The 57002-nt window shown below is 42.6% G+C and carries 62 protein-coding genes and 1 pseudogene (2 of these 63 cut by a window edge); 52 read left to right on the top strand and 11 right to left on the bottom strand.

Annotated features, from left to right (window positions below; genetic code table 11):
- The 16 genes from VSQ62_RS25210 to VSQ62_RS25135 all read left to right on the top strand — a co-directional run.
- Positions 1–340: the final stretch of an ATP-binding protein gene (locus VSQ62_RS25210; protein WP_334637524.1), read on the top strand. It extends 962 nt beyond the left edge of the window; 340 of the gene's 1302 nt are visible here — the last part of the coding sequence; its start codon lies beyond the left edge, outside the window; it ends in the stop codon at positions 338–340.
- Between the two features lie 59 nt (positions 341–399).
- Positions 400–1569, top strand: coding sequence for a hypothetical protein (locus tag VSQ62_RS25205; RefSeq protein ID WP_334637523.1), 1170 nt, complete (start codon positions 400–402; stop codon positions 1567–1569).
- Positions 1545–2657, top strand: coding sequence for an FkbM family methyltransferase (locus VSQ62_RS25200; RefSeq protein ID WP_334637522.1), 1113 nt, complete (start codon positions 1545–1547; stop codon positions 2655–2657). Before VSQ62_RS25205 ends, VSQ62_RS25200 begins: the two co-directional genes overlap by 25 nt.
- Positions 2658–2794: 137 nt before the next feature.
- Positions 2795–4102 carry a hypothetical protein gene (locus tag VSQ62_RS25195; RefSeq protein ID WP_022746157.1) on the top strand — a complete coding sequence of 436 codons (1308 nt, stop codon included), beginning with the start codon at positions 2795–2797 and terminating at the stop codon, positions 4100–4102.
- A 26-nt stretch (positions 4103–4128) separates the two neighbouring features.
- Positions 4129–5187 carry a TDP-N-acetylfucosamine:lipid II N-acetylfucosaminyltransferase family protein gene (locus VSQ62_RS25190; protein WP_334637521.1) on the top strand — a complete coding sequence of 353 codons (1059 nt, stop codon included), beginning with the start codon at positions 4129–4131 and terminating at the stop codon, positions 5185–5187.
- Positions 5188–5212: 25 nt separating this feature from the next.
- On the top strand, positions 5213–5686 hold the full coding sequence (locus VSQ62_RS25185; protein WP_016219822.1) for a hypothetical protein: 474 nt from the start codon (positions 5213–5215) through the stop codon (positions 5684–5686).
- A gap of 39 nt (positions 5687–5725) precedes the next feature.
- Positions 5726–6931 carry a GT-D fold domain-containing glycosyltransferase gene (locus VSQ62_RS25180; RefSeq protein ID WP_016219823.1) on the top strand — a complete coding sequence of 402 codons (1206 nt, stop codon included), beginning with the start codon at positions 5726–5728 and terminating at the stop codon, positions 6929–6931.
- A gap of 37 nt (positions 6932–6968) precedes the next feature.
- The gene (locus tag VSQ62_RS25175) at positions 6969–8939 is read left to right on the top strand and encodes a rhamnan synthesis F family protein (RefSeq protein WP_334637520.1); all 1971 of its coding nucleotides are present in this window, start codon (positions 6969–6971) and stop codon (positions 8937–8939) included.
- A gap of 31 nt (positions 8940–8970) precedes the next feature.
- On the top strand, positions 8971–10644 hold the full coding sequence (locus tag VSQ62_RS25170; RefSeq protein WP_334637519.1) for a radical SAM/SPASM domain-containing protein: 1674 nt from the start codon (positions 8971–8973) through the stop codon (positions 10642–10644).
- Positions 10645–10669: 25 nt separating this feature from the next.
- The gene (locus tag VSQ62_RS25165) at positions 10670–11155 is read left to right on the top strand and encodes a hypothetical protein (RefSeq protein ID WP_016219826.1); all 486 of its coding nucleotides are present in this window, start codon (positions 10670–10672) and stop codon (positions 11153–11155) included.
- A 2-nt stretch (positions 11156–11157) separates the two neighbouring features.
- The gene (locus VSQ62_RS25160; protein ID WP_334637517.1) at positions 11158–12252 is read left to right on the top strand and encodes a glycosyltransferase WbsX family protein; all 1095 of its coding nucleotides are present in this window, start codon (positions 11158–11160) and stop codon (positions 12250–12252) included.
- Between the two features lie 11 nt (positions 12253–12263).
- Positions 12264–13457 (top strand): glycosyltransferase family 2 protein, encoded by a 1194-nt coding sequence (locus tag VSQ62_RS25155; RefSeq protein WP_334637516.1) that lies wholly within the window; start codon positions 12264–12266, stop codon positions 13455–13457.
- Between the two features lie 36 nt (positions 13458–13493).
- Positions 13494–15068 (top strand): glycosyltransferase, encoded by a 1575-nt coding sequence (locus VSQ62_RS25150; RefSeq protein WP_334637514.1) that lies wholly within the window; start codon positions 13494–13496, stop codon positions 15066–15068.
- 40 nt (positions 15069–15108) lie between these two features.
- The gene (locus VSQ62_RS25145; protein WP_334637513.1) at positions 15109–16314 is read left to right on the top strand and encodes a DUF4422 domain-containing protein; all 1206 of its coding nucleotides are present in this window, start codon (positions 15109–15111) and stop codon (positions 16312–16314) included.
- 34 nt (positions 16315–16348) lie between these two features.
- On the top strand, positions 16349–17497 hold the full coding sequence (locus VSQ62_RS25140) for a DUF4422 domain-containing protein (protein WP_334637512.1): 1149 nt from the start codon (positions 16349–16351) through the stop codon (positions 17495–17497).
- Between the two features lie 96 nt (positions 17498–17593).
- Positions 17594–18793, top strand: a complete 1200-nt coding sequence (locus VSQ62_RS25135) for a DUF4422 domain-containing protein (protein ID WP_334637511.1) — start codon at positions 17594–17596, stop codon at positions 18791–18793.
- A gap of 88 nt (positions 18794–18881) precedes the next feature.
- On the opposite strand, the gene VSQ62_RS32725 is transcribed toward VSQ62_RS25135, so the two are convergent.
- On the bottom strand, positions 18882–18956 hold the full coding sequence (locus tag VSQ62_RS32725) for a hypothetical protein (RefSeq protein WP_502957833.1): 75 nt from the start codon (positions 18954–18956) through the stop codon (positions 18882–18884).
- Positions 18957–19671: 715 nt separating this feature from the next.
- Here VSQ62_RS32725 and ychF point away from each other — a divergent pair.
- From ychF to VSQ62_RS25085, 10 genes and pseudogenes are all read left to right on the top strand, one after another.
- Entirely contained in the window at positions 19672–20772 is a 1101-nt protein-coding gene (gene ychF, locus VSQ62_RS25130; protein WP_334637509.1) for a redox-regulated ATPase YchF, read from the top strand.
- A 17-nt stretch (positions 20773–20789) separates the two neighbouring features.
- A complete protein-coding gene (lgt, locus tag VSQ62_RS25125; protein WP_334637508.1) occupies positions 20790–21647 on the top strand; it encodes a prolipoprotein diacylglyceryl transferase in 858 nt (285 codons plus the stop codon).
- Positions 21648–21969: 322 nt separating this feature from the next.
- Positions 21970–22659: an N-acetylmannosamine-6-phosphate 2-epimerase gene (locus VSQ62_RS25120; protein WP_334637506.1), complete on the top strand. Its 690-nt coding sequence runs from the start codon at positions 21970–21972 to the stop codon at positions 22657–22659.
- A 36-nt stretch (positions 22660–22695) separates the two neighbouring features.
- Entirely contained in the window at positions 22696–23616 is a 921-nt protein-coding gene (locus VSQ62_RS25115; RefSeq protein WP_334637504.1) for a dihydrodipicolinate synthase family protein, read from the top strand.
- Between the two features lie 11 nt (positions 23617–23627).
- The gene (locus tag VSQ62_RS25110) at positions 23628–25133 is read left to right on the top strand and encodes a sodium:solute symporter family protein (protein WP_334637503.1); all 1506 of its coding nucleotides are present in this window, start codon (positions 23628–23630) and stop codon (positions 25131–25133) included.
- 13 nt (positions 25134–25146) lie between these two features.
- Positions 25147–25596 (top strand): NanQ anomerase/TabA/YiaL family protein, encoded by a 450-nt coding sequence (locus VSQ62_RS25105; protein ID WP_334637501.1) that lies wholly within the window; start codon positions 25147–25149, stop codon positions 25594–25596.
- A gap of 50 nt (positions 25597–25646) precedes the next feature.
- A complete protein-coding gene (locus VSQ62_RS25100; RefSeq protein WP_334637500.1) occupies positions 25647–26540 on the top strand; it encodes an ROK family protein in 894 nt (297 codons plus the stop codon).
- 6 nt (positions 26541–26546) lie between these two features.
- Entirely contained in the window at positions 26547–27422 is an 876-nt protein-coding gene (locus tag VSQ62_RS25095) for a MurR/RpiR family transcriptional regulator (RefSeq protein WP_334637498.1), read from the top strand.
- Positions 27423–27442: 20 nt separating this feature from the next.
- Positions 27443–28588, top strand: a complete 1146-nt coding sequence (gene nagA, locus VSQ62_RS25090) for an N-acetylglucosamine-6-phosphate deacetylase (protein WP_334637497.1) — start codon at positions 27443–27445, stop codon at positions 28586–28588.
- Between the two features lie 143 nt (positions 28589–28731).
- Positions 28732–29379, top strand: a pseudogene (locus tag VSQ62_RS25085) (DUF5714 domain-containing protein); the annotation flags it as partial.
- A gap of 64 nt (positions 29380–29443) precedes the next feature.
- Here the strand turns inward: VSQ62_RS25085 and VSQ62_RS25080 are convergent.
- The 3 genes from VSQ62_RS25080 to VSQ62_RS25070 form a co-directional block, all read right to left on the bottom strand.
- A complete protein-coding gene (locus VSQ62_RS25080) occupies positions 29444–29653 on the bottom strand; it encodes a zinc ribbon domain-containing protein (protein WP_334637494.1) in 210 nt (69 codons plus the stop codon).
- Between the two features lie 63 nt (positions 29654–29716).
- The gene (locus VSQ62_RS25075; RefSeq protein ID WP_334637493.1) at positions 29717–30079 is read right to left on the bottom strand and encodes a YccF domain-containing protein; all 363 of its coding nucleotides are present in this window, start codon (positions 30077–30079) and stop codon (positions 29717–29719) included.
- Between the two features lie 45 nt (positions 30080–30124).
- The gene (locus VSQ62_RS25070) at positions 30125–30274 is read right to left on the bottom strand and encodes a hypothetical protein (RefSeq protein ID WP_334637490.1); all 150 of its coding nucleotides are present in this window, start codon (positions 30272–30274) and stop codon (positions 30125–30127) included.
- Positions 30275–30558: 284 nt separating this feature from the next.
- On the opposite strand from VSQ62_RS25070, the gene VSQ62_RS25065 reads away from it, so the two are divergent.
- The 10 genes from VSQ62_RS25065 to guaA all read left to right on the top strand — a co-directional run bounded on the left by VSQ62_RS25065 (position 30559) and on the right by guaA (position 41167).
- Entirely contained in the window at positions 30559–31032 is a 474-nt protein-coding gene (locus VSQ62_RS25065) for a helix-turn-helix domain-containing protein (protein WP_334637489.1), read from the top strand.
- A 112-nt stretch (positions 31033–31144) separates the two neighbouring features.
- Positions 31145–31447, top strand: coding sequence for a FlxA-like family protein (locus tag VSQ62_RS25060; RefSeq protein ID WP_334637488.1), 303 nt, complete (start codon positions 31145–31147; stop codon positions 31445–31447).
- A 175-nt stretch (positions 31448–31622) separates the two neighbouring features.
- Positions 31623–33197 (top strand): ClC family H(+)/Cl(-) exchange transporter, encoded by a 1575-nt coding sequence (locus VSQ62_RS25055; RefSeq protein ID WP_334637775.1) that lies wholly within the window; start codon positions 31623–31625, stop codon positions 33195–33197.
- A gap of 100 nt (positions 33198–33297) precedes the next feature.
- Positions 33298–33477 carry a hypothetical protein gene (locus VSQ62_RS25050; protein WP_334637487.1) on the top strand — a complete coding sequence of 60 codons (180 nt, stop codon included), beginning with the start codon at positions 33298–33300 and terminating at the stop codon, positions 33475–33477.
- A 464-nt stretch (positions 33478–33941) separates the two neighbouring features.
- Positions 33942–35276: an aspartate--tRNA(Asn) ligase gene (gene aspS, locus VSQ62_RS25045; RefSeq protein WP_334637484.1), complete on the top strand. Its 1335-nt coding sequence runs from the start codon at positions 33942–33944 to the stop codon at positions 35274–35276.
- A gap of 35 nt (positions 35277–35311) precedes the next feature.
- Positions 35312–35605 (top strand): Asp-tRNA(Asn)/Glu-tRNA(Gln) amidotransferase subunit GatC, encoded by a 294-nt coding sequence (gatC, locus tag VSQ62_RS25040; protein WP_334637483.1) that lies wholly within the window; start codon positions 35312–35314, stop codon positions 35603–35605.
- Between the two features lie 12 nt (positions 35606–35617).
- Positions 35618–37105, top strand: a complete 1488-nt coding sequence (gene gatA, locus VSQ62_RS25035; RefSeq protein ID WP_334637482.1) for an Asp-tRNA(Asn)/Glu-tRNA(Gln) amidotransferase subunit GatA — start codon at positions 35618–35620, stop codon at positions 37103–37105.
- A 2-nt stretch (positions 37106–37107) separates the two neighbouring features.
- On the top strand, positions 37108–38538 hold the full coding sequence (gene gatB / locus VSQ62_RS25030) for an Asp-tRNA(Asn)/Glu-tRNA(Gln) amidotransferase subunit GatB (protein ID WP_334637481.1): 1431 nt from the start codon (positions 37108–37110) through the stop codon (positions 38536–38538).
- Between the two features lie 171 nt (positions 38539–38709).
- The gene (locus tag VSQ62_RS25025; protein WP_334637480.1) at positions 38710–40122 is read left to right on the top strand and encodes an amidophosphoribosyltransferase; all 1413 of its coding nucleotides are present in this window, start codon (positions 38710–38712) and stop codon (positions 40120–40122) included.
- A gap of 91 nt (positions 40123–40213) precedes the next feature.
- Positions 40214–41167 (top strand): glutamine-hydrolyzing GMP synthase, encoded by a 954-nt coding sequence (gene guaA, locus VSQ62_RS25020; protein WP_334637773.1) that lies wholly within the window; start codon positions 40214–40216, stop codon positions 41165–41167.
- Between the two features lie 19 nt (positions 41168–41186).
- On the opposite strand, the gene VSQ62_RS25015 is transcribed toward guaA, so the two are convergent.
- Positions 41187–41603 (bottom strand): hypothetical protein, encoded by a 417-nt coding sequence (locus tag VSQ62_RS25015; protein ID WP_334637479.1) that lies wholly within the window; start codon positions 41601–41603, stop codon positions 41187–41189.
- A gap of 80 nt (positions 41604–41683) precedes the next feature.
- Between VSQ62_RS25015 and VSQ62_RS25010 the strand changes: the two genes are divergently transcribed.
- The 4 genes from VSQ62_RS25010 (at position 41684) to VSQ62_RS24995 (ending at position 45015) form a co-directional block, all read left to right on the top strand.
- Positions 41684–42349 (top strand): response regulator transcription factor, encoded by a 666-nt coding sequence (locus tag VSQ62_RS25010; RefSeq protein ID WP_334637478.1) that lies wholly within the window; start codon positions 41684–41686, stop codon positions 42347–42349.
- 84 nt (positions 42350–42433) lie between these two features.
- Entirely contained in the window at positions 42434–43348 is a 915-nt protein-coding gene (locus VSQ62_RS25005) for an ATP-binding cassette domain-containing protein (protein ID WP_334637477.1), read from the top strand.
- Positions 43341–44108, top strand: coding sequence for an ABC transporter permease subunit (locus VSQ62_RS25000; RefSeq protein ID WP_334637475.1), 768 nt, complete (start codon positions 43341–43343; stop codon positions 44106–44108). The genes VSQ62_RS25005 and VSQ62_RS25000 overlap by 8 nt, the downstream gene beginning before the upstream one ends.
- Before the next feature lie 19 nt (positions 44109–44127).
- Entirely contained in the window at positions 44128–45015 is an 888-nt protein-coding gene (locus tag VSQ62_RS24995; RefSeq protein WP_334637474.1) for a sensor histidine kinase, read from the top strand.
- Positions 45016–45197: 182 nt separating this feature from the next.
- On the opposite strand, the gene tnpC is transcribed toward VSQ62_RS24995, so the two are convergent.
- The 3 genes from tnpC to tnpA form a co-directional block, all read right to left on the bottom strand.
- Positions 45198–46859, bottom strand: coding sequence for an IS66 family transposase (tnpC, locus tag VSQ62_RS24990; RefSeq protein ID WP_334637473.1), 1662 nt, complete (start codon positions 46857–46859; stop codon positions 45198–45200).
- Positions 46860–47009: 150 nt separating this feature from the next.
- Positions 47010–47336, bottom strand: coding sequence for an IS66 family insertion sequence element accessory protein TnpB (gene tnpB, locus VSQ62_RS24985; protein ID WP_334633104.1), 327 nt, complete (start codon positions 47334–47336; stop codon positions 47010–47012).
- Between the two features lie 19 nt (positions 47337–47355).
- Positions 47356–47685, bottom strand: coding sequence for an IS66 family insertion sequence element accessory protein TnpA (gene tnpA, locus VSQ62_RS24980; RefSeq protein WP_334637472.1), 330 nt, complete (start codon positions 47683–47685; stop codon positions 47356–47358).
- 93 nt (positions 47686–47778) lie between these two features.
- Here tnpA and VSQ62_RS24975 point away from each other — a divergent pair, with 93 nt between their 5' ends.
- The 7 genes from VSQ62_RS24975 to VSQ62_RS24945 all read left to right on the top strand — a co-directional run bounded on the left by VSQ62_RS24975 (position 47779) and on the right by VSQ62_RS24945 (position 51515).
- Positions 47779–48303, top strand: coding sequence for a toll/interleukin-1 receptor domain-containing protein (locus tag VSQ62_RS24975; protein ID WP_334637470.1), 525 nt, complete (start codon positions 47779–47781; stop codon positions 48301–48303).
- A gap of 503 nt (positions 48304–48806) precedes the next feature.
- Positions 48807–49058 (top strand): type II toxin-antitoxin system RelB/DinJ family antitoxin, encoded by a 252-nt coding sequence (locus tag VSQ62_RS24970; protein ID WP_120486464.1) that lies wholly within the window; start codon positions 48807–48809, stop codon positions 49056–49058.
- Complete coding sequence (locus VSQ62_RS24965) at positions 49051–49314, top strand: Txe/YoeB family addiction module toxin (protein ID WP_334637468.1); 264 nt, start codon at positions 49051–49053, stop codon at positions 49312–49314. Before VSQ62_RS24970 ends, VSQ62_RS24965 begins: the two co-directional genes overlap by 8 nt.
- A gap of 249 nt (positions 49315–49563) precedes the next feature.
- Entirely contained in the window at positions 49564–49800 is a 237-nt protein-coding gene (locus VSQ62_RS24960; protein ID WP_334637467.1) for a hypothetical protein, read from the top strand.
- A 53-nt stretch (positions 49801–49853) separates the two neighbouring features.
- Positions 49854–50144 (top strand): DUF262 domain-containing protein, encoded by a 291-nt coding sequence (locus tag VSQ62_RS24955; protein ID WP_334637466.1) that lies wholly within the window; start codon positions 49854–49856, stop codon positions 50142–50144.
- Entirely contained in the window at positions 50107–51060 is a 954-nt protein-coding gene (locus tag VSQ62_RS24950) for a hypothetical protein (RefSeq protein ID WP_334637465.1), read from the top strand. The genes VSQ62_RS24955 and VSQ62_RS24950 overlap by 38 nt, the downstream gene beginning before the upstream one ends.
- Positions 51051–51515, top strand: coding sequence for a hypothetical protein (locus tag VSQ62_RS24945; protein WP_334637464.1), 465 nt, complete (start codon positions 51051–51053; stop codon positions 51513–51515). Before VSQ62_RS24950 ends, VSQ62_RS24945 begins: the two co-directional genes overlap by 10 nt.
- Before the next feature lie 20 nt (positions 51516–51535).
- Here the strand turns inward: VSQ62_RS24945 and VSQ62_RS24940 are convergent, their stop codons facing one another.
- The gene (locus VSQ62_RS24940) at positions 51536–51907 is read right to left on the bottom strand and encodes a VOC family protein (RefSeq protein ID WP_334637463.1); all 372 of its coding nucleotides are present in this window, start codon (positions 51905–51907) and stop codon (positions 51536–51538) included.
- A gap of 187 nt (positions 51908–52094) precedes the next feature.
- Between VSQ62_RS24940 and VSQ62_RS24935 the strand changes: the two genes are divergently transcribed.
- From VSQ62_RS24935 to VSQ62_RS24915, 5 genes are read left to right on the top strand one after another with little or no spacing between them, the layout of a single operon-like run.
- Complete coding sequence (locus VSQ62_RS24935) at positions 52095–52868, top strand: M15 family metallopeptidase (protein WP_350339921.1); 774 nt, start codon at positions 52095–52097, stop codon at positions 52866–52868.
- A 48-nt stretch (positions 52869–52916) separates the two neighbouring features.
- Positions 52917–53423: an RNA polymerase sigma factor gene (locus tag VSQ62_RS24930; protein WP_334637460.1), complete on the top strand. Its 507-nt coding sequence runs from the start codon at positions 52917–52919 to the stop codon at positions 53421–53423.
- Complete coding sequence (locus VSQ62_RS24925; protein WP_334637458.1) at positions 53420–54184, top strand: hypothetical protein; 765 nt, start codon at positions 53420–53422, stop codon at positions 54182–54184. Before VSQ62_RS24930 ends, VSQ62_RS24925 begins: the two co-directional genes overlap by 4 nt.
- Positions 54168–55058 carry an ABC transporter ATP-binding protein gene (locus VSQ62_RS24920; protein WP_334637455.1) on the top strand — a complete coding sequence of 297 codons (891 nt, stop codon included), beginning with the start codon at positions 54168–54170 and terminating at the stop codon, positions 55056–55058. The genes VSQ62_RS24925 and VSQ62_RS24920 overlap by 17 nt, the downstream gene beginning before the upstream one ends.
- The gene (locus tag VSQ62_RS24915; RefSeq protein ID WP_334637454.1) at positions 55042–56241 is read left to right on the top strand and encodes an ABC transporter permease; all 1200 of its coding nucleotides are present in this window, start codon (positions 55042–55044) and stop codon (positions 56239–56241) included. Before VSQ62_RS24920 ends, VSQ62_RS24915 begins: the two co-directional genes overlap by 17 nt.
- A 37-nt stretch (positions 56242–56278) precedes the next feature.
- Here the strand turns inward: VSQ62_RS24915 and VSQ62_RS24910 are convergent, their stop codons facing one another.
- A complete protein-coding gene (locus VSQ62_RS24910; RefSeq protein WP_334637452.1) occupies positions 56279–56935 on the bottom strand; it encodes an SdpI family protein in 657 nt (218 codons plus the stop codon).
- On the bottom strand, positions 56932–57002 hold the end of the coding sequence (locus tag VSQ62_RS24905; protein WP_334637451.1) for an autorepressor SdpR family transcription factor. Its footprint extends 202 nt past the window's final position; the window shows 71 of its 273 coding nt (coding positions 203–273); the start codon falls outside the window, past its right edge; its stop codon occupies positions 56932–56934. The genes VSQ62_RS24910 and VSQ62_RS24905 overlap by 4 nt, the downstream gene beginning before the upstream one ends.

The following is a 57002-nucleotide window of genomic DNA, read 5'->3' as shown; positions in this document are numbered from 1 at the left end:
AAAGAAGATTAAAAATGCAAAAATAGATAAAGCTACGGCAATGATATATTCAGCAGTACGACCGGGAAAGATTGTAAGGATTGATGGATTAGAAGAAATCAAAAAGAATCCTAATGTTTTATTTATGACGCAGATATACAAAGAGGGAGATATTGTTGAAAGATACAATAATGTAAAACAGCGGTTTGGAGAATTCGATATATCATGTGATAATTTTAAACATTTGAAAGAAACAATAGAATGGGTATTTAATACGCTTCATGTATACGATGAAAATGGACAGGATATGGTATATGCAAGGTTTGATACACAAATTCTTGAAAAATATATTAGAGTATAATAGTAAGTAGTGTAAATAAAGGATAGCGTGTTGGGAAAATTCTTAATGGGAGAATATTAATGCTGCATAAAGAAAAAAGAATCGTACATTTTATTGACGGTGTATATCATAATAATTATTTGTGGTTTAGTGCTTTAGAGTGGAATGGATTCTATAGAATTAACATGAAATCAAATGATACGGAGTTTTTGGGAATATTTGATCATGCAGATGTTTTTGCGAGTAAGATATATTATCAAACCCTGTTATATCATAAGTACATATTTTTTATACCGTGGTTTTCGGATTATTTGGCTCGTTTAGATACAGAGACTATGAAAATGAAGTATTGGAAATTGCCTCAAAATATATTAGAATTAGAAGCAAAATTCAGAACAGCTTATTTACAAGGGACAGAAATTATTATGTTTCCAATGTTTGGAAACATTGTAAGTGTATTTGATATTGAAAAAGAGGAATATGTTAATAAAAAGATTGAAATATGCAGGGATCAGAAATTTGGGAAAACCAATGGAGATTTTATGCAAGGATGTCGGATTAAAAGCAAAGTATATTTACCAAGTATGTTTAGAAATTGTATCTTAGAGTATGACTTGAGGATTCATTCTTATAGATGGATTAAGCTTTTGGAAAATAGAGAAACGGTTGCTGGAATTACAAAGTATAGTGAAACAGAATTATTAATTTTATCATGGAAAGGTGATATTTGGAAATATGATTTGTACGGTGATGACAAGAAACTAATTTATACATATTCAGGCGAAAAGGATTGCCCGTATGCATATATAATCTTACATGAAGATAGTTTGTATCTGATTCCTGCTTTTGAAGAAAATGTTGTAATGTTAAAGAAAGATAAAATTAACTTGGTTGTATATCCGGATGATTGGAAGTTACAAACAGTAGATCCTTCAATGGGATGGTTTTTCAGTGGGTATCATAAGTCGGAAGAAGAATTTTTATTATATCCATGTAAAGGAAATATGCTTTTAAAAATGAAGACGAAGCAAAGTGATTTGGAAGGTGTAATTTGCAATGACGATATTCAAAGAGAAATAGTACTATTAGAGAAGGAGAATTTTGAACGCGTACATAGAGATAGATATGAAGAAAGTAAAATAAGTATAAAAATGTTGACTAAACTTTTGAAAAACTTAAACATAGAAAACAAAGATAGATTAAATGAGGGGATCGGGATGAAGATATGGAAAAAAGGTCAGGAGCAATAAAAGTATTTTTGTTTGGGACTGGAAGTATGGCAGACAATATATTAAGACAAGTAAATAATTTCTCGAAAAATATAGAAATTTTAGGATTTATAGATAATGATTCTAAGAAATGGGGAGAATTCTGGGGAAGGAGCGTGTATCCGCCTAGTATTCTGTTAGAAAATAGTTATGACATATTGATAATAATGTCAGATGTATATTTTGACACTATTAAAGACAATTTGGTATATTGGTACGATATAGATAAAAATAAGATAAAAAATCAAAGATATTTATTGAAAATGTTACTAATGGATAAATACAAAAATACAGAAGATTCAGATATAAAACAAATATTGAAATATTTGGAAACGAACGAAATAAGTGTTTATAACCAATATGTGGAGGAAGAGAAAGAAATACATACGGTATATTGGGATCGTGTTGATAATTTGCCATATATTTGGTTTGAAGATAAAAAGATGTATTTCCCTTATGATTATAAGTTTCAAGAATATGAAGGGAAAAAGGTGGTAAAAGATATAAATTGTGAACAGCAGCTTTCTTCACCGCATTTATATATAAAAGATGATATAAAAATAGAGAGGGGAGATGTAATTGTTGATGCTGGCGTTCAAGAAGGTAATTTTTCTTTACGATATATTGAAAAGGTATCGAAAGCGTATTTGTTTGAGTGTAGTGAACGCTGGATAAGACCATTGCAAAAAACGTTTGAAAAGTTTAAAGATAAGGTTATATTATGTGACAGGTTTTTGGGACGAATTAATGGTGGAAAAAATGTGAATTTGGATTCTATTGTAATGGGAAGATTAGATTTTTTGAAAATGGATGTTGAAGGTGCAGAGGTAGAAGCACTTTTAGGAGCAAAAAATGTACTTTTAAATAATGATGTAAAATGTTCTATATGTAGTTATCATAAAAGTGGAGATGAGGAGGCAATTAAAGATATTTTAAGTGTTTATGGATATAGGACGGAGACGTCTTCTGGATATATGTTTTTTTATCTTGATGAAAACATTTATTCAAATCTAGATTTCAGAAGAGGAATTGTATATGCAAAAAAATGGGTAACAGAATGGGTGAAATAAAATGATAATCGTAAAAAAAAACTAAAAATGAAAAAATTTGGGGGGGGGGGGTACTTAAGCATAATATTGACATATTTGATGAAGCCAGAAATATATTTTTTAAAGAAACAGATAAGCGGGGGAAAATTATTCCAGTAGTGAATGAAAAAGGAAATATAATTTATTTTCTGAAATGGGAAATGAATCAGGTTGAATCGCATTGTCATGTGAAAGAGTTTTGGAATTATGATATTAATAATCCGTTAATAGATTACGAATTGTTAAGTCGATGCGAAGTTTATGTGTTTTTTACACTTGAAGAGTATACTTATCAGATTGCACGTATTATACAGAAAAAATATCCCTCAAAGCAATTGTTTTTTCTAGACGAAAATGCAAAAATGTTTTTTCAAGAGACATCACATTTGCATATAATTGATTCTTTGGCAGATTTATACAATAATTATAAAAATTGTATTTCAAATACGATTATGACAATTGATTCAAAAAAAGAATTTTTGCATAATAAAATGCGTTTTATTATTAAAAGATATCGTTCTCTGAGTGTTATGACAAGTCTATTCTGGAGATGTGATGTAGTATCTTTTGGAGATAAAAATCCAGAAAAAACATTTTATGTAATTAAGGATAGTTTGGGTATTAGTGGACTTGGTGATATGATAATGCGTGCTTTGATGAAAGTAGCAATGGTAAAAGAAAAACCAGGAAACATCATTCCGGTTATCGACTTTAGTGTGAGAGGTGATATGAATCAATTCACAGGAGGAAATGGAGAAAATGCATGGACGATGTATTTTGAACAAGTTTGTGATGAATCTATTGAAGAGGTGTATAAAAGCAAAAATGTAATAATTTCATCACATAAAGGGTGGGACTGGTATAATCCATATACATATGAAAAGCAATGCTTTATGGATTGGAAGATGATGTTTTATAAGTACTTAATAATAAAAAATGATGTGAAAACTTATATAGAAAAGCTTTATGAGAAAACAATATGGAATAAAGAAAAAAGAATCTTAGGGGTTGTGGGAAGAGGGACAGATTGGAATTCATCACGGGGTGGTGTACCAAAACCAATGGAACCAAAGACATTTTTAAAAGAGGTTAAAAGAGTTTTTGGAGAATGGGGATGCGATAATATTTTTCTTGCTACAGAAGATCAGCAAATTTACGACATATTTATGACAAGTGATTTGGCAGATAAGATATTATGTGTTGATCAGTATAGAATAGATTATTCGGATGAAAAAAATTATGATTTGTTATTATCTGAGATAAAAATCAGGGAAAATAGAAATGGATATCTTGAAAATTTGAATTATTTAGGCGTGATATATATTTTATCAAAATGTGATTCATTAATTTCTACATGTGATTGCGGAGCGGCTAGATGTGCTGTTGCTTTAAATCGTAAAGGATATCGTAATGTAACAATATTTTAATTATATTGAATGTAATGGGTGACTAAATGAAAAAAATATTACATATATTTAGAGTTGAGAAATTTACTGAGGAATTCATAAATTTTATCAATAATAATTTTTATAAGGAATCACATTTTTTTTGGATTCATGGAGATAAATTTTTAGAAGGAGAATATGGATATTTAAAATATTCTAATGTGGAGTATTTCCCCCAAATAGATATAAAGTTAAGAAAGGAATTTACAAAAGTACAGTTAGATAAATTTGATTTAATTATATATCACTGGGTAATAGACAACTCTGTGATGGAATTTTTTTTTGATAATAAAAAGTATTTAAAAAAATTAGTATTGTATTTTTGGGGAGGAGATAAGAAATTAACTGGAAAATGGATGGATAATATAAAAAAGAGATTTGTAGTAAATAATGCAGTTGGACTTGTTACGATTATTCCGGAAGAAATTAAAGATATTTTGGCGGCATACAGACCAAAAGGGAAATTGCTTTATGCTATGTATGATAATGAAAAGATGCGCAATGCTTTGGTGAATATGGAAGTTTTAAAAAGAGGTGAAAACGATACAATAAATATACAAATTGGGAATTCTGCATATCCAGAGTTTAATCATATTAATATATTGAAATTATTGAGTAAGTATAAAAAAGAAAATATAAAAATATATGTGCCTTTATCTTACGGAATTACAGAATATGCAAAACAAGTGATTGATGTTGGAATAAAGATTTTTGGGGAGAAGTTTGTAGCTTTGCAAGAATTTATCCCTAGCCAAGAGTATTATAGTGTACTCCAAAAGATGGATGTAGTTATAATGGATGTTGAAAAGCAACATGCATTAGGAAATATTTTTGTTTTAATGGAGTTAGGATGCAAGGTATATTTTTGTAAAAATAGTATGTTACATCATTTTTTCTCAAAAGAAATGCAATGTATCGTTTATTCTACTGAGCAAATCAGAGGAATGGTATTTAAAGAGCTTTTTGAGTTTAGTGATGCAAAAAAGCAATATAATAGAAAAAAAATACGCGAAAATTGGAATAAAAATGCATATGTAATTAAATGGCAAGAAATATTTGACATATAATGAAAAAATAAGAGAGAAAAAATAAATGAAAAATTGGGTAGGAAAAAATATTAGTGCATATATATTAGGATTAATATGTGGAGGATGTATAATTAATACGTTTCAAAGCAAAAAAATAATAGCATATTGTCGTGAAAAAGACAAGTATTTAGAAATGTTTCTGCTAATGAATTCTTGGGTGTATAAGTTACGGAGAAGAAAAGTTAGTGATTACTTGAAAGAAAATAGTTTCCATTCAGTAGCTATCTATGGAATGGGTTATATTGGGGAAAATCTATATGAGGATCTATTGTGTGATAATATTGAAATTAAATATCTTATAGATCAAAATGTACGTCAAATTAAAGGTAGATTTACGCAAACGATGGATGAAAATATAGAACCTGTAGATGTAATCATTGTTACTGCGCTTTATGATTATGACAAAATAAAATTGAAGTTACAAAGAAGAAGTAATGCTTGCATTTTATCTTTAGCTGAAATTATTTACACAATGTAAATCATTGTACTATACAGATGTTTTAAGGAGCGTTTCAATATGTTGTGTGTATATGTGTGGGGAGCAGGCTATTATGCTCAACAAGTAATAGATGAGATAGATAAGGAAAATGTTAATATTTTAGGGATTTTCGATCAAGATGAACAAAAATGCGGAACAGATTTATTTTATCCCATTCCAATAATTTTACCTATTGAGATCTCCAGAAAAAAATTTGATTATCTAATAATATCAGTAAAAAAATATCAATCAATTTTAAATGAATGTAAGAGGCTAAATATCCCTTCTGAAAAAATAATAATATATTGGGAAAGAAATGAAAAAAATAATATTTTTGTAGAACGTTCCAAGAGAGTAGAAGAATTGATGTGTGAGAATCGAAAATATCAATATCGATTAGATAGCGCACCATATGAATGGGGAATAAAATTTACACCTAAAATTTTAAACGGACAAAAGTTGCTGAAAAAAATAATTTTAGATAATAGTAGTTTGTGCAGGTTTGGGGATGGAGAGTTTGAAATAATTCGACAGCGAGAAAGACCATGGTTTCAGAAGCCCAATAGTATCTTGGGAAATAGGTTGAAAGAGATATTGGTCTCTAAAACGGATAGAATCAATATAGCTATAGCACAGAATTTTGGGAATTTCGAACAGTATAAAGAAGAAGCGGCAGACATAATTAGAGAGTATATGTTTGGGGATACAAGACGCTATATACTTGAATTAATAGATAAAAATAGAATTTATTATGATACATATGTTACAAGACCATATATTATATATAAAAATAAAAAGAATGCGGATGAAATATTTTTGTTGTTTAAAAAAATATGGGAAAAAAAATCTGTGGTAATTGTAGAAGGAGAATATTCAAGAATAGGTATTGGGAATGATCTAATGGAAGGTACTTCTAATATTTTTCGTATTTTGTGTCCATATAAAAATGCCTGGGATAAATATGAGGATATTTTGGGTATAGTTTTAAAAAAGGTGTCAAAAAACTCATTAGTATGTATTTCGCTTGGACCGACTGCGACTGTCCTTGCGTATGATTTGGCGCAAAGAGGGTATCAAGCTCTTGATATTGGACAATTAGATAACGAATATGAATGGTATTTGCGTGATGTAAGAGAACGAATTTCGATTCCGGGGAAGCTAGTTGCCGAAGTTTCAGAAAAGCAGTCATTTGTAATGGTGGATGAAAGAAAATACTTAAATCAGGTTATTGCAAAGGTTGTTTAAGTACTTTCTATTGGTATACGCATGAAGGAATTATTCAATGAAACGGATATGTATTTATTTAATTTATGATAAACAGAATATAGTAGACGATTATATTGGTTATATACTCCGGGAATTGAATTCTTGTGTTGATTGTTTGATCACGGTATGCAACATGCCGGAGCTTATATGTGGTAAAGATATTTTAAAAGAAAATTCGGATATTATTTTTTTTCGGGAAAATATTGGTTTTGATGCAGGTGGATTTAAAGAAATTCTTTGTAGTTTAGTTGGATGGAATACAATTTTGAGATATGACGAGCTAATATTGATGAATGATTCTTTGTTTGGTCCTTTTATACCAATGAAAGATATATTTTTGAAAATGGAGGATTATTCGGTAGATTTCTGGGGACTGGCTAGTCAGGGCACATATAAATGTGAGGAATCAAGAAGTTTTCCGGAATATATTCAGTCTTATTTCATGGTTATCCGTTCGCCTATGCTTCATAGTAATGAATTTAGAAAATATTGGGAAGAACTGCCATTTTATAATGAATTTTGGGATGTGGTGACTCAGCACGAAGAAAAATTTACGGCATATTTTAGTGGGTTGGGCTATTCATATGATGTTTTGGCAGATATAGGAGTCAATAATTCCGAGATTAATTTGGCAAATAACTATTCGCAATATGCAATGCTATCATACGAACTGATTAAAAAAAGAAATTTCCCATTTTTAAAGAAACAGCAAATTGCTTATAACACATTAGACTATCAGACGCAGGAGAACCTGTTCCAGGCAATTCAGTACATAGATAAGGAAACGGAGTATGATATTGAGTTGATATGGGATAACATCATCCGGACTTTGAATATGTCAGATTTGCAAAGGAGCCTTCATTTTCAATATATAATTACTTCTGAAAAAAGCAGGCAGGCTGAAAGATATAAAAAAATTGGAGAGAAGCGTATAGCGATCGTTATTTTTGCTGCATACATAGAAGCTGTAGAGTATATCGTAGAATATTTGAACAAATTGGGGCATGAGATAAAATATTTCATTTCGGTGGTATCAGAATATGATGATATATTGAGTGAATATCAAAAGTGTGGAATCAATGGCATAAAGTGCCTGGATGAAGCAATTTATAACCTATTTGAATTATCCGATTACGATTATGTATGCGTATTGCATGATACAGATGTGACATCAGACATTAAGCCAAGTTGTACAGGTAAGTCTTATTTTTATTGTATTTGGGAGAATCTCCTTAAAGATGAGGAACATATTGGGGGGATTCTAGAAAAATTTGAAGAAGAGGGACGGCTAGGTTTTCTTGCACCTCCGCAACCGAATTTCGCTGAGTTTTTTGGAGATTTAGGATACGGATGGGAAGGAAACTACGAGATTGTTGAAAGGATTACAAACGAATTACATTTAAAATGCCCGATTTCCAGAGATCTGCCGCCATTTCGAGTAACGAATGATTTCTGGATTCGAGGTAGTATACTGAAGCAGCTTGATAAATTGAAAAAAGAAGACTATCGTTATACACCATATCTTTGGAGTTACTTTGCGCAGGATATGGGTTATTATTCTGGAATTGCAGAAAGCATGGATTATGCATCTATGAATCAGGTAAATTTGTCTTACTATTTGAAAGAAATCATATCTCTGGTCAGGAACGGATATGGAGAGGTTCGAGATTTTCGTGGACTGAAAGAAAAGATTTTGTCAGGAACATTGAAAGACTTCTGCAGTAAATATTCCCGGATTTTGATATATGGTGCAGGCTATTATGCAAAAAAATATATGGATATGCTGTTAAATGTAGAGGCATGTGTAGTATCTGATGGTCAGAGGAAAACAGAGTATTTTGAAGGTCTTCCGGTGATGTACCTGTCAGAGGTCAAAGGGTTGGATCAATGTGGGATTGTGGTGTGTCTAAATCGAAAAAATCAGGAGCAGGTATTACCGATTATAAGAAAATACGGAGTACAAACTTATTTTTGTATACCAGAATAGATATGTGGAATGGACAGAAGGAGGTCAATAAATGAAATATATAATCTACGGGGTAAACCGGGTTGCTAAAGATTTCCTGTATATGTTTGAACAATTAGATATTTTGTATTTTATGGATGATACAATTGAAGCAAAAAGGTTTTGTGGATATGAGATAAAGAGTATCGATGATGCATTACAGGATTGTTTGTATGATCAGATAATTATTTGTGACTTTGAAAAAGAGCAGAAGGAAGGTATTTTGCAGGAAAATGGGTTACAGTATAGACGGGATTATATATATGAACAGGACTTCTTTGGGGAATTAGATTCAATGTCGCTTCCTGTGGACAGGAAAATCTTGGTTTGGGGAACGGGGAAGATGTGTCATTATTTTCTTGGACAGGGGTTAGAGATACCTGTAGCGGGATTTATTGATTCTTATAAAAGAAGTGATATGTTCTGGGGGAAGCCTGTTTTTTCTCCGGACGAAATTACGGATTGGAAAAAGTATTATGTCATTATAGCGGTATATGATGATCAGGAAATTCAAAAACAGCTTTCGGAGTATGGCTGCATAGAGGAGAAAGACTTTGTTGGATATCAGAAAGTCGTTAATTTGCCATCTAACATGTTGAAGAAAACTATATTTGATAAATCCTATTATCATTTGGAATGCAACACAATGTTTAATCACCTAGAGATTCTTGATCAGGGGAATACCAGATGCTGTTGTACGACATTTGTAAGACCTAACCTAGGGAATGTTCTTGATAAAAGGTCTTCAGAAATATGGCATTCAACATTACATAGAGTATTGTGCTTGTCAACTGAGAATCGGACGTTTTCGTTCTGCGATAAAAGTATGTGCCCATTATTTGTTGCAAGAGGGCGTGAGGAAAGCAAGAAGGAAGACAGAGCGTATAAAAAATTAGGAACGGCTCCCGAAGTTATAGCATTAGGATATGATCCTTCCTGTAATCTTGCTTGTAGTACGTGCAGAAAGGAACTTTACTTTGCAAAAGGTAAAGAATTGGAAACAATCAATAAAATTACTGAAATAGTAAAAAGAGAATATCTTCCCCAATGCCGTTTTCTTATTTTAGCCGGAAATGGGGAAGTGTTTGCAAGTCCTGCTTATCGTGAGGCATATGAATGCGAGGGATGCAAACCACAATATATCCGTTTACTGTCGAATGGTATGCTTTTTAATCAGATGAATTGGGAACGTTTTATGAAGGGGCGTACCAGCAGGATTATGTTGACAGTTTCTGTTGATGCCGCAAGTAAAGAGACCTATGAAAGTATTCGGAGAAATGGAAATTTTGATATTTTAAAAAAAAATATGGAATATGCGTCAATACTTCGCAAAACCGGGGAATTAAGTTATTTTCGTATGAATTTTGTCGTACAGAAAGAAAATTATAAGGAAATGATCCCGTTTGTAGAATGGGGACAGGAACTAGGAGTGGATGAGATTTTCTTTACAAAAATTCTGAATTGGGGAACGTATTCGCAGGAGGAATTTGAGCAGATTAGTATGATGGAGCGGGATGGCATTACACCGAAAGCAGAGTTAAAAGAAGTGTTGAAGCATCCGGTTATGAACAGTACGATCGTGGATCTTGGAACTATCCAGTATGCACACAAGGTAGATGAAGCGGATGTGGTAGAGAATTACTATATGTGGGAGTTGGAGAAAAGAGGCGGTCTCCTTTTTGACTGAAGTTCTATAAGTTGGAGAAGAAATTATGGTGAAGTGTAAGAATCTGATAATCGTATTGGGTACTGTATTAGGAAGTGTGGTAACGGCATGTCTGGTAAATTGCAGCCGAAACAAGCAGCTGCAAACGGCTCAATGGAACATCGACCGTTTCCAGGCTCATTACTGGCTTTTAAATCATTGGCTAGAGATCAAAAATGAAGGCAAAAGTGTTGCTTCTTATTTTGAAGATATGGACTGCCATCACATTGCTATCTATGGAATGGCAGAACTCGGGAACAGGCTGATGGAGGACTTACAGGGAAGTTCCATCCAGATTGATTATGGTATAGACAAAGACATATCCTGCTCTATAGCACGAATAGATGAAGTGTATTACCCAGATGATGAATTGCCGGAGACAGAAGCGATCGTGGTGACGCCATACCCTGTATTTGAAGAGATTAAAAACATGTTGGAAAAGAAAGTAAAATGTCCGGTGATTTCTCTGGAAGAGATAGTGTGGAGTGTGTGAAGATGAGGCTGATTGCAATGTATTTGCCGCAATTTCATGAGATCCCTGAGAATAATGATGCGTGGGGAAAAGGATTTACAGAATGGGTTAATGTAAAAAAGGCTAAGCCTTTATTTCTGGGGCATCATCAGCCTAGGGTACCTCAGAATGAAGACTATTATGATCTTCTGGAACATGGTGTAATGGAAAAACAGGTGGACACAGCTAAGAAGGCAGGTATCTATGGCTTCTGTTTCTATCATTACTGGTTCGGGGGTCGCATGGTATTGGAAAAGCCGGCAGAGATGCTTTTGAATAATAAGAGTATGGCTTTTCATTATTGCTTTTCATGGGCGAATGAGCCATGGACAAAGACCTGGCATGGGGCGGGCGGAAACAAAGAGATACTGATTCCGCAGATTTATGGCGGGGAGGAAGAATGGGAAGCACATTATCGATATTTTCGTCCTTATTTTTTGGACAAAAGATATATCAAGGAAGATAATAGACCGGTTTTAATGATTTATCGTTTGCGGAATATTCCGCGCTTTAACGATATGATCCGATATTGGAATGAATGTGCCAGAAAAGACGGCTTCTCAGGTATCTTCATCATATCTATGAACCGGTGTCGCGAAAATGTAGAGAAAAGCCGTTGGGTGAATGCATCGGTTGACTTCGAACCGAATCGGACGAAAGCAGAATTATTAGTCGAGAAGCCGGTTTTACAACCCAGGGAGGTTGGAGGACTTTTATGGAACCGTCTGGCGATGCGCTGCATCGACTATAGAAAATTAAATGAAAAGATGATCGATAAAGAACATGTGAAAAATCATTTCCGAATGGCGTTTGTAGATTTTGATGATTCGCCAAGGAGGAATACCCGGGCAGTCATTATGAAAGGGAGCAGTCCAAGAAGATTCGGAAAATATCTGAAAAAAACGATACAGTTAAGCCTACAGGAGGGAAATGAATATGTATTCCTGAATGCGTGGAACGAGTGGGGAGAAGGCAATTACCTGGAGCCGGATATAAGATATGGATATGGGTATCTAAATCAGATTAAGAAAGTACTAAAGGAATTGCAGGGTATTGAATTGCAGAGTAGGGATTTGTAGAGAGGGAATTGATGGAGCAAGGTCAATGTGCGAAGGAATTAGTCAGCATTATAGTGCCGGTATATAATGTAGCTCCGTATATTAGGAAGTGTATAGAGAGCATACAAAGACAGACGTACCAGAAGATTGAGATTATTGTGGTCGATGACGGTTCTGTAGATTGTTCGGGAGAAATTTGTGAAGATATGGCGATGCATGACAGTAGAATTAAGATGATCAGGCAGGAAAATGCAGGAGTGGTCACTGCAAGATGCAGAGGAGTAGAGGGAGCTGACGGCAAATATATCATGTTTATAGACGGTGACGATTGGATAGAGCCGGCTATGGTAGAAGTGCTTTTGAATGAGATAGTAAGTTCGGATTTGGTTACGTCGGGCGTATACTATCAAGAAGCAATGAACAGAACGGTAGAGAGATACGATGGATTTCGAGAGGGAAGATACCGAGGTGAAGGGCAGATGGATGAACTTCTGAAATCTATGCTCTATGATGCAGATTTAGAATGTGTGCAAAGACTTACACCATGGGGAGTGAATAAGATTTTTAGGAGTGAACTGGTAAGAGAAATCTATAAAGGATTGGACTCAGATATTACCTTTGCAGAAGATTCTGTTTTCTTATACAAATATTTACTTCACTGCCAATCTGTCTCTATCATACATCAATGCTATTACCATTATCGTTACCGTCCAGAATCGGCAATGCATGCGGTGAACCGCCGTATGCTGATGGATATCAATAAGGTTTATCTTGCGTTGGAATCGGATTTTAGAAAACATCGGATGGGAGAAAGCCTGCTTTATCAATTGCAGAGATGGGTAATGATTATGAGCTGCAGGGCAATTAACAGCCATATGGGATTTTGCTCTCAGGCGCATGTGCCGGAATATATAGCGGATGCTGGCGGACTTCAGGATAAGAAGATTATTCTTTATGGCGCGGGGAAGGTCGGACAAGATACGTATAGTCAATTAAGACGATTCCATTATCAGGTCATATTGTGGGTGGATAAGAATTACTGCTTCTATCAGGAAAAAGGCTTGCCGGTAGTTTCACCGGATGAAATATTTGATAAGGACTATGATGCAGTAATGATAGCAGTTAAGGAACAGGAAATGGCGAATACCATAAGAACGGAATTATGTGATAGAGGTATTTCGGACAGTGTTGTGCTATGGAATCAACCCATACGGGTATTTGACTGAGTATACGATAAATTATAATTACGAGGATTTAACTGGATGATGCGGGAGATTTTTTCAGAAAGGCAGATGATGTGTCAGATAAGAGGAAATACACATCTTGTAATCTATGGTGCCGGTATGGTAGGGGAGTTGACTGTAAGCAGGCTTGTTTCTCTTGGTTTTGGTGAGAAAATCATGGGTTTTGCTGTCAGTAACAGGCAGAAAAACCCGAGGATGGGAAATGCGTTATGTGGATTACCTGTCTATGACATTCATGAATTGGTGATGCACAAGAAAGATGCAGTTGTTATTGTGGCAACATTGCCGAATCTTCATGAAGAGATTGGAAAGGTTTTGCTAGAATTGCGGTTTGAAAATATCGTGTTTGTGACGCAGAAACTATATCAGGTTTTTACAAAGAATCATATTGCCGATTATAAAATGCAGCATTCTTTGAAATTCGCAGAAAATGCCAAATATAGGATTCTGTTCATGGCATCGGATAACAATAATATATCTGGAGCTTTCCGGTGTATGGTTGAGCTATGTGATATGTTGCAAAAGAGTAAGGTGGCAGTGGCAGTGGTTCTTCCTCATTACGGGGCGGGAGCGCAGCTGTTGTCTCAGAGAAATATTCCCTATACTTATGTATTGTCACAGGATTGGGGGTATGAGACGGCAAAGGAACGTAATCTGTTGGAGAAGATGAAATTTATGGCGGGTATGTTGCGGAACCAGAGTGCGAAAAAGGAACTGAGGTCAATTATAGAAAATTATTCGGTGGATCTCATACACTGCAATACAACTTATACATATATCGGTGCGTTGGCGGCTAGAGACTGCGGGATCCCGATTGTGTGGCACCTAAGAGAACATATGGAAGATCAGGGATTTCGGATATTTAGTCCACGGTGGGGATGGAGATTAATCAGGCAGTCGGATCACGTAATAACGGTATCAGAATATATCAGAAGTCTTATGCCATTGAAAGGAAAAGAAGATGTCAGTGTGGTATATGATACAGTGGAAATGGAAGGACAGACTTATATAAAACGGGATATTTTACAGCATAAAATCGTTCGGATGATCATAGTAGGCGTAATCATACGGCACAAGAGACAGAAAGAATTGATAGATGCTTGTGTAATCTTGAAGCAGAAAGGGTTCCTTGATTTTCATCTTACAATGGTAGGGAGAGGAACAGAGAAGTATATAAATGAGTTGAAACAGACAGTAACAGAATATGAATTGGGAGAGTTTATTTCATTTTATGGGGTAAGTGATCAGGTATCGGAGCTTTATGCACAGTCGGATATCGCTTTTATGTGTAGTGTTGCGGAACCTTATGGGCGAGTAACGGTGGAAGCGCAGATGTCAGGATGCCTTGTGATAGGTTCGGACTCAGGCGCGACACCTGAGTTGATCCGGGAGGGGGAGACCGGTTACCTTTATGAAGCCGGGAATCCGGAAGCGCTGGCAGATAAAATCATAGAGGCGGTTCGGTTTCCGCAAATTTCCCGTAGAATCGCCAGAGCAGGGCAGGAATATGCGCATAAGACATACACAAAGGAGAGAAATGTCCGTGAAATCATGGATATCTATGAAAATGTATTGGAGCGTAGAGTGCGGTAGCTGTGACAGGGATCATAATTTATAAGAGTAAGGAATTGCAATGTATTATTATGCTAAGAATGTCATAGAAGAATTGAAAAAAAGTGCACAGTTAGTAGTCTTTGGAGCAGGGATTATGGCGTTGGATGTAATCGGATGTCTGTCTGAAAAACCTTACCAGTTACAAATAGAATGTTGTCTGGTATCAGATATAAGTAAGAATCCGTCAGATGTGAAAGGAGTTCCGGTGATGGATTTCACAATGGCTGAGAATGTGATTAGTAAGGACGCAACAGTTTTGGTTGCGGCAATTGAAAAAAATCTGGAATATATGATGGAGTGTCTGTGTGAAAAAGGATATCTGCATCTGATACCGCTTACCTATGAAAGTGATCTGTGGAGTCTTATCAGGGGGAATCACTACAGAGAGTATTGCAGGACACAGCGTCGATCTTATCTGACACTGGAAGAAGAACTGCGATTTGTGAAAGATCAGTCAGAATGTCAGACGAGAAGATTATGTGCAGGTTCCATAAGAAGCGATGGGACAGATTATTTGATGAGTACAGATGTGATTCAAAATCGGGTGAGTGTATATACAACAAGATGTCATATGGACAGGAAACTTCAGGAGGATGTAACAAGGTATTCGTGGGAGATACCAATCCAGGCGGGAGCAGCACTGACGAAGGAGCGAATCTGTAAGGTCTGTGATGATACAGGAGATCATATTTCTTATAAGAACAAGCAATATTGTGAATTAACTGCATTATATTGGATCTGGAAAAATGATAAGTCAGATTATGTTGGGCTTGGTCATTATCGAAGACATTTTGAAGTAACCAGGGAACAGTTGGAGAGATTGGCAGGTTCAGATATTGATGTGGTATTGACGATACCAATATTTGATTACCCCAGTGTAGAAGCTGTGTACCGGAGGGATCATGTGTGGGATGACTGGGAAATAATGTGTGAAGCTGTCAGTAAGATTTCCCCGGAGTATGTGGATACTTTGTCAGAGACGCAGAAAGGGAGATATTATTATGCATATAATATGTTTATCATGCGAAGAAAAATTCTGGAGACATATTGTGAATGGTTGTTTCCGATTTTATTCTATTGTGAGGAACATTGCAAGGAAAAAAAGGATCGTTATCAGAACCGGTATATAGGATTTCTGGCAGAGCATTTGATGTCGGTTTATTTTATGCATCATGAGAAGGAATATAAGATCGTCCATGCAAGAAAACATTTTATTGAAGGATGATGAAGACAGGAAAGCTGAAGGAGCAGTTTAATTCATGTATTACGCAGATAAAATAGTGGAAAAGTTAAAAGAGAGCAGTCAGCTAGTGATATTTGGGGCGGGTCTTGTCGCGGTTCAGGTCGCTAACTGCCTGATGGGCAGGCCGTATCAATTGAAGATTGATTATTGCTTGGTTACGGATTTGAATGAGAATCAGGGTTACATAACAGGGATACCAGTAATCAGCCTGGATGAAGCAGAACAAAAAGTCAATAGAGATGCTCAGATCTTAATAGCGACTATGGAGAGACATCGCGTTTCTATATTAGGGGAATTGCTAGAACGTGGATTTCTCAACAGTATTCCAGTGACTTTTGAAAGTGATCTGTGGAGTGATCTTCAGGGAAATTATTACAGGGAATATGGACTGATGAACGGAAGAATCTATCGCACCATAGAAGAGGAATTAGCAGGAACGGAAGAAAAATATTCAAAGCGTGAAATTATGCCTGACCATAGTTCTGCGGTTCATATTTATACTGTAAGATCGCATATGGACAAGCTGCTATCAGAGGATCACTCCAACTATTCATGGGAAATACCGATACAGGCGGGAGCGGCGCTGACGGAATGGCGGATCTGTGAAGTGAAGGATAATATTGGGGAAAATATTTCGTATAAAAATAAGCAGTACTGCGAGTTAACAGCGCTGTATTGGATCTGGAAAAATGATGATTCAGATTATGCCGGACTTTGCCATTACCGAAGACATTTTCAAATGGATGAAAAAGAACGGAAAGCTTTGGCGTGTTCAGATATTGATGTAGTATTGACGATACCTATCCTGAATTTTCCGAGTGTCAGAGAGGTCTATAGGCATGATCATATAGAGTATGACTGGGAGATTATGCTAGAGGCTGTTAGAAAATTGGCTCCAGAGTATTTGTCGTCGGCTGTTGAGCTGCAGAATGGGAATTTTTATTATGGATACAACATGCTTATCGCAAGAAAAGAAATCTTCAATCGATATTGTGAATGGTTATTTCCGATCCTTGCCTATTGTGAAAGGCATTGTAAGGAGAAGAAGAATGCGTATCAGAAACGATATATCGGATTTCTGGCTGAACGTTTGATGTCAGTTTATTTTTTATATCACGCAGAGGACTATAAAATTGTTCATGCGAGGAAGCATTTTATTGGGTGAGGATTATAGCCATTAGTATAGCGCTATGTAAACAACATGTATGGAGATTGCCGGAATTTATGAAACACAGTATTGAGAAAAGGGAAGAGGAGAAATATGGACTTAGTCATATTTGGCGCTCAAGGCACAGCCCTCGGCGCCTACGAAGCAATACATAATCTCTATCCGATCAGAAACATCCGCTGTTTTCTGGTTACGGAAAGAGGGGATAATGCAGAATATCTGTCCGGTGTTCCGGTCTTGGAGTTAGAGACATTTGCAAATGCTCTGTCGACAGAGGAAAAAGAGGATCTGGAGATCCTGATCGCAACGCCGGAGAATATGATGCCTGAGATTGAGACAAGCCTGGAGAGCCACGGCTTCTTCTGCCATGTGCGTTTGACCTCTTCGAGATGGTCGGAGCTTATGCACTGTTATTGTGCGGGGGAAAAGGATTTTATGCCGCTTCGCGCGCTTCCCGTCGGGTATCACAGAGCCAATATGCATGTATTTATGGCGAAGTTTCATAAGGACAAGCAGTTGTCTGCCCGCTATGGACTGCCGGAATGGATCACACCGATTCAGGTAGGCGCGGTATTAAGCCCCAGGCGTGTCGCCAATATCCTGGACTGCGACGGAGAAAATATTTCTGCAAAGAACGGGAATTATTCGGAACTCACGGCGCTCTACTGGATCTGGAAAAACCGTCTGCGCTGTCCGGCTGACGGAATAGGGGTTCATCCGTCAGACAGAGCGGAGGAGCGTCCGTCAGGCGGTCTGGGAGGCGGCTCATCTGACAGCCAGGGAAGCGCTCCATCCGGCAGTACAGGAAATGAATATTACGGTTTGTCACATTATAGAAGGATTCTGGAATTTACAGAGGATGATGTGCTGCGGCTTGTGGACAATGGCGTGGACGTGGTCCTGCCCTACCCGATGCCATATGAACCGGATATAGAAGAGCATCACAGAAGATACCTGAAGGAAGAGGACTGGAAGGCGGTGCGAAGGGCGGTTTGGGAATTACAGCCCGAATATAGCAAAGCCTTTCCCTCTGTGTTAGAACAAAAGTATCTTTATAACTACAATATCATTCTGGCAAGGAAAGAGGTATTAGCAGAATATTGCGAGTGGCTGTTTCCGATCCTTAGCAGGGTGGAGGAGCTTAGTGTTCCGGGAGGGGCGGACCGGGCGGATCGGTATATCGGATATATAGCAGAGACGTTGGAGACGCTGTATTTCATGTATCATGCGGCGGACAAACCGGCAAAGAACCGGTTGAATATTATGCATGCGGGGTGTAGATTTTTGCTATGATTCTAAAGTAGAGATGCCTCATCCAGATAGAAATGAAACTCCTGAATTGACTGGATCCCGTTATGAAATCCACAGCCTGCATGATGTATTAGATTTTCATTATTCCCCCCAAAAAAATATCAGAAAAATCAGACATTTCACATCCTGCATCATAGTTCGTGATACAAAGGTAATTACCAAATTTATGCTGCCCGGCAGGATGTGGAAGTAATTTCCACGTCCATTGATCTCTGCTTCATACTATCTAGTACACCGAATAATAAGTAACCAGCCATATAACTTGCCTGATTTTCCATCTGCGTCGTTGGTCTACACTCCGTTACGGTCCGTGCTGAACATGTGCCGCTGGCACATAGCACCGTCAATCGGCGTAGCGCCTACTACGCCTCAATCCTCCGCCTTGCATATAAAAAATCATTCTGCGTTATATGGCTAGTACATCATTGTATTAATTCTTGAGTAATAAGCACTTGCTATCCATGCCATCTGCACGCCTTCGAACCTAGATGTAGCCCGCTGCACCGTCGGTTCGTAGACGCACAGCTGACACGAATATCAAGCACTATTACTTCAAGATTAATGCAATGATGTACTAGGAACTTATTTTTCGGTGTACTAGCTGCCATCGTAACAGGATGATCTTTCCTGTCCAGAGACCTGATATGACTATCTATTATCCGACAGACCCCCCTTTATGAACTCGAAATGGATTGAGGTGAATTTAAAAATAGATTATTGTACGATAAGAAAAAGGAAATGATTGAAAGTATGATGAAAATGAGTTAGAATAATACGGTGGCTTAGTAATTGGTACAGTAAAAAGATGTAATTTTGTAAAATCCAGTAAGATCAATGGTTTTAGGGAGGAATTTATAAATATGAAACTAGGCATAGTAGGATTACCCAATGTCGGTAAGAGTACATTATTTAATTCATTGACGAAGGCCGGCGCAGAATCGGCGAATTACCCTTTCTGTACGATCGATCCCAATGTGGGAGTCGTAACCGTACCAGATGAGAGGCTTGACGTGCTTGGCAGGATGTATCAAACGAAGAAGATCATACCGGCGGCGATCGAATTCGTAGATATCGCAGGACTGGTTAAGGGAGCTTCGAAGGGCGAAGGACTTGGCAATCAGTTTCTTGCGAATATCCGGGAAGTGGATGCCATCGTCCATGTAGTGCGGTGTTTTGAGGACGGCAATATCGTGCACGTGGACGGGAGTATCGATCCCCTTAGAGATATAGAAACTATCAATCTTGAATTGATCTTCTCGGATCTGGAGATACTGGAGAGAAGGATCGCCAAGACTTCTAAGTCGGCTAGAAATGACAAGGCGGCGGCGAAGGAGCTTGCGCTTCTTAATAAGATCAAGGCGCATCTGGAAGAGGGCAGGCTTGCGAAGACGTTCGAAGGGGCTGAGGATGAAGAAGAGCAGGCATGGCTCACAGGATATAACCTGCTGACCTATAAGCCGGTGATCTATGCCGCGAACGTGGCGGAGGACGATCTGGCGGACGACGGCGCAGCCAACAGCGGTGTGCAGGCGGTTCGTGAATATGCGCAGGGGGAGCGGAGCGAGGTGTTCGTAGTGTGCGCGCAGATCGAGCAGGAGATCGCGGAGCTTGAGGAAGATGAGAAGAAGATGTTCCTTGAGGATCTGGGATTGTCGGAATCCGGACTCGAGAAGATGATCAAGGCAAGCTACAGACTGCTGGGGCTGATCAGTTATCTGACGGCGGGAGAGCCGGAGGTACGTGCATGGACCATTACAGAAGGTACGAAGGCGCCTCAGGCGGCAGGTAAGATCCATTCGGATTTCGAGCGGGGCTTCATCCGCGCGGAGGTGGTATCCTACGATGACCTGATGGAATGCGGGAGCCATACTGCGGCGAAGGAGAAGGGGCTGATCAGGCTGGAAGGCAAAGACTACATAGTGAAGGACGGAGACATCATGCTGTTCCGTTTTAATGTATAGGGAGGGAGAATGGGATCATGCACAGAATGATAGATTTCCCTCATATCGGGATTCATCTGAAGTCGGTAGGCGATCACATCACAATATTTGGTTTTGACATTGCATATTACGGGATCGTTATAGGGATCGGAATTCTGGCCGGGATCTTTATCGCGGCCATGGAGGCGAAGCGTACCGGGCAGAATCCGGAAGACTACTATGATCTTGCCATATATGCGGTAATATTTTCGATCATCGGGGCAAGGATCTACTATGTGATCTTCTCCTGGGATATGTATAAAAGAGATATCTTAAGTGTCTTCAATATCCGCCAGGGCGGGCTTGCGATATACGGAGGAGTGATCGCGGCGGTCATTACGGTGACAGTGTTTGCCAGGCGGAGGAATCTCTCTGCGCCGCTTCTTATGGATACGGCAGGACTGGGACTTGTGGCGGGGCAGATGATCGGCCGGTGGGGGAATTTCTTTAACAGGGAAGCCTTCGGAGAATATACGGACTGGCTTCTTGCCATGCGGCTTCCGGTAGACGCGGTCAGGGGTTCGGACATTACAGATCTGATGCGCAAGCATATGGAGACGGTGGACGACGTGTCTTTTATCCAGGTGCATCCGACGTTTCTCTATGAATCGCTGTGGTGCCTTCTGATCTTGATCCTTCTGCTGATCTACAGGAAACATAAGCAATTTGACGGAGAGATCTTTCTTCTGTATTTGGCAGGATACGGGTTTGGACGGTTCTGGATCGAAAGGCTGAGGACCGATCAGCTTCTGCTGCCGAACGGATTCCCTGTCTCGCAGCTTCTGGCAGGAATCCTTGTCGTTGGATCGGTGCTGTTTCTGCTGTATAACTGGAGAAGGTTAAGATATTTTGATTAGATATGAACAGAACAGGGCGTGTTTGAATGAATTTCAGACACGCCCTGTTTTTGTGTGCATTTTTATTCCGCATAGATTTCCTGCAAAGTGCAAATACTTTCAGAGATAGAAAGAAGTAACTTGATATTGTGCAATATTACTAAAAAATCATGCCGGATTTTAATCTGAGAACGCTCTGTTTTGAAAATATTGAAAGCACTTTCGGAACGGTTTGAATCTATATGAAAATAAAAGTCTTGCTGATATACTGAGTGGCAGACAGGAACATGCAAGGCATAAGGAACCAAAGAAAAGCGGCAGAAGAGAAGAAAGGAGTAAGAGTATGCAGGAAAATGTGGAAGATCTGGAGGGCAGGCTTGTAGTATCATGCCAGGCGCTGCCCGACGAACCGCTGCATTCTTCATTCATTATGGGAAGAATGGCGCTGGCGGCAAAAGAAGGAGGGGCCGTAGGAATACGCGCCAACACCAAAGAGGATATCCGGGAGATCCAGTCGCAGGTAGACCTGCCTGTGATCGGCATCGTCAAGAGAGATTATGAGAATTGTGAGGTCTATATCACACCGACGATGAAGGAGATCGACGAATTGATGGAGGTAAGGCCGGAGATCATTGCATTGGATGCGACGGACAGGCTGCGGCCGAATGGCCTGACTCTGGATGCGTTTGTCAGCCAGATCAGGGAGAAATATCCGGACCAGCTTCTGATGGCAGATTGCTCGACCATAGAGGAGGCGGTTCATGCGGATGAATTGGGATTCGATTTTATCGGAACAACGCTGGTCGGATATACCAGACAGAGTCAGGGAGACAAGGCAGAGGAGGATGATTTCAGGATCATAAGGGAGATTATAGCCCGGGTGAAGCATAAGGTAATCGCGGAGGGGAATATCGATACTCCAAAGAAGGCGAAGCGTGTCATTGAGCTTGGGGCATATTGCGTGGTAGTAGGTTCGGCAATCACAAGGCCCCAGTTGATCACGAGGGCATTTGCCAGAAGCCTTGAGAAGTAAGGAAAGAACTATCCAGAGAGAAAAGGAGAGGAAACTATGAGAGATCTGAATAAATACAAAGGAGTAATTCCTGCATTTTATGCGTGTTATGACGAGAAGGGGGAGATCAGTCCGGGGGGAGTACAGGCGCTGACCAGATATTTCGCAGACAAAGGGGTCAGAGGCGTCTATGTCAATGGTTCTTCTGGAGAATGCATTTACCAGAGTGTGGAAGATCGGAAGCTCATTCTGGAAAATGTAATGAAGGCGGCCGAGGGCAGGCTTACGGTGATCGCCCATGTTGCATGCAACAATACCAGAGACAGTATGGAGCTGGCCAGACATGCAGAGAGCCTTGGTGTGGATGCGATCGCCGCGATTCCGCCGATCTACTTCCGTCTGCCGGAGCATGCAATTGCAAAATACTGGAACGATATCAGTTCCGCGGCGCCGAATACAGATTTTGTGATCTATAATATCCCCCAGCTTGCAGGCGTGGCGCTGACGATGAATTTATTTGCAGAGATGAGGAAGAATCCCAGGGTGATCGGTGTGAAGAATTCCTCCATGCCGGTGCAGGATATCCAGATGTTCAAGCAGGAAGGCGGGGAGGACTACATTATCTTCAACGGACCGGACGAACAGTTTATCAGCGGCCTGGCGATCGGAGCAGAAGGCGGTATCGGAGGCACCTACGGCGCAATGCCGGAATTATTTCTGACACTGGAAGAATATGTGAAGGCAGGTGAGCTTGAGAAGGCAAGGAAGCTTCAGTACAAGGTCAATGAGATCATCTATAAGCTGTGTTCTGCCCATGGAAATATGTACGGCGTCATCAAGGCTGTACTTAAGATCAACGAAGGGCTTGAACTTGGAGGAGTGAGGGAACCGCTGACGAACCTGATTGAAAGTGATAAGGCGGTCGTCAGGGAAGCGGCGCAGATGATACGGGATACAGTAGACGGACAGAAAGTATAGGGGGATAAGATATGCAGGGATTTACAGTAATTGATCTGGTTATTTTGGTAGTATATCTGGCGGCGGTATTGTTTGCCGGTCTGCATTTTGCGAAGAAAGAGATGAAGGGAAAAGAATATTTCAAAGGTGACGGAACCGTACCGTGGTGGGTAACCTCCGTATCCATATTTGCAACCTTGTTAAGCCCCATATCGTTCCTGTCTCTCGCAGGTAATTCCTATGCCGGAACCTGGATCATGTGGTTCGCCCAGCTTGGCATGCTGCTTGCGATCCCTCTGACGATCCGGTTCTTCCTTCCGATCTACAGCAGGCTGTGTATTGATACGGCATATCATTATCTGGAACTTCGATTCGGAAGCAAAGGGCTCCGTGTGCTGGGAGCGGTGATGTTCATCATTTACCAGGTAGGGCGTATGTCGATCATCATGTATCTTCCATGTATGGTGCTCGGAAGCCTTACCGGCATCAGCGTCAATCTGCTGATCATTATCATGGGTGTGATCGCAATCATCTACTCTTATACCGGCGGTCTGAAATCCGTACTCTGGACGGACTTCATCCAGGGATCGGTGCTGCTGATCGGAGTTACCTTCTCACTGGTGTACCTTCTGGCACATATCGACGGAGGGATCGGGACTATATTTAATGTACTGGGATCAGAGCACAAATTCCTTGCCGCGGACCAGCCTGTATTCAACATCAATATCTTGAAGGACAGTGTATTCATCATGATCGTGGGTGCAGGGTTCAATACGATGGGGTCTTATGTGTCAAGCCAGGATATCGTGCAGCGTTTTACGACGACGACAGATACGAAGAGGCTGAATAAGATGATGCTTACGAACGGAGCGCTGTCTATCTTTATTGCAACCGTATTCTATCTGATCGGAACGGGCTTGTATGTATTCTATAAGCAGAATACACTTCCGCCGGCAGCGGCGCAGGATCAGATCTTCGCGTCTTATATCGCATTCGAGCTTCCGATCGGCGTCACGGGGCTGTTGCTTGCGGCGATCTACGCGGCGTCACAGTCTACCCTGTCAACCGGACTTAATTCTGTGGCGGCGAGCTGGACGCTCGATATCCAGGCCCGTCTCACGAAGAAAGAGCTGAGTTTCGAGCTACAGACAAAGATCGGGCAGTATGTTTCCCTGATCGTCGGTATCTTCTCCATTGTTGTGTCTATGGTACTAGCCAACGGCGGAGTGAAGTCGGCATATGAATGGTTTAACGGATTCATGGGCCTGGTACTTGGGATTCTGATCGGAACCTTCATTCTTGGGGCATTTACGAAATCGGCCAATACCTTTGGGGCGGCGCTGGCATTTATTGCGGCATCCATTGTCATGGTCACTATCAAATATTTTGTTCCTGCGGAGGCGGTGTCGATCTGGTCTTACTCCCTGATATCTATTGCGGTATCTCTGGCTGTGGGGCTTCCGGCAAGCATGATCTACAGGAAAGTAAAGGGAGATACGTCCGTACCGGCTCCATATACGACGATCTACAAGAATTGAGAAGGAGGAGAAGATGATATTCGGAAATATTCAGAATCTGAGAGAATACTTATGTATGGAAGACGGAATATTCGAGTGCTTCAATTATGCGAAGGAGAATAATCTGTCCGCATATGACAGGGGCTGTCATGAGATCGATGCAAAAAGGATCTTCGTAAATATCATGGAATATGAGACGGTCAAGCCGGAGGATCGTTTCTGGGAGGCGCACAGAGAATATCTGGACGTACATCTGATGCTTGAGGGGACAGAGCGGATCGATCTGAATTTCATCCAGAATATGGATGTGAAGGAATATGCAGCGAAAGACGATTTCCTGTCGATGGACGGGGAAAAGAATGCTTCCGTGATCCTTAAGCCGGGGGATTTCCTGGTCTGCTATCCAACCGACGCCCATAGGACGGCGGTTGCAGCGGATAAACAAGAGAACATCAAGAAAGCGATATTCAAAGTAAAGATATAGACAGGTAGTGACTTTTTGTTGTTGGTATCATATAATAAAGGGGTACAGATATGGAAAGATATGTAGGTATAGATATAGGCGGGACAGCGATCAAGTACGGGATATTGAATGATGCCGGAGAGTTTATCTGCCGGAGCGAGATGCGGACCGAGGCGTACAAGGGAGGAACGTCTATCCTGTCCAAGGCAGTCGGCATTGTAGACCGTTATCGAGAGACAGCGAAGATCGACGGCATCTGCATCTCTACGGCGGGTATGGTAGATACCGGGAAGGGGGAGATCTTTCACGCGGCGTCGCTGATTCCGAATTATGCGGGAACCTGTTTCAAAGAGGTGATGGAGAGCAGGTTTGAGATTCCCTGTGAGGTGGAGAATGACGTGAACTGTGCGGGGCTTGCGGAATCGGTGTCGGGAGCGTCAAAAGGGGCCGATCCGTCGCTCATGCTGACGGTCGGAACGGGTATTGGCGGCTGTATCATAGCGGATGGGAAGGTATTTCACGGTTTCAGCAATAGTGCCTGTGAGATCGGATATATGCATATAGCGGGAAGTGATTTCCAGACCTTGGGGGCGGCGAGCATTCTCTCGAGAAAGGTGGCGGAGTGGAAGAACGAGACGGCGGAGGTGTGGAACGGATATCATATATTTGAGGAGGCGAAGAAGGGGGACGAGCTCTGTATCAGGGCGATCGATGAGATGACAGATGTACTTGGACAGGGGATAGCCAATATCTGTTATGTGATCAATCCTGAGGTTGTCGTATTGGGAGGAGGTATCATGGCGCAGGAGGATTATCTTAAGGAGCGGATACAGAAGGCGGTGAAGAGGTATCTGATCCCAAGCGTAGCCTCCGTCACGAGAATCGCATTTGCAAAGCACAGGAATGATGCCGGGATGTTGGGTGCGTTTTATCATTTTAAGGCTGTTGGAAGACATAACAGGTGATCTAAGATGGAATATTATGTAAAATCTGTAGTGCCGATGATAGAATCGAATTATGATAATCTTACGATGGTGGAGAAGACGATCGCCGAGTTCTTCATACGAAATCGAAAGAAAATGGATTTTTCCGCAAAATGTATCTCGGAGCTTCTGTATGTGTCGGAGGCGTCTCTGTCCCGGTTTGCCAAGAAATGCGGCTATCGGGGGTACAGGGAATTCGTATACCAATATGAGGAGACCTTTGTCGAGAAAAAGGAATCTATGACGGGTAATACGCGAATGGTTCTGAACGCATATCAGGAGCTTCTGAACAAGACCTACAATCTGGTGGATGAAGCGCAGGTTGCCAGGATTGGAAGATATCTGAACCAGTCTAAAAGAGTCTTCGTGTGCGGCAGGGGAAGTTCCGGACTTACGGCGGAGGAGATGGAATTCCGTTTTATGAGGATCGGCGTGGATATCGACTCGATCAAAGACGTGGATCTGATGCGGATGCAGGCGGTGTTCCAGGATAAGGAGAGCCTGGTGTTCGGGATCAGTATCAGCGGAGAGAAGGAAGAGGTATTGTACCTGCTCAGGAAAGCTCACAGGAGAGGGGCGAAGACGGTGCTTCTGACAGCGAAGAACAAAGGGATCTTCGAAGAATTCTGCGACGAGATCGTGCTCCTTCCGTCGCTCCGTCATCTGAACCATGGGAATGTGATCTCCCCGCAGTTCCCGGTTCTGGTGATGATCGATATTATCTATTCCTACTTTGTGGAACAGGATAAGTTCGCCAGGGAGATCCTGCACGACAATACCCTGCGTGCACTTGAAGGAGGAGGAAGGCAAATGCGGAGCATTTCTGAAGAAGCCTTCCGACGAGATGCCGCCGAACGAAGGTGAGGCGAAAAGGAGGATGAGAGATGGTAATTAAGAATGTAAAGGTTTATACAGAGAACCAGGAATTTGTCAGCGGGGAGGTCGTCATCCGTGACGGGAGATTCGCGGAGGGCGAAGCGCCGGATGATCCAGAAGAAGTTCTTGATGGGGAAGGGTGCTATGCTATCCCGGGGCTGATCGATCTGCATTTTCATGGATGTAAGGGATATGATTTCTGTGACGGTACCAGGGAATCCATCGCAGGGATTGCAGAGTATGAGGCGTCTGTCGGAGTGACGGCTATCGCGCCGGCAACCATGACGCTTCCGGTAAATGAATTAGAGGAGATCCTGTCAGTTGCGGCAGATTATAAGAAAGAAGCTCAGAAAGCCGGAGCTTTGGGGGCGGATCTGATCGGTGTGAACATGGAGGGGCCGTTCATCAGCGAGGAGAAAAAGGGCGCGCAGGACGCACGGAACATCATTTCCTGCAATGAGGAGATCTGCAGACGCTTCCTTAAGGCGTCCGATGGGCTGGTCCGATTCGTCGGCGTGGCGCCGGAGCGCAGTGAGGATGCGGAAGAATTCATCTGCAGGATGAAGGATCAGGTTCATATCTCTCTTGCCCATACCAACGCAGATTATGATACGGCTATGAAGGCTTTCGCTGCGGGGGCGGACCATGCGGTGCATCTGTATAACGCTATGCCGGCATTCACCCACAGGAATCCAGGGGTGGTTGGCGCAGTGTCAGACAGCGCTCATGTGAACGCAGAGCTAATCTGTGACGGAGTGCATATTCACCCGTCTGTGGTGCGTGCGACCTTCAAGATGCTTGGTGCGGACCGGATCGTCCTGATCAGCGACAGCATGCGTGCTACCGGGATGCCGGATGGAAGGTATACCCTTGGCGGCCTGGATGTGGATGTCAGCGGCAACAGAGCGGTCCTTGCTTCCAATGGCGCTCTGGCAGGATCGGCGACGAACCTGATGGACTGTATGAAGACGGCAGTTCAGAAGATGGGGATTCCACTTGAGACGGCGGTTGCCTGCGCCACGATGAATCCGGCAAAGTGTCTTGGAGTATATGAGGAATATGGTTCTATTGCACCGGGTAAGAAGGGGAATATCGTGCTGCTTGATGAGGAATTGAAGGTGAAGGCAGTGGTGAAGGATGGAGTCCGTCTCTAGTACAGTATTGCATTAATTCTCTAGTATAACCCAATTTAATTACCTTACTGTTTCGGTGTACTGGCCGCATGATGACAGGAAAAGATGTTGAAGTGAAGCGGCGGGGAACTCACAAGAAAATGATACCAGGAGGTTAGAAGATTATGAGAAATGAGGGCGCATGCTTGGTGTGCGGCAAACCGATCGTATATTATGAGAAGGCTGAGAAGATGGAGTGCGTGATGTGCCATGGAGAGTTTGAGAGTCATGCAAGCTGTGAGGACGGCCATTATGTGTGCGACGACTGCCATGCGAAGCGGGGAATACAGGCGATCATGGAAGGATGCAGGACGAGCGGGGAGAAGAATCCGCTTGTCCTTATGCAGTTGTTGATGGAAGATCCCTACATATACATGCATGGACCGGAGCATCATGTAATGGTGGGAGCGGTACTGCTCACGGCGTATAAGAACTGCGGCGGGTTTGAGAACTGCGGCGGGCAGAGTGCATTTGAAGAGGCGCTTGAAGAGATGAAGGCAAGAGGAAGCGAGTATCCGGGCGGCGCCTGCGGTCTGTGGGGATGCTGCGGGGCAGCGGTCAGCACAGGTATATTCATGAGTATTGTCACGAAGGCGACGCCGCTCACAGGGAATTCCTGGAAGCTCTCCAATCAGATGACGTCGCGGGCGCTGGGCGCGCTTGCAGAGCTTGGGGGGCCAAGATGCTGTAAGAGGGATTCATTTACGGCGGTAAAAGAGGCGGTGCATTTTGTGAAAGAGAAGCTGGGTGTGGAGATGGAGCTGCCGGAGAAGATCGCGTGTGATTTCTCCAATGAGAACAGGCAATGCCTGAAGAAGCATTGCCCGTATTATACGATTACTCAATCAGAAAATCAATGATATCCCAGCCGTCGGAGTTCATACGCTTGTATAATTCCGTGTAACCGCAGCGCGTGCAGGTGACGGTGGCGAATTTCTTGTTCTGTATATCAAATACCTTGGCGAAATTCCCGCCGGTTGCCTGAAACTGATCGGTTTCGTAGTGCATATTGCCGCATTTGGGGCATACATATTGTTGTTTTTCCATAATTGTTCTCCTTTTCCTGTTATAGAGTGATGTGCGTAATAGTACATCGAAATGTACTAAGTATCAGTAACGCACGGTTGTGCCAAAGGGCATCAGAGCCAGCTTGGCGAGTTTGAATTGCTGCAGACCGAAGGGAATACCGATAATTGTAATACACAGCAGAACTCCGATCAATGCCGATTCCACGGCGAGCCAGAACCCGGAGACGATCAGCCATATAATGTTCAGCAGTAAAGAACCGGCTCCGCCGCCGTAGACGACTTCTTTGCCAAAGGGAAAGAAGCTAAGCCCGGCCATCTTAAAGCACTGCATTCCTACAGGAATACCGATGACGGTAATGCACCAGAGACATCCGGCAAGCGTCCAGCTAAGTCCGCTTATGAAGCCTCCGAAGATAAACCAAAGTAAATTTCCCAGACAACCCATATCTTTCATCCTCCTTCTTTTAGAATTTGCCAAATGGTCAATACATTAGACTTTCTCTGCCGGCAGATCAGCCAATGTATGTCTGAATATAAAAAAGACCCTTACCATGACCTCCGCCACGATAAAAGTCTTGCACATCTCATTTGATACGGATACCTCTCGGTATCGGGTGACGCTTTCAAATACACTGTTCATGTAGTGTTCGGCTACTCCCCTTTATCTGCTTGCAATAAATATACTACTATGAGAGGGGAATGTCAAGAGAGAATTCAATTCAATCCAGATTTCTGACCGGGAGAACATAAATCAGAAGTACAAAAATCCCATTGCGAAGCGATTTTAAATGGATTTTAGCATATAAAAGGGCAGATTATCTGAATTGTTACAAATTCCACCCAAATTCTCCTTAGAGGGGATAGAAGTTTGCCGAAAGACGGTATACGATAAGGGCGTGCTACAAAACAAAAGGAGGATTTTAAATGGATCAAATTATGATGGGAACTTTTTTAGCAAAGAAACGTAAGGAAAAGAATATGACACAGGCGGCGCTCGCAGAGCGTCTGGGTGTTACAAACAAGACGATCTCAAAATGGGAGACGGGGAAATGCATGCCGGATTACAGTGTGATTGAACTGCTTTGCAAAGAGTTGGAGATAACGGTGGCTGAATTGCTTGACGGAGAAGAAAAAACAGATAAGAGCGTCCGTGTTTATGACGATACCCAGATTCTTGAACTGCTTAAAAGAACCCAGAATCTTGAAAATCAAAGAACATCTTTGTACGGTATGATTCTGATCATTATCGGGCTGGCATTTCTGGCTATTCATTTTAATATCGGCGGGAGCAATATCAGAGACTTTGTATCAGGAGTCCTGTTAGGTCTGTCGATCTTCGAAATGCTGGTAGGGCTGTACATCCTCTCCAGAGGCTTAGGCCGGCAGAAGAAATACTAATAATTACATACCGCATTTCATTACAATAAAACGGCAATTCAATACATAGTTATTGAAATCCCTCAACGGCAAGTTATAATGATATCAAATTAAGAATCAGGAGGGATGGTTTATGTCAGTTTCAGGGATTGGTTTTGCAGATCATGTTCAAAGAAATGATTCTAATACGAACGTGCAGTCTATAGATCAAAAAATCCAGGATTTGAAAAAGCAGATCAAAAAAATTAAAGATAATGATAAGATACCGCCGGAAGAAAAGGAGAAAAGAATTAAGAAGCTGGAAGAGCAGATCAAGAAGCTGGAAGAGCAGAAACGTAAGATGAAGAAGAAAGAGTCCGAAGATCCGGCAAAAGAGAATGAAGCAGATAAGGACATGGATCCGGAAAAGGGTAATAATATCAATATACGGGTATAGTACAGGAAAAGCGCCTTGGAAAGAATAAAAACTTTCCAGGGTGTTTTTTGCTTATTAGGGTATTATTAGTTTATACAGAGTGTAACAATTATATAGGACTGGTATAACCTCTGGCATATTTATTGCTCTTACTATATAATGGAAATGAGAGAATATGATATGGGGAGGGAGAATGATGGAGAAAGATACGTCTAATATGCTCAAAAGGGCAGAACGGTTTCAAATGCTGCTGATCGGGGAAGGAATCGTTGTCGGAGGAATCGCGGGGCTTGTGATCGTTCTGTATCGGATGATTCTTGAATGCGCCGGGCACTGGCTGAACCTGATCCTTGAATTCTGCGGGCATAATCCGCTTAGGATCGCCGGATGGTTTCTGGTGCTGATCTTATTGGCATGGCTTACAGGGAGGCTGGTGAAATATGAGCCAATGATCTCAGGAAGCGGAATTCCGCAGCTTGAAGGAGAGATGACCGGGAAGCTTGACCAGAGATGGTGGCGGGTGCTTCCGGCCAAATTCTTTGGCGGATTCCTGTGCCTTCTCGGAGGAATGGCGCTTGGGCGGGAAGGCCCGTCGATCCAACTGGGAGCTATGGTGGGGAAAGGCGTCTCCAAAGGGCTTGACAGAGGAACGACGGAGGAGAGATTCCTGCTGACCTGCGGTGCAAGCGCCGGGCTTGCGGCAGCGTTCCATGCGCCGCTTGCAGGCGTGATGTTTTCGCTGGAAGAGGTGCATAAGAATTTCTCGGTATCCGTATTGGTATCGGTTATGACAGCTTCTCTGACGGCAGATTTTATGGCGTCTACGGTGATGGGAGTGGAATCTGTGTTCCAGTTTGAGATCATTCGGGCGCTGCCGCAGGAATACTACGGAATGATTCTGGTATTGGGGATCGTGTTGGGAGTACTTGGGGCATTCTATAACTGGTTTACATTAAAGGTGCAGTCCTTGTACCGCCGTGCCAAGGGCCTGGGTGTGACGCAGAAGCTTATGATTCCGTTCTTGTGTGCGGGCATCCTGGGATTTACCATGCCGGAATTACTTGGAAGCGGGCACGCGCTGCTTGACTATCTGACAACGGAGGATGTATTGCTCCAGACGATTTTATTTATCTTTGTGGGAAGGTTTATCTTCTCGGCAGTTTGTTTCGGATCAGGAGCGCCGGGAGGTATCTTCTTCCCGCTGCTGGTGCTGGGAGGCTATATCGGCGGAGCGTTTGCGACGGTGTATGTACAGTATATGGGATTGGACATGATGTATATCAATAACTTTGTCGTGCTGGCAATGGCGGGGTATTTCGCAGCGATCGTGCGGGCGCCGCTGACAGGGATCATACTGATCTTCGAGATGACAGGCTCCATGAGCCAAATGCTGACGCTGTCTATCGTGTCCGTTGTGGCATACATGGTAGCGACTCTGCTCAGGTCGAAGCCGATCTATGAAAGCCTTCTGGAAAGGATACTGGAACAGCAGGGGCGGCAGACAGCCGTGAACCAGGGACAGAAGGTTCTGGCGAATTTCGTGGTGCTTCAGGGCTCCAAGCTTGAAGAAGCGCTGGTCAGTGAGATCGAATGGCCGAGTAACTGTCTGCTGGTGGCGATCCAGCGCGGCTCGGACGAGATCATTCCAAGAGGGAGGACAAGGCTTCAGACTGGAGATGTGCTGGTGGCGATGACGAACGAGAGCGATGTGTCTGCCATGCATGACGAGATGGAACGGCTGTGCCGTGAGATGTATGGGAAGCAGGAGTGAGAGAAAATATTGGAAATTGCTGTGTAATCTGACCCGATATGCATATTTCTGCCAGTTTTTCTACAGACTAAGGGAAAAGGCAGAAAGAAGGCATGGAATTATGGAAGAACAGACAATCACTCTTTTGAAAGAATGTAATTCAGGCTGCAATATGGGAATCCAGTCCGTCAGCGAGTGTATGAACAAGTGCCGGGAGGCATCTCACGCGAGTATATCTATGGCAAAAAAACTGGTAAAATGTGAAGAAAAACTCATGGAAGATGTGAAGAAATTTCTGTAAAAATCACAGAAAATATCCGAAGAAAGAAAAATTTCCTTGAAATTCTAAAAAGAATGTGCTAATATATAAAGCAAATTTTAATCTAGTAAAGCGATGAAAGAGACTCTGTCCTTTGGAACTTGACAGGAATGAGGCGTCACCGACTGAGAGCGCCCCTTGAGGAATAAGGACAATAGGGAACACTCTGGAGCAGACCGGTTGAACAGAGCGGTGAGTCAGGCACACGGGCAGATGATCTGTGTACGGCGAAGTCGTTAAGTAGGTCGGTACGTGGGCGCGCGTTAAGCGTAAGAGGGGAATCCTTATAGTACCGGATGTATCGGTACGGCGGGGTTCAATGCGGGTGGTACCGCGGATTATTGTAAGATATCCGTCCCGGAATACAGTCATGTATTCCGGGACTTTTTATATTCCGAGATGTGCATGGCGACCAGAGAACTTTTGAAGTGAGAAGGAGGATTATCATGGATTATTTGACAGGTGTAAGACCAACAGAGACATTAGAGATCAGCGAGCTGCTCAGTGCAGCGAAGCCCAGGCAGAAGGTGAAGGTCAACGGAGCAGTCCACACGATCCGCAACATGGGAACAGTCGCATTCGTAATCTTGAGAAAGAGAGAAGGGCTGCTGCAATGCGTCTATGAGGAAGGGATCGCAGAGTTTAAGCTGAAAGAGATCAAAGAAGCGGCAGCTATAGAGATAGAAGGCATATTAGAGGCAAATGAGAAGGCGCCGAACGGGATCGAGATCCGTATGGAGAAGCTTAAGATCTTAAGCGAGCCGGCAGATGAAAGGCTGCCCCTTGCGATCTCCAAATGGAAGTTAAAGACATCGTTGGAGGCAAAGCTTAACTATCGTTCCATTTCTCTGAGAAATGTGAGGGAGCGGGCGAAATTCAGAATTCAGGAAGGGCTGACCCGGGCGTTCCGGGATTTCCTCTACAGCCAGGGCTTTACGGAGATCCACACGCCGAAGATTGGGGCTAAGGGAGCCGAGGGCGGAGCAAATATCTTCAAGCTTGATTATTTCCACCGTCCGGCAGTGCTGGCACAGAGCCCGCAGTTCTATAAACAGATGATGGTGGGAGTGTTTGACCGGGTATTTGAGACAGCGCCGGTGTTCCGTGCGGAGAAGCACAACACGAAACGTCACCTGAATGAATATACCAGCCTGGATTTTGAGATGGGATATATTGAAGGATTCGAAGACATTATGGCGATGGAGACCGGATATTTACAATATGCCATGGAGATGTTATCGAAGGATTACGCGAGTGAGCTTAAGATTCTTGGTATCACGCTGCCTAAGGCTGATAAGATCCCGGCAGTGAAGTTCAGTGAGATCAAAGAAGCCGTGTCTGAGAAGTACGGGCATAAGATGAGGAATCCATTTGACCTGGAACCGGAGGAAGAGCAGCTGATCAGTCAGTATGCGAAGGAAGAATGGGGCAGTGATTTCGTATTTGTGACCCATTATCCGTCTAAGAAACGGCCGTTCTATGCGATGGATGATCCGGCGGATGCAAGATACACATTGAGTTTCGATCTTCTGTTCCGGGGAATGGAGATCACGACGGGAGGGCAGAGAATCCATGACTATCAGATGCTCGCAGAGAAGATCGCGGCAAGAGGAATGACGGAAGAGGGCATGGAGGATTATCTCGGTACATTTAAGCATGGAATGCCGCCCCATGGAGGGCTTGGAATCGGTTTGGAACGATTGACGATGAAGCTGGTCGGTGAGGATAATGTAAGAGAGACGACGCTGTTTCCAAGGGATTTGAGCCGGTTGGAACCTTAGTGATATTGAGAATGCGTAAGACGAGGAGGATAGATATGGCTGATAAGATCTCAAATGAAATCATAGAGTATGTAGGAATTCTGGCAAAATTAGAGTTATCCGGCGAAGAGAAAGAGAATGCCAGGGCAGATATGGAGAAAATGCTGGATTATATAGATACGTTAAATGAATTGGACACGGACGGGGTGGAGCCGATGCCGCATGTGTTCCCTGTACACAATGTATTCCGGGAGGATGCGGCAAGCAGTACAGACGGAAGCGGGGATACGCTTGCTAACGCTCCGCTTCAGAAGGACAATTGCTTCAAAGTGCCGAAGACGATCGGATAGGAGGTGCAGGGGATGGATATTACAAGTTTGACAGCGGTAGAGCTGGGGAAAAAGATAAAAGCAAAAGAGTTATCTGTAGCTGATGCGGTGAAGGCTTCTCTGGATCAGATTGACAGGGTCGAGAAGGATGTGCACAGCTTCGTGACCATTGACAGAGAAGGCGCGTTCAGGCGCGCTGATGAAGTGCAGAAGCAGATCGACAGCGGGAGCCTTGACGGACCGCTTGCGGGAGTACCGGTGGCAGTCAAGGACAACATGTGTACGAAAGGGATGCTGACCACTTGCAGTTCGAAGATCCTTGAGAACTTCAAACCAACATATACGGCGGAAGCGGTCAGGAATCTTGAGAAAGCGGGAGCGGTCATCATTGGCAAGACGAACATGGACGAATTCGCAATGGGAAGCACGACAGAGACTTCGTATTACGGAGTGACGAGAAATCCGTGGAATCTTGACCATGTGCCGGGCGGATCCTCCGGCGGATCCTGCGCGGCAGTGGCAGCAGAGGAATGTCCTTATTCACTGGGCTCTGACACGGGCGGTTCCATCCGTCAGCCAAGTTCCTTCTGCGGCGTGGTAGGTATAAAACCGACTTACGGAACGGTGTCGCGGTATGGGCTGATCGCTTATGGTTCTTCTCTGGATCAGATCGGACCGATCGCGAAGGATGTGACAGACTGTGCGGCGGTTCTTACCGTGATCGCTTCCCATGATCCCAAGGACAGCACATCTATTGACCGGAAAAGATATGATTTTACCAGCGCTCTGGTAAATGATGTGACCGGGATGCGGATCGGTATCCCGAAGGATTATTTTACCGAAGGGCTGGATGCAGAGGTCAAAGAGAAGATTCTGGCAGCAGTCAGGGTATTGGAGGAGAGGGGCGCTGTCGTGGAGGAGTTCGACTTAAGCCTGGTCCAGTATGCGATTCCGGCTTATTATGTGATCGCGTCTGCGGAGGCAAGCTCGAACCTGTCCCGGTTTGACGGGGTGAAATACGGGTTCCGCACAGAAGACTACGAGGGACTTCATAATATGTATAAGAAGACACGTTCCGAAGGGTTTGGTGCAGAAGTGAAGCGCCGGATCATATTGGGCTCCTTCGTGTTAAGCTCTGGCTACTATGACGCGTATTATCTGAAAGCCCTTAGGACCAAGGCATTGATCAAGCAGGCGTTTGACAAGGCATTTGCCAGATATGATGTGATCGCCGCACCGGCGTCACCGACAACAGCATTGGAACTTGGGCACAGCTTAAGCGATCCTATGAAAATGTATCTGGGAGATATCTATACGGTCTCTGTGAATCTGGCGGGCTTGCCGGGAATCAGTATTCCGGTAGGAACAGATTCTAAAGGGCTTCCGATCGGAATGCAGCTCATTGGAGATTGTTTTGAGGAGAACAAGATCATCCGGGCGGCATATACGCTGGAACAGACGAGGACCTACGAGAGACCGGCGTTTGTTAAGCATCTGGAAGAGATGGAAGGAGGCAGATAATCATGGGAAAACAGTATGAGACAGTGATCGGGTTGGAAGTACACGTGGAACTTGCGACCAGGACGAAGATCTTCTGCTCCTGCAGTACGGAGTTCGGCAAAGCGCCCAATACCCACACCTGTCCGGTATGTACGGGTATGCCGGGGGCTCTTCCGGTCTTGAATAAACAGGTAGTAGAGTATGCCATGGCGATCGGCCTGGCAACGAATTGTGAGATTACGAAAGTCTGCAAATTCGACCGCAAGAATTATTTCTATCCGGACAATCCGCAGAACTATCAGATCTCACAGCTATATCTTCCAATTGCAAGAAATGGTTATGTAGAGATAGAAACGGGAGGCACGAAGAAGAAAGTCCGCATTCATGAGATGCATATGGAAGAGGATGCGGGGAAATTGATCCATGATGAGTGGGACGATACATCTCTGGTGGATTATAACAGAAGCGGAGTTCCGTTGGTGGAGATCGTCTCAGAGCCGGATATGCGCTCGGCGGATGAAGTGATCGCCTATCTGGAAAAGCTGCGCATGATCATACAATATCTGGGTGCATCAGACTGTAAGCTGCAGGAAGGCTCCATGAGGGCGGACGTCAACCTGTCTGTGCGGGAAGCGGGCGCGGAAGAATTCGGTACAAGGACAGAGATGAAGAACCTGAACTCCTTCAAGGCCATTGCAAGGGCCATCGAGGGAGAGAGGGAGCGTCAGATCGAATTATTAGAAGAAGGAAAGGCGGTCGTCCAGGAGACAAGGCGCTGGGATGACAACAAGGAATCGTCTTATGCCATGCGCTCCAAGGAAGACGCACAGGATTACAGATATTTCCCTGAGCCGGATCTTGTGCCGATCGTGATCAGCGGAGAATGGATTGAACAGATACGCGCCAGGCAGCCGGAACTTCAGACGGAGAAGATGGAAAGATACAAGAAAGAATTCGATATCCCGGAGTATGATGCAAAGATCATCACCAGTTCTAAGCATATGGCGGATATCTTCGAAGCGGCTTCGGCTGTCTGCGGGAAGCCTAAGAAGGTGTCCAACTGGCTGATGGTGGAGACGCTGCGCCTGTTGAAGGACCGGGGGATGGAGCCAGAGGAAATATCATTTTCACCGGAAAATCTGGCGAAGCTTGTGAATCTGACAGAAAGCCGAGCCATCAACAGTTCGGTTGCGAAGGAAGTATTTGAGAAAATATTTGCGCAGGACATCGACCCGGAGATCTATGTAGAAGAGCATGGACTTAAGACGGTCAATGACGAAGGGGCGCTTGAAGAGGTGATAAGGAAGGTGATCGCAGACAATCCAAAGGCTGCAAAAGATTATCACAGCGGTAAGGAAAAGGCGCTCGGCGCACTGGTGGGGCAGACCATGAAGGCGATGAAAGGTAAGGCAGATCCCGGGCTTGTGAACCGGAAGCTTCGGGAGATGATTTAGAGAAATGTTCTGCTTGACAGGAAGAAATCAGGGTAAAGATTTGTCAGTTTTAGGGGTGTCATTTGTCCGGGGATGTGATATGATATTAACGGACATACAAGGAATGTGAATAATCTGTATTGATAAATGATATGACAGATTATTTATTAAGCACAGAAAAGGAGATACTATATGGGAGGATTTTTTGGCGTTGCATCAAAAAGAGATTGTGTTTTAGAGCTTTTTTATGGTGTGGATTATCATTCGCACCTTGGAACGCGGCGAGGAGGAATGGCGACCTATGGGGAGGACGGTTTCAACCGCGCTATCCATAACATTGAGAATTCTCCGTTCCGGACGAAGTTCGACCGGGATGTCGGGGAGATGAAGGGGAATCTTGGAATCGGATGCATCTCTGATTTTGAGCCGCAGCCGCTTTTGATCTGCTCGAAGCTCGGAAGCTTTGCCATTACGACAGTGGGGAAGGTCAATAATTATGATGAGTTGCTGAGGCAGTTGTATGATAATACGCATTCTCATTTTCAGGAGATGACGAACGGACAGGTGAATGTGACGGAATTGATCGCGGCATTGATCTGTGAGAAGGATTCGATCGTAGAAGGGATCGAGTACGTCCAGGATATTGTAGAAGGTTCGATGACGCTGCTCCTCATGACGAAGGACGGCATCTATGCGGCAAGGGACCGTTACGGAAGGACGCCTCTTGTGGTAGGGCACAAGGAAGATGCATATTGTGTATCATTTGAGAGCCATGCTTATATTAATCTGGGCTATACGGATTATAAGGAGCTGGGACCGTCGGAGATTGCCTACATCACTCCGGAGGGTGTTGAGACACTCAAGGCGCCGCGCGAGGAGATGAAGATCTGCTCCTTCTTGTGGGTCTACTATGGATATCCGACTTCATCCTATGAAGGCGTCAACGTAGAAGAGATGCGTTATAAGTGCGGAAGCATGCTGGCTAAACGGGACGGGAACAGCGTTCAACCGGATGTAGTGGCAGGTGTGCCGGATTCGGGTATTGCTCATGCGATCGGTTACGCCAATGAGTCGGGAATCCCGTATGCGAGGCCGTTTATCAAGTATACGCCTACATGGCCTAGGTCATTTATGCCGACCAATCAGAATCAGAGGAGCCTGATTGCGCGTATGAAGCTGATTCCGGTGCAGGCTTTGATCGAGAATAAGAAGCTTCTGCTGATCGACGACTCCATCGTGAGGGGAACTCAGCTTCGTGAGACGACAGAATTCCTGTACAACAGCGGCGCTAAGGAAGTACACGTGCGTCCGGCATGTCCGCCGCTTTTATACGGATGTAAATATCTGAATTTCTCCAGGTCTAAGACGGAGATGGAGCTGATTACGAGGCAGATGATCAAGAAGCGCGAGGGTGAGGAATGTCCGCAGGAAGTGCTGGATGAGTATGCGAATCCATGTTCCTGCAAGTATGCGCAGATGTTGGAGGATATCAGGCAGCAGCAGAATTTTACGACGCTTCGGTATCACAGACTGGATGATCTGCTTGCTTCCATTGGAATAGAACCGTGCAAGGTGTGTACTTATTGCTTTAATGGTAAGGAATAATGTAGTGCATTATGGAACGATAAAAATAATAGATAGATAATAAGAACGAAGGAGGTATGTTTTAATGGGAAGTAACACAAGACTGGAAAGTATGGAGCGTATTGTGACAAATGAATTGGCAGATGCATTTGTTGCGGAGCAGGTAGCCAGGATCCAGGAACAGGTAGGCGATAAGAAGGTGCTGCTTGCCCTTTCGGGGGGAGTAGATTCTTCTGTTGTTGCCGCGCTTCTGATCAAGGCGATCGGGAAGCAGTTGGTCTGTGTGCATGTCAATCATGGACTGCTGCGCAAGGGCGAGCCGGAGCAGGTGGTAGAGGTGTTCCGCAATCAGATGGATGCGAATCTGATCTATGTGGATGCGGTTGACAGATTCTTAGACAAGCTGGCAGGAGTGGCAGAGCCAGAGAAGAAGCGCAAGATCATCGGTGCGGAGTTCATCCGTGTCTTTGAGGAAGAGGCCAGGAAGCAGGAGGGAATCGAATTCCTGGCTCAGGGAACCATTTACCCGGATATCATAGAAAGCGACGGAGTGAAAGCTCATCACAATGTTGGGGGATTGCCGGAAGATCTGCAGTTTGAACTGGTAGAGCCTTTGAAATTCCTCTATAAGGACGAGGTGCGTGTGGTTGGAAAGGCGCTTGGCCTGCCGGATGGCATGGTTTACCGTCAGCCGTTCCCGGGACCGGGACTTGGCGTGCGCTGTCTTGGTGCGATTACGCGGGAGAGGCTTACGATCGTTCGTGAGTCGGATGCGATCCTCCGTGAGGAGTTCGCGAAGAACGGGCTGGAAGGCAAGGTGTGGCAGTATTTTACTGCAGTGCCGGACTTCAGATCGGTCGGAGTATCGGATGGTGCGAGAACCTTCGCTTATCCGGTGATCCTGCGGGCGGTGAATACGGTGGACGCCATGACGGCGACGGTGGAGAATGTTCCGTTTGAGCTGCTTGAACATATTACGGACCGGATTACGCATGAGGTGGAGGGAGTGAATCGGGTGCTCTATGATCTGACTCCGAAGCCGTGTGGGACGATTGAGTGGGAATAAATAGAAATGCTTAACAAATTTATAACGCCCTTAGCTGTGGGTAGGAACTCATGGCTAAGGATGTTTTTGTCGTTTTTTGATTTTTGTTCCAACAGAGAAGGAGTGAACGAACTGCTGAAGAAAAAAGGGCTGAGCAAAAACATTTTGTGCTTGCCTTTGAGCCGATATAAAGGGTGTTTGCTAGATTGCGGTTTTTTCCGCTTAGTTTTTCCACCCTGCACATTTTCATAGTTTTTACAGTGACATTTCGCACCGCTATTTTTATATTTTTCAGATGCAGAGCGTTACGAGAAGATACAGCAAATAAAAAGCCCAGTAAAGAGTGCAAAGCACCACCAATGGTGGCAGGCTCTTGACAAGGCTTTTTTCTTTTCTGTGTTGGGTGATCAAGAGGAAGAAAATGGCTAAGTATTGCATGGAAACATACAATCAGCATTTAACAAGTTAGATTTCTGTTGTAGAGTATATTACATAACAGTATAATTATTTTATACTATCTTAAATGGAGTGATGAAAATGAAACATATTTTAATTGTCGATGATGATGTGTATATAAATCAAATGCTGGAAGAAGTTCTCGCAAGTGCGGGATATAAAGTAACTCATGCTTATTCTGGAACAGAAGCCCTGCTTCTCATACCTAGTATAAAACCAGATTTGATTTTGCTGGATTTAATGTTGCCGGGGTTAAGCGGTGAAGAAATTATAGAGGAAATTTCACATATACCCGTTATTGTAATTAGTGCAAAAATAGATACTAAAAACAAAATATCTTTGTTATTAAATGGTGCAGTAGATTATGTTACAAAACCATTTGATGTAGACGAGTTACTGGCACGGATTGTTGCTCAACTTAGACACAGTCAGACTAATTCTATAAATTCCGTTTTAGAACATGGGGATATTCGATTGGACTTAAACATCCGTACTGTATCTATTAAAAATATAGAAGTTAAATTAACAAAAACAGAATATGCGATATTGAAAATACTAATGGAAAATCCCAAACAAGTTATTACTAAAAATATTTTGCTTGAACGTATAAGCGAAGAGACACCTGATTGTATGGAAAGTTCACTAAGAGTGCATATAAGTAATCTAAGAAAAAAATTAAGGGACATTTCTGATAAAGAATATATTGAAGCAGTATGGGGGATTGGATTTAAAATGGCAGAAGAATAAATCTTTACACTTTCTTAACAATTTCCTTAACAGCTTTCTTAACACTTTTGATTTAGTATTTTGACTATAAAGGAGGCTGAAAAAATGGAATATGTATTGAAAACGAAAGATTTAAAGAAAACATACGGTAATTATAACGCATTAAATGGACTTTCAATGAATGTTCCTAAAGGTTCTATCTACGGTTTGATTGGTAGAAATGGGGTTGGAAAAACAACTTTAATTCGTTTGATCTGTGGATTACAAAAAGCAACGGAGGGGGATTTTTTGCTATACGGAATAAATAATCACTCTAAAGAGATTGTTCGTTCCAGAAAACGAATAGGAGCTGTTGTTGAAACACCGTCTATTTATTTAGATATGAGTGCGGAAGATAATTTAAAACAGCAGTATCGAATATTAGGTATTCCCTCTTACAGCACTATTCCAGATTTATTAAAATTAGTCGGACTTGAAAATACGGGTAAAAAGAAAGCTAGAAATTTTTCTTTAGGTATGCGTCAACGACTAGGAATTGCAATCGCTTTATCGGGTTCTCCAGATTTCCTTATCTTAGATGAGCTGATAAACGGACTTGACCCGCAAGGTATTATTGAAATTAGAGAACTGATTTTAAAACTTAATCACGAACATGATATTACGGTTTTGATTTCCAGCCATATTCTTGATGAGCTTTCTCGCATTGCCACACATTTTGGATTTATAGATAACGGGCAAATGATACAAGAAATAAGTGCTTTGGAATTAAATAAGAAATGTAGGAAATGTGTAAAACTGACCGTTTCAAATATGGAAGTGTTATGTAACGTTCTTACAGAAAAAGGATATGATTATTCTGTCATATCAGATAAAGAAATAGATGTATTTGCCAAATTAGATATAACATCACTTGTTGTAGAACTGGCAAAAAAAGAATGCAATGTGCTTAATATTCAAGAGCAGGATGAAAGCCTAGAGAATTATTATATCAATTTGATTGGAGGAAACCGTAATGAATAACTTACTTTCCGCATATTTTCAACGCTTACTTAAAAGTAGATTGTACTGGTGTTTGCTTGGACTTATGATACTTTCTGGAATAATTATTCCGATATTAGCACACCGCGAAATGATAACTTATGGAACAGATTATACTTTAGAAAGCAGACTGGTATGGCATTTTCTTATAATCGGTTTTATTGTTGCTGTCTTCTGTTCTTGGTTCTTAGGAACAGATTATTCAGACGGAACAATTAGAAATAAAATCATTGCAGGAAATAGTCGTTTAAAAATATATATTTCTGCTTTGCTGATATGTGTGATTGCCAGTGTTATTTTAGTGGTGGCACATCAAATAACAATCATTGGGCTGGGTACTTGGTTAATAGCTCCGTTTAAAACCGATATTCACACTATATCTTTAATTATAGGGATTACTATTCTTGCAACAATAACATTTGCTGGAATAAATACCATGATTGTTATGATAAATCAAAATAAGGCTTCTTCTTCAACCATCTGTTTGGTAGTTAGTTTATTGATGTTTGGAATATCATTTTATGTGTTAAGTGTGTTGTTTTCTTCTGATATGGCTCATTCAGATAGCATTGTGAAACAAATTTATGAATTTTTAAATATCTTTTTACCAACAGGACAGCTTTTAAATTTAATCAATTTGCAAGTTACACAAGCTACGGAAATGATTATTTACAATATACTGATACTTGTAATAAGCACGGGAACAGGTATAATGGTTTTTGAGCAAAAGAATTTAAAATGAATTTGTAGGGAATGATGTTATGTTTTGGAAAATACTGGTGTTTTTCTTGCTGGTAATAATATTTGCTTTACTTTTGAAAATCTTTTATATGAGAAAAGCAATTAGAGAGATAAAAAGAGGGTTTTCAGAAAAATTATATACAGATACGAATACTCCGATTATGCTTTCCTCACATGATAAATTGGTTTCTTCTTTAGCAAATGATATAAATGTAGAGTTGAAAGAATTACAAAAACAAAAGCACCGCTATATACAAGGCGATAAAGAATTAAAAAACGCTATTACGAATATATCACATGACTTACGAACTCCTCTTACAACGATTTGCGGTTACTTAAGCTTATTAGACAAAGAAGAAAAAAGCGAACATATTGCTAGACAATTATCAATCATTAAAAATCGTACTTTTGCATTAAAACAGCTAGTAGAAGAACTATTTAGATATACAACTATTATTTCTGATACCGAAAATAGCGTTTATACAGAAACCGTTATCAACAATGTTTTAGAAGATTGTATTTCGTCCTATTATGCGATGTTTAAGGAAAAAGGCATTACTCCGAATATAAATTTGTGCGAACAAAAAATTGTGCGTTCCGTTGATAAAACTGCCTTACTTCGTATTTTCAATAATGTTATAGATAATGCAATCAAATATAGTGATGGAGATTTAGTAATATCATTATTTGAAAATGGGAAAATTGTATTTTCAAACCACACTTCTGACCTTAACGAAATACAAATTGGGAAATTGTTTGATAGATTTTATACAGTAAATACCGCAAGAAAATCTACGGGGTTAGGTTTATCTATTGCCAAAGCGTTGATTGAAAAAATGGACGGTAATATTTCTGCTGATTATAGCAATAATGTTTTAAGTATTATTATTGAATTGAATGAGGTTTAAAAGAAAGCAGTTTGTCTTAGGATTGACGTAAGTAGGAAATAATCCGTACCTGTTCATAAATCTACGGTAAGTAGGAAATAATCCGTACCTGTTCATAAATCTACGCATTTGGTAAAATATTCCTTAAAGATGAATAGAGATTCATCCGTACTTTGACAAAAAAATCCACCTAACAGTTTCTGCTAAGTGGATGTCCCCTCTGGTCGTTTGGTACGACAGTTTTCCGGTATTGTTTCTGACCAGGGCAATAGTGGAAGAATGTCTTCTTTTGTCGGAAATGGAGCCAAATCTTTCATCTTTTCCAATATGTAGGTCAGATAATTATAGGGCTTGAGTCCGTTCAGGATCGCCGTTTCTGTTATGCTGTATACGGTTGCGCTGGCCTCTGCTCCTTTGATACTCTTAGAAAACAGCCAGTTGCGGCGTCCTACCGCAAAGTTCTTAATGGCTCTCTCAGCGGCCGTATTGTCGATACTCAAATGTCCGTCATCCAAGTATCTTCTTAGGTATTGTTCCTGGTTTATCGTGTACAATACCGCTTCTCCTATTTTCGATGATCTGTCTACTGCATCCTCCAGGGAATGCAGCCACTCAAAGAAGGCATCTAAAAGCGGTTTTGACTGCTTCTGACGCTCGGTATATTTTTCCTCCGGCGATTTGCCTCGGAGCATTTCTTCTATCTTATAGAGCATGCCGATCCGCTCCATTGCCTGATATGCAGTTGTTTCTTTCAGCTGCTCTTTGGTGAAATCCTTTTTCAATGTTGTAAGGGCTTCATCAAAACGCCGCCTTGCATGGGCCATACACCCTGTCACGGTGATCTTCTCCGGGAGACTATGGTACGCCTGGTATCCATCACAGGTAAGATAACCCTCAAATGTATCTCCCAGAAACTCCACCGGGTGGTAGCCGCCCCGGGTTCTCTCATACTGGAAGAGTACCATTCTCGGAGATCCACTATTCTCATCCGTAAGATACACCCACATCCAGTTCTGTGTCGTACCTTTCTGCCCCGGTTCGTCTATGACCTGGATCCGTGTCTCGTCGCTATGGACATACCTGCTGCAAAGGAATTCCTCCTTCATCAGGTCATAGACCGGCTGGAGATACCGCCCGGCACACAGGATGATCCAGTTTGCCATCGTTTTGGTTGACAGATTCAGATCATACCGCGCGAATTCCCGCTCCTGGCGTGCAAGCGGCATCCCATTTACATATTTGGCATTCATGATACCTGCAACCAGGGATGGTGTGGCGACACTCCCTTTCATAAGTGCCTGGGCCTTCTCTGGCCGCTGCATTTTTCCGCATTTTGGACAGCTGTAAATATATGTGACCTCTTCTACGACTTCGAAACGGGCCGGTATAAATTTCAGATATTTTACTTTCTCTGTCGTCACTACTTTGTATTTCGTCCCGCATTCCGGGCAGAACCGTTCTTGCCCTTCCAGCTTATGTTCGATCACCTCTGTCGTCTCAAAAGAAGAAAGATCTTCTTCCTTTTTTCCAGCAGGTTTTTTGCGTTTGTAAGATTTCGGATGGATCTCTTCCATTTCCGGTTCCGCTGCATTCGGATCCGCTTCCTGCTCTGCTTCATTGAACAGATCCATCTGCGTATATCCATCCGCGTACTTTTCACTGGAGGCACCAAACTGTTTCCGCTGGGCAAGCGCCAGCCTGTCAGAAAGCAGCGCATTCATGAACTCCAGCTCCTTCATTTTTTCCGTCAGGAGCTGGATCTTAGTTTCCTGCTTTTGCTGATGCGCCTGCATGGTTGTAAGCAGTGTGATCATATTTTCTTTACTCATTTCCTGTAATTGTTTCTTAGAAAAAAGTGGTTCCATAGTCCGGTGCTCCTGATTGTTTTAAGCTAAGAAAAGAATACCATAAAACCGTGCTGTTTTCGAGGGGAAATGCGTCAGAAAAACAGAGGAAAAATTGCTGAAAATCCTAAGATTTTCAGCTTTTTGCGAATTGACAGACTCCGTTTTTGGCTAGATGACAATCTTGGGATGGTGCTCCTTAAAAGCGCCCTTGGGATCCAGGGATAATCCGTCACACAGCCAGTGTATTTCTTTTAACGTAACTTTTTTCAACTCATCTGGTGTATCCGGCCAGTGAAAGGAATGATGGTCCAGCCGCTTCATTAAGATCCAAAATCCTGACCCGTCCCATTGGAGGATTTTGATTGATGTGCGTCTGCGATTACAGAAGGCAAACATACAACGGGAATACGGATCCAGATGGAATTTTAGTTTTATAATAGCCGCCAATCCCTGGTAGCTCTTTCGTAAGTCCGTGACACCACATGCAAGATACACAGTTGTTCCGCCGGCCAGATCAAGCATAAGCACTCAGTGTATGGATCAAAGAAGCCATAAGTCCGACAGGACACCCGGCACCAATTTCAATCCGGATGCTTCCGGGAAGATAGATCGTTACAGGCACACCGCCGACTGAAAGATCAGATGAGATTTCCTGTTGGGAAGGAAGTTTTGCAAAAACAGGTTCATCTGGCTGTTCTTTTGTTTGCTTCCGGATCCAATAGCTAAAAGTTGATTGTGGAATTTGATGCTCCTGACACCATTCTTTCTGGGATAAACCACTTTCATGAAAGTCCTGGATACGTTTTGTCCAGAGTTCTGTCTTTGTAAGTTCATTTTTATCCATAGGCAATACCTCCATAATTTGAAGTGATTGTATCAGAAATACACATGAATTGACAGATACGGATTATTTCCTACTTACTTTCATTTGGAAAATATGGATTCTGTTGTTATTCTTGCAATGGACGGTAGTAATCTTAATAGTGAACTACAAAAACTTATAGAAACTCATGAATTTGTAATGGGGGTGAAGAAAATGAAGATATTTTTAAGTCATAAAGGTGCAGATAAACCGATGGTTAGAAAGTACAAACAAACTTTAGAGGTGTTAGGATTTGATGTCTGGCTTGATGAAGATGCAATGCCGGCTGGTACAACTTTACATAAAGGAATTTTGCAGGGATTCAAAGATTCATGTGCAGCAATTTTCTTTATCACTCCAAATTATAAAGATGAAGGTTTTTTGGAAACCGAGGTTAATTATGCAATAACAGAAAAAATGCAAAAGGGTGATAGATTTGCTGTTGTAACGCTAGTGTTTAGTGACGATGATGGGAAAACAGGTGAAGTTCCTGAGCTTTTGAAAACGTATGTATGGAAACAACCTTATGATGATTTGGAAGCGGTTCAAGAGATTATTAAGGCATTACCCGTGAAGTTAGGTGACGTTCGTTACAGATAAGTTGCTAATTAATTTGAATGATGTGATATTTAAAAATAATCAAGTGTATTATTTGCTTTTCTAAGCAAAATCGCTTATAATTTAAATCACAATATATAGCTATTATCCGCAGTTGCAGAGCCAGTGTTATCAACAGCGATAACAAAATGATAACATTAGCTCATATAGGCAGGATAATATGGATATATCAAATAATCAAAAGATATACATACTCGACAGAAAATAATTATTAAATAAAATTAGTTAGGAAAGGTCGAGTTCGAGTAGTACAAGAGTATATTATTTATTTTATATGGCAGGTAGTCTATGAGATTGCCTGCTATATTTACATTATATTATTTTTAGAGAAATTAACGTAGTGAATTGTTGCCAGTGAAACTATGTATTTTTATGGATGATTATAGAAAAGATAAGAAAAAACAAGCAAATATATAGCAAAATGCTTTGCAAATGCTGTGACGTGTGATATGCTTGTAATATCAAAAAGGAAGAGGTGATATATAATGGCTCAAATTAGTTTGCGCATAGAGGATGATGTAAAGAAAAAGGCAGAGCAGGCATGTGCCGATATTGGCATGTCTTTATCTACGGCTATAAATATTTATCTTAAAAAACTTGGACGAGAGAAACGGATACCGTTTGAAGTATCTGTTGATCCGTTTTATTCGCAGGAGAATATGACCAGACTTAGGGAATCTGTAGCGCAGATGGAAGCGACAGGTGGTACGATACATGAGGTGAATTTTGATGATTAAGTCATGGTCAGATGCGGCGTGGGAAGATTTTGAATACTGGACAAAGCAGGATAAAAAGACGTTGAGGCGTATCCTTCAGCTATTGAAGGATATTGACCGAAATGGATACGAGGGAATAGGAAAGCCAGAAAGACTAAGTGGTGACTTGGCATCTTATTGGAGCCGACGAATAGATGATGCAAATCGTATCGTTTATCGGATAGAAGATAATATTATAAAGATTGTTCAATGTGGTTCTCATTATAGAGATAAGTAAAATTGGCAACATTTTGGCAACAGAAAATCAGCAAGCCAGAATAAATGGTGTAATTGAAGTAAAAAAAGGCGTGTATTTGCACAAAACTTAAACAGATACAGTTAAGATCAACGAAGAACACGCCGAGTGGGAATAGTACGAGAGTACATTATTTATATTATATGGCAGGTGTTATATAGAATTACCTGCCATATATGTATATGATTTGGATAATAGCATGATTACGTTGTCAATATATTTGGGGGAACTATGAAAGAAGATTATGGAAATTTATTAAAAGAATTCGAGAGGCTTACTCCAAATGAAAGAATGAAATATATGGTTAAACAACAGGAAGAATTTCTAAATGGTATTGATTCGGGGAAACTTATTGAGAAAATTAGGAAATTCAGAACATTAAATATTAAAGATATGAAAATAGAAGAAATTGCGAATGCTATTTCAGAAGTTTTAACATGGAATAGTGTATTTTATTACTTGCTGTAGAAGATAAGAGCAAATGGAAGATACAGATGGCACGGTTCACGAGGTGGATTTTGATGATTAAAGCGTACCGAAATGGATACGAAGGAATAGGAAAGTTAGGGATCATGATTCGCATCTGGATTTGTAAAGTTGAGAGAGGAAATTGTAAGATGAAAACAAATGACAGGCAGATTACTGATTTAATGCAGGCAGTTGATACAGGATTAGCTCAGCTGCCAGATTTTCAGCGTAGCTGGGTATGGGATGACGGAAGGATCAAGTCACTGATTGCAAGTGTCATCCATCGATTCCCGGTGGGGGGCAGCTATGTTTTTGGAGTACGGCAATACCAGTATCCGTTTTAAGTATCGGCCGATAGTTGGCCGTAGTATTGATCTCGACTTGTCGTCGCCGGATAAGGAATATGCAAAGAAATTATTTCCGCTTAATCAGATCCTTGATTTTGCCAAAGTGATGGTTTGGCAAAATGGATATCAGGCGTATCATAATTTCGATGCAAATGCAGCGCAGTTGTTTCTTAAATTCAGTACTGAAGTAATCACTATGGTACAGCGTTATGTTATGCCGGTTATTACACTGGATAAGGGAACTTCAAAAGAAGCTGTTTGCCGTGTGTTTGAAAATGTCAACACCGGCGGTGTCAGCTTGACCGTGTTTGAACTGGTCACGGCAGTTTTCGCAATGGATGACTTTGAACTGCGCAAGGACTGGGAGTTGCGCAAGGAAACTTATTTTAACAGCGATATTCTCTCCGGTGTTACTGCAACCGATTTTTTGACTGCATTAACTCTGTTGGCTTCCTATAAACGGGGAGGCATTGTAAGCTGTAAGAAGAAAGATGTTCTGAATCTTTCTTTGCAGGACTATTTGGCATATTCCGATTCTTTAACCGAAGGTTTTGTTGAAGCTGAGAAGATCCTGCAGGAGGAACGTATTTTTGTAAGCCGTGATCTTCCGTATACAACACAGCTGATTCCTCTGGCGGCTCTTTGTACGGTTCTGCAAGCCGGGAATCAGATCAAAGTGACGAATGTAAAAAGTCAAAGACCCCGCTGCAAGCAACGGGGCATCAAATTTGTAGCGCTGCAGAGCAGCGGGGTATTTGACCCTCGCGGCAGTCGCCAAATGTGCATGCAAGCATGCCCGCTTGGCTCGTTGCTCGCGGGAATAAAATTAAGCAGTGGTATTGGTGCGGCGTGTTCGGCGAACTGTACGGTGCGGCCAATGAGACCCGATATGCCAATGACATTGTGCAGGTGATGGATTGGGTTACAGGCAGTTTTGAGATGCCTAAGACTTGTCAGGAGTCCTATTTCAATCCGCTGCGTCTGCTCACCATGCAATCCAGACTGTCAGCCGCATATAAGGGCGTTATGGCGTTGATCTTGAAGAATCACAGCCGAGACTTTATCAGTGGGCGGGACATGGATTTTACTGTTTATAAGTCGGAAAATGTTGATATACATCATATTTTCCCCAAAGATTATTGCAAAGATAAGGGTCTTCCGAAACAAAAATGGAATAGCATTATAAATAAGACGCCAATCTCTTATAGCACGAACAGAGCGATTGGCGGCGTTGCCCCATCAAAATACCTTTCAAAAATTGAAGCCAGCGGTCAGGTTCTTTCTGTAACGCTGGATCAATATCTGGAATCACACTGGATTGATCATCAATTATGCAGGTCTGATGCTTTTGGGGGAGCGCTGATTTAAGATGTTGTGTAAGAAAGGCGCTAAAACCCGGACATCGGCGTCCCTACTTCGATCAGATTACCGTCCAAATCATAGAATCGGACAACCTTTTGTCCCCAGCTATGTGTCATGAGCCGGTTAACGTATTGAACTGAGGGATATAACCTTTCCAGTTTGCAGACAAATTCTTCGATTTCCGATTCTTCAAAATACAGTTCACAGGAATTACTTTCTGGAGTGATATCTTTTCCAAGGAAATCTCTCCAGATTTTTTCGTCCTGGAGTACAAGACCTTCTGTCAGGATCATATTGCCGTCGTTGTCAAGTATCATATTGAGACCGAACAGATCATGATAAAATTGCTTTGATCTTTCAATATCTTTCACGACAATCAGAATGTTTTTTAACTTCATAGCTTTTATCCCCCATCAAATTGGATTCCTTGTTATTTTTAGTATACATTTTAAATTTCTTTTTAACAAGATTTGATCTGAATTATTTTTATAAATTATTTTCATACTGTGACTAACTCTTTTGCTTCCTCAGTTGTTATATAGATCAGAGTTTCATGAAGATTCTTAAGATACAGGAGGAAAATCAATGGAGAGATGCATGCAGAGAATCGGATATGGCCAGAGAAGCAGATATGGCCAGAGGAGCAGATACCGGCACATGTACAAAAATGTCAGCAAAGTGGTATGTAGAATCGCACTGAGTGTTGTTATAATTATTTCAGGCAGTATGATCCTCAAGACGGGAGGAACGTTCTTAAGACAGAACGCAGGTTTCCTGACAGGGACGGAGAAGGCAGATACTTCACTGGGATGGAATCTGATCCTTGTCAATAAGGACTACGCGATTCCCGGCCATTATGAATTGGAGCTGACGCAGTTATCCAATGGGAAAGAAGTGGATTCCAGAATTTATCCGGCGCTGCAGGAGATGTTTGACGACGCCAGGATGAGCGGCCTGCAATTATATGTAAGAGAGGGATACCGCACCTGGGAGGAACAGCAGGCGATCATGGAGGAAAGGATCGCGGAATATCAGGCGCAGGGATATTCGAAGCAGGAGGCGAAGAAGATGGCAGAAGGGTATGTCTCGATTCCCGGCACCAGCGAACATCAATTGGGTCTGGCGGTTGATGTCAACGCGGATACATCCGTTTCGTCTTCGGATGAGGTCTATGCGTGGCTTGATGCCAATGCTTACAGATACGGATTTATCAAGAGGTATCCTTCGGACAAAACAGAGATTACAGGGGTGAATCATGAACCCTGGCATTATCGTTATGTGGGGAGAGAAGCGGCGGAGGAAATGAAGGAAAATAACTTCTGTCTGGAAGAATATGTGGAATGGAAGGAATCCCGCTAACTTTTTATAAGAATCGGTTGTTATTATGCAGGAAGGGGGGAAGCGGATATGGATTTTCTGTTGGTGAAGAAAGCTAAAAATGGAGACGAACAAGCCGGAGAACAATTGATCAGGAAGTATTATACTGCCATTTATCAATATTGTTTCCTGCATCTTCGTGACCGCGATCTTGCCGAAGATATGACCCAGGAGACGTTTACCCGCTATTTCGAGGCTCTGCAGACCTATACAGACTATGGGAAGCTTAAGAATTATTTATACCGTATCGCCGGGAATATCATCAAGAACTACTACAAAAAGAAGAAAGAGCTTCCAATGGAGGAGATGTCTGATATACCGGGAAGCGATATGAGAGATGAGGAGATCAGAATGGATATCGAGCAGGCGATTGACCGTTTGCCAAAGGAGCTTAAGGAAATAACAATCTTGTTTTTCTTCCAGGACTTAAAACAGAAAGATATTGCAAGACTGCTGGATATCAACCTGTCTCTTGTGAAGTACCGTATCAGCAGGGCGAAGAAACTATTGTCGGAATATCTGGAGGTGAGGAAATGAAGCCATACACAAAAAGAATCAAAGAATATAAGGAATTGATACAAGAAGAATATGTCAGAGACACGGCAGTCCAGAAAACAGTCAGGCGCTGCAGCGATATTATGGCGGTAGGAGAGGATATCAGGCTGTCATATATTGAATTTTTATATAGCCAGATGCAGTTTGTCAAGAAGAAATGGTGGGGCCTGCAGGGGGCGGTATTGCTTCTGCTCTGGATTATCTTAAGGAACTCCGGAAATACAGAGGATATGGGACGGATCCTGGGAATCCTGTCGATCGTGTTTGCTGATTTGATCATACCGGAGATATGGAAGAACCAGAGATACTCGGTCATGGAAGTAGAGGGCGCGGCATTCTATACTCTGAGACAGATATGTGCAGCGAGAATTTTAATGTTCGCAGCCGTCGACCTGCTGATGGTTACGGTATTTTTTGCGGTATCTTTTTATACGGTACAGATGTCGGCATACAGGATGATAATGGATTTCCTGATTCCGTTCAATGTCTCAGGCTGCATCTGCTTTGGGATGTTATATAGCAGAAAGGGAGAGATGGAATATGTGACGCTGCTTTTGAGCGGCATATGGATGGTGATATGGGCTGCCGTCGTCGTGCGCGATGAAATATATCAAAGTATTGCAGAATCGGCATGGATCGGGATCTTGCTGCTGTCTTTTGGGTTTCTTGCCTTTTGTATTAAACGGTCGCAGAAAACTTACGGGAATGGTTGGGAGGAATATATTGATGGAATTAGAGCTTAGAAATGTATCAAAAGAATTTGACGGAGTATCTGCCGTAAGTGGTGTCTCTGTCACGATGAGGAAGGGAGTGTACGGACTTCTTGGAGTGAACGGTGCGGGGAAGACTACGTTGATGAGAATGCTGTGTACGCTGATACGGCCAACGGCGGGGGAGATTCTGTGGGAAGGAAGCGATATTCTGGAAATGGGGGCGGATTACCGCGATATCCTGGGATATTTGCCGCAGGATTTCGGGTATTATCCGGATCTGTCTGTCACCGATTATATGATGTATATTGCATCCATCAAAGGAATCCGGCCCGGGGCGGCAAGAAAAAGGACAGGACAGTTATTGGGACAGGTCGGCATGGCGAAATATGAAAAGCGGAAGATGAAGACCCTGTCCGGCGGGATGGCAAGGCGTGTGGGGATCGCGCAGGCAATGCTGAATAATCCTAAGGTATTGGTGCTGGATGAGCCGACGGCTGGTCTTGATCCCAATGAAAGGATCCGTTTCAGGAATCTGATCAGTGAATTGGCGGAAGATCGCCTGGTACTGCTCTCCACACATATTGTATCAGATGTGGAATTCATTGCGAATCGGATCATGCTGATGAAAAGCGGGAAGATCTTCTATCAGGGAACGACGGAGAAGCTGCTCTCTTCCATGGACGAATCAGTCTGGCATTGTACGGTTCCCAAGAGAGAAGTGAATGACCTTGTGAAGAGATATCTGGTGGGCAATGTGAAGTCTGCGCCGGGCGGGGCAGAGCTTCGGATTCTTGCCAAGGAACCGCCGGCAGAGCAGTCGGTAAGAGAGGAAGCAACACTGGAGGATGCATTTCTGCTGTATTTTGGAGAGAAAGTAGGTGGTACGGATGATACTGAGATATGAATTGAAGAAAGTATTTTCTAAGAAGATAAACCGGATCGTGCTGATCGGAACTATGCTGGCTGCGGTGGCGTTCAGTATGTTTGCGATCGGCGGCGTGCAGTATACCGACGGGAATGGGACGACGCATGCAGGAGTTACGGCATCCAGAAGACTTGCGGATGACAAGAATAGATGGGCAGGGGAGCTTACAGGGGACAGGATCGCCCTAGCGGTGAGCAGCAGGAAGGAGATGAACAGCAGATATTCTTATGATGTGCCGGATGAGGAGTATGGGAAGACGGTACAGGCTTACAGTGATATTATATATTTTGTGATTGATGTACTGACGCCGGATACAGGGTGGGATGAAAATGTCCTGTATCAGTTAGAGGATGAGCAGGCGGAGGATTTATACAATATTTACAGAGAAAATCAGCAGAAGATGGCAGAAGAATACGGGAAGACACCCAGGCAGAGACAATTTCTCAAGGAACAGTATGATAAGATCAATCTGCCGCTTACCTATGAGGCCAAAGACTCGTGGGATACGCTTATGGTATATGTGGAGACCTACGGGATGATTCTGACGATCGTGATCGGCTTCTTAGCTGCCGGCGTGTTCGTTGAAGAGTTCCGCGTCCGGGCGGATGCAGTGTTCTTTGCTTCTAGATACGGGCGCACGAAAGCGGCGGGGAGCAAGGTATTGGCGGGATTGCTGATTGCGACTATCATCTATTGGGCGGGGATGGGAATCCTGCTGCTGATCTCGTTGGGAGTGATGGGGATCAGCGGGGGCGGCACGCTGTATCAGATTGACTTCCCTTATAGTATCTATGTCATGACCTATGGGCAGTATTGCATGCTTGCTGTTCTGGGCGGCTATATCGCAAGCCTGCTTTCGGCGTCTGTGACCATGCTGATCGCGGCGAAGATGCGAAGCGCGAATGTGGCGGTCTGCGTTCCATTCTTCTTATTCTGCGTGATGCAGTTTATCGCGAGGGCGTTGTCTGACTTCCTGACATTTTTCAAGTTTACGCCGGATATGCTGGTCAATGTGATCGGATGTGCGAAAGCTCCTAATATTTTTCAGGCAGGGAATCTTGTATTCCGGCAGATCCCGTGTGTGATGCTGGTTTATTCTGCGCTTGCTGTTATATTGCTGCCGTTTGTGTATAAGAGTTATCACTGTTATAATCTGAAATAAAGGGGGGCGCCGCATATCGCAGCGCCCCTCGCATATATCAACGATCTTTCTTCATCTCTTTCAGGTGCAGCGCCAGCGAATAACCGGCCGGCAGCAGGATCACAGCGATAATCACGCCTGGGATCATCCATCTGAGCTGTATGAAAGCATTGATGATGCACAAGATACCGACGATAGCGTACAGCCGTCCGGCAAATCGGTGTGTGAGATACCAGTTGTTCTCGTCAGCCAGCGTCCAGGGAAGCTTGATCCCCACGGTATAATTCTGGTGACACTTGGGCAGGTAGTTCCCGATCACGAAGAAGAGGATGCCCATCAGCAGATTCATGAAGAATGCCGAGTTCAGCCAGCCGCCCATTGGGAGCGCCAGGGCGTACCCGTAGATGGCGGCGGCGCAGACGATGGAAACCACCGGACAGAGCATCAGGAGCAGGCGGTACATCTTCTGGCTGATATTCTTGTGCTTCGGGTCGATCGCGGTGCCGAAGGTGCATAGTATGTGCGCCCCGAATATGAAGACCGGCAGCCCCAGTACGGCCAGGGGCTTGGAACTCCAGCCGTTGGGCGTTCCGTCCGATCCAAAATGGATCGCTATGGTATCCGGCAGCCGGTTCCAGCACAGGACGCCGATCAATATTGGGACCAGAGTGATAATGCTGGTTACAATGATTAGTGTACGATTCTTCTTGATCATGATTCATTCCCTCCTTTTAAATGTGAAAGCCATGCCATCAGTTCCTCCACCACGGAAGTATTCAGCT

Source organism: Sporofaciens sp. JLR.KK001 (genome assembly GCF_036941055.1).
Classification (GTDB): domain Bacteria; phylum Bacillota; class Clostridia; order Lachnospirales; family Lachnospiraceae; genus Sporofaciens.
Note: the sequence above shows the minus strand (reverse complement) of the source record. Positions and strands in the feature narration are given on the sequence as shown.

What these genes read in the sequence shown, in the direction of transcription:
- VSQ62_RS25205 (WP_334637523.1), top strand. Translation starts at nt 400, where the DNA reads ATGCTGCATAAAGAAAAAAGAATCGTACATTTTATTGACGGTGTATAT.
- VSQ62_RS25200 (WP_334637522.1), top strand. Translation starts at nt 1,545, where the DNA reads ATGGAAAAAAGGTCAGGAGCAATAAAAGTATTTTTGTTTGGGACTGGA.
- VSQ62_RS25190 (WP_334637521.1), top strand. Translation starts at nt 4,129, where the DNA reads ATGAAAAAAATATTACATATATTTAGAGTTGAGAAATTTACTGAGGAA.
- VSQ62_RS25185 (WP_016219822.1), top strand. Translation starts at nt 5,213, where the DNA reads ATGAAAAATTGGGTAGGAAAAAATATTAGTGCATATATATTAGGATTA.
- VSQ62_RS25180 (WP_016219823.1), top strand. Translation starts at nt 5,726, where the DNA reads ATGTTGTGTGTATATGTGTGGGGAGCAGGCTATTATGCTCAACAAGTA.
- VSQ62_RS25175 (WP_334637520.1), top strand. Translation starts at nt 6,969, where the DNA reads ATGAAACGGATATGTATTTATTTAATTTATGATAAACAGAATATAGTA.
- VSQ62_RS25170 (WP_334637519.1), top strand. Translation starts at nt 8,971, where the DNA reads ATGAAATATATAATCTACGGGGTAAACCGGGTTGCTAAAGATTTCCTG.
- VSQ62_RS25165 (WP_016219826.1), top strand. Translation starts at nt 10,670, where the DNA reads ATGGTGAAGTGTAAGAATCTGATAATCGTATTGGGTACTGTATTAGGA.
- VSQ62_RS25160 (WP_334637517.1), top strand. Translation starts at nt 11,158, where the DNA reads ATGAGGCTGATTGCAATGTATTTGCCGCAATTTCATGAGATCCCTGAG.
- VSQ62_RS25155 (WP_334637516.1), top strand. Translation starts at nt 12,264, where the DNA reads ATGGAGCAAGGTCAATGTGCGAAGGAATTAGTCAGCATTATAGTGCCG.
- VSQ62_RS25150 (WP_334637514.1), top strand. Translation starts at nt 13,494, where the DNA reads ATGATGCGGGAGATTTTTTCAGAAAGGCAGATGATGTGTCAGATAAGA.
- VSQ62_RS25145 (WP_334637513.1), top strand. Translation starts at nt 15,109, where the DNA reads ATGTATTATTATGCTAAGAATGTCATAGAAGAATTGAAAAAAAGTGCA.
- VSQ62_RS25140 (WP_334637512.1), top strand. Translation starts at nt 16,349, where the DNA reads ATGTATTACGCAGATAAAATAGTGGAAAAGTTAAAAGAGAGCAGTCAG.
- VSQ62_RS25135 (WP_334637511.1), top strand. Translation starts at nt 17,594, where the DNA reads ATGGACTTAGTCATATTTGGCGCTCAAGGCACAGCCCTCGGCGCCTAC.
- ychF (WP_334637509.1), top strand. Translation starts at nt 19,672, where the DNA reads ATGAAACTAGGCATAGTAGGATTACCCAATGTCGGTAAGAGTACATTA.
- lgt (WP_334637508.1), top strand. Translation starts at nt 20,790, where the DNA reads ATGCACAGAATGATAGATTTCCCTCATATCGGGATTCATCTGAAGTCG.
- VSQ62_RS25120 (WP_334637506.1), top strand. Translation starts at nt 21,970, where the DNA reads ATGCAGGAAAATGTGGAAGATCTGGAGGGCAGGCTTGTAGTATCATGC.
- VSQ62_RS25115 (WP_334637504.1), top strand. Translation starts at nt 22,696, where the DNA reads ATGAGAGATCTGAATAAATACAAAGGAGTAATTCCTGCATTTTATGCG.
- VSQ62_RS25110 (WP_334637503.1), top strand. Translation starts at nt 23,628, where the DNA reads ATGCAGGGATTTACAGTAATTGATCTGGTTATTTTGGTAGTATATCTG.
- VSQ62_RS25105 (WP_334637501.1), top strand. Translation starts at nt 25,147, where the DNA reads ATGATATTCGGAAATATTCAGAATCTGAGAGAATACTTATGTATGGAA.
- VSQ62_RS25100 (WP_334637500.1), top strand. Translation starts at nt 25,647, where the DNA reads ATGGAAAGATATGTAGGTATAGATATAGGCGGGACAGCGATCAAGTAC.
- VSQ62_RS25095 (WP_334637498.1), top strand. Translation starts at nt 26,547, where the DNA reads ATGGAATATTATGTAAAATCTGTAGTGCCGATGATAGAATCGAATTAT.
- nagA (WP_334637497.1), top strand. Translation starts at nt 27,443, where the DNA reads ATGGTAATTAAGAATGTAAAGGTTTATACAGAGAACCAGGAATTTGTC.
- VSQ62_RS25080 (WP_334637494.1), bottom strand. Translation starts at nt 29,653, where the DNA reads ATGGAAAAACAACAATATGTATGCCCCAAATGCGGCAATATGCACTAC.
- VSQ62_RS25075 (WP_334637493.1), bottom strand. Translation starts at nt 30,079, where the DNA reads ATGGGTTGTCTGGGAAATTTACTTTGGTTTATCTTCGGAGGCTTCATA.
- VSQ62_RS25070 (WP_334637490.1), bottom strand. Translation starts at nt 30,274, where the DNA reads ATGAACAGTGTATTTGAAAGCGTCACCCGATACCGAGAGGTATCCGTA.
- VSQ62_RS25065 (WP_334637489.1), top strand. Translation starts at nt 30,559, where the DNA reads ATGGATCAAATTATGATGGGAACTTTTTTAGCAAAGAAACGTAAGGAA.
- VSQ62_RS25060 (WP_334637488.1), top strand. Translation starts at nt 31,145, where the DNA reads ATGTCAGTTTCAGGGATTGGTTTTGCAGATCATGTTCAAAGAAATGAT.
- VSQ62_RS25055 (WP_334637775.1), top strand. Translation starts at nt 31,623, where the DNA reads ATGGAGAAAGATACGTCTAATATGCTCAAAAGGGCAGAACGGTTTCAA.
- VSQ62_RS25050 (WP_334637487.1), top strand. Translation starts at nt 33,298, where the DNA reads ATGGAAGAACAGACAATCACTCTTTTGAAAGAATGTAATTCAGGCTGC.
- aspS (WP_334637484.1), top strand. Translation starts at nt 33,942, where the DNA reads ATGGATTATTTGACAGGTGTAAGACCAACAGAGACATTAGAGATCAGC.
- gatC (WP_334637483.1), top strand. Translation starts at nt 35,312, where the DNA reads ATGGCTGATAAGATCTCAAATGAAATCATAGAGTATGTAGGAATTCTG.
- gatA (WP_334637482.1), top strand. Translation starts at nt 35,618, where the DNA reads ATGGATATTACAAGTTTGACAGCGGTAGAGCTGGGGAAAAAGATAAAA.
- gatB (WP_334637481.1), top strand. Translation starts at nt 37,108, where the DNA reads ATGGGAAAACAGTATGAGACAGTGATCGGGTTGGAAGTACACGTGGAA.
- VSQ62_RS25025 (WP_334637480.1), top strand. Translation starts at nt 38,710, where the DNA reads ATGGGAGGATTTTTTGGCGTTGCATCAAAAAGAGATTGTGTTTTAGAG.
- guaA (WP_334637773.1), top strand. Translation starts at nt 40,214, where the DNA reads ATGGAGCGTATTGTGACAAATGAATTGGCAGATGCATTTGTTGCGGAG.
- VSQ62_RS25015 (WP_334637479.1), bottom strand. Translation starts at nt 41,603, where the DNA reads ATGCTGATTGTATGTTTCCATGCAATACTTAGCCATTTTCTTCCTCTT.
- VSQ62_RS25010 (WP_334637478.1), top strand. Translation starts at nt 41,684, where the DNA reads ATGAAACATATTTTAATTGTCGATGATGATGTGTATATAAATCAAATG.
- VSQ62_RS25005 (WP_334637477.1), top strand. Translation starts at nt 42,434, where the DNA reads ATGGAATATGTATTGAAAACGAAAGATTTAAAGAAAACATACGGTAAT.
- VSQ62_RS25000 (WP_334637475.1), top strand. Translation starts at nt 43,341, where the DNA reads ATGAATAACTTACTTTCCGCATATTTTCAACGCTTACTTAAAAGTAGA.
- VSQ62_RS24995 (WP_334637474.1), top strand. Translation starts at nt 44,128, where the DNA reads ATGTTTTGGAAAATACTGGTGTTTTTCTTGCTGGTAATAATATTTGCT.
- tnpC (WP_334637473.1), bottom strand. Translation starts at nt 46,859, where the DNA reads ATGGAACCACTTTTTTCTAAGAAACAATTACAGGAAATGAGTAAAGAA.
- tnpA (WP_334637472.1), bottom strand. Translation starts at nt 47,685, where the DNA reads ATGGATAAAAATGAACTTACAAAGACAGAACTCTGGACAAAACGTATC.
- VSQ62_RS24975 (WP_334637470.1), top strand. Translation starts at nt 47,779, where the DNA reads ATGGATTCTGTTGTTATTCTTGCAATGGACGGTAGTAATCTTAATAGT.
- VSQ62_RS24970 (WP_120486464.1), top strand. Translation starts at nt 48,807, where the DNA reads ATGGCTCAAATTAGTTTGCGCATAGAGGATGATGTAAAGAAAAAGGCA.
- VSQ62_RS24965 (WP_334637468.1), top strand. Translation starts at nt 49,051, where the DNA reads ATGATTAAGTCATGGTCAGATGCGGCGTGGGAAGATTTTGAATACTGG.
- VSQ62_RS24960 (WP_334637467.1), top strand. Translation starts at nt 49,564, where the DNA reads ATGAAAGAAGATTATGGAAATTTATTAAAAGAATTCGAGAGGCTTACT.
- VSQ62_RS24955 (WP_334637466.1), top strand. Translation starts at nt 49,854, where the DNA reads ATGATTAAAGCGTACCGAAATGGATACGAAGGAATAGGAAAGTTAGGG.
- VSQ62_RS24950 (WP_334637465.1), top strand. Translation starts at nt 50,107, where the DNA reads ATGTTTTTGGAGTACGGCAATACCAGTATCCGTTTTAAGTATCGGCCG.
- VSQ62_RS24940 (WP_334637463.1), bottom strand. Translation starts at nt 51,907, where the DNA reads ATGAAGTTAAAAAACATTCTGATTGTCGTGAAAGATATTGAAAGATCA.
- VSQ62_RS24935 (WP_350339921.1), top strand. Translation starts at nt 52,095, where the DNA reads ATGGAGAGATGCATGCAGAGAATCGGATATGGCCAGAGAAGCAGATAT.
- VSQ62_RS24930 (WP_334637460.1), top strand. Translation starts at nt 52,917, where the DNA reads ATGGATTTTCTGTTGGTGAAGAAAGCTAAAAATGGAGACGAACAAGCC.
- VSQ62_RS24925 (WP_334637458.1), top strand. Translation starts at nt 53,420, where the DNA reads ATGAAGCCATACACAAAAAGAATCAAAGAATATAAGGAATTGATACAA.
- VSQ62_RS24920 (WP_334637455.1), top strand. Translation starts at nt 54,168, where the DNA reads ATGGAATTAGAGCTTAGAAATGTATCAAAAGAATTTGACGGAGTATCT.
- VSQ62_RS24915 (WP_334637454.1), top strand. Translation starts at nt 55,042, where the DNA reads ATGATACTGAGATATGAATTGAAGAAAGTATTTTCTAAGAAGATAAAC.
- VSQ62_RS24910 (WP_334637452.1), bottom strand. Translation starts at nt 56,935, where the DNA reads ATGATCAAGAAGAATCGTACACTAATCATTGTAACCAGCATTATCACT.